Source organism: Rhodanobacter sp. PCA2 (assembly GCF_013620825.1).
Classification (GTDB): Bacteria; Pseudomonadota; Gammaproteobacteria; order Xanthomonadales; family Rhodanobacteraceae; genus Rhodanobacter_A.
The window spans coordinates 19,729-66,948 of sequence record NZ_NJIC01000021.1 but is presented as its reverse complement, the minus strand read 5'-3'; the positions used below and the strand labels follow the sequence as shown (position 1 = coordinate 66,948).

Here is a 47,220-nt window from a genome sequence, read left to right as displayed (position 1 = left end):
CTTCACCTGCCTCCGCAGCCGAAGCGGGCCTGACTCATTCTGCAGGGGTGTCGAAACCTGCTCTAGCTGTTCGCCGTCCGCAAGCAAGCCGATACCGGCGACCCATCCAACCACGCACCGCATGGGCGGAAAGAAACCATGATCGGCACCCTCGCGGCAAAGAGAAAGCTGATCCTGCGACTGGTCGGCATGACCACGTTCGCCTCCGGTGCCGTGGCAGCCGTCTACCAGCCGGTGTAAACGTCACGCGCAGGGATGACACGCCCTGCCCGCTCTCAATCCAGCGGCCAGGGCAACTGCTCGCTCAATGGATGGCTGGCCGCGACCTCGGACGGTTCGGGTTTGATCGGAGACCTGTCGCCTGCGACAGAACCGCGCCGCCACCACGTCTGCACGTCACGGCGCTCGACCGGTTCCGCCGGCTCGCCGAGACGGGGCAGCAGCAAGGCGGCGTGGTTGGGGTCGGCCAGCGTGAGCAAGTCTTCCACCGGCTCGTCCCAGGCATGCGTGGACAGCGCGAACGTGCCCCAGTGCACCGGCATCAGCACGCCGCCGCCCAGCAGGCGGTGCGCGGCCAGCGCATTCGCCGGCCCCAGGTGGATGTCGCCCCAGGACGGATGGAACGCACCGACTTCCAGCATCACCAGGTCGAACGGGCCGAGCCGGTCGCGAATGGATTCGTACTCGGTGGTGAGCCCGGTATCGCCGCTGAAGAACACGCTGTGGCGTTCGCCGGCCATCACCATCGACGACCACAGCGTCTGGTTGCGGTCCTTCAGGCCGCGGCCCGAGAAATGCTGCGACGGCGCGGCGGTGACGGTGAGGCCGGTGCCGGGGATGCGATGGCTCTGCCACCACACCAGCTCGGTGATGCGCGAACGCGCGATGCCCCAGGCTTCGAGATGCGCACCCACACCCAGCGAGGTGACGAACGGAACGTCGGACTTCGCCAGCGCACGTATCGTCGGATAATCCAGGTGGTCGTAGTGGTCGTGCGAGATCACCACGGCATCGACCTCGGGCAAGTCGCGCAACCCGATCGGCACCGGCTGGAAACGCTTCGGCCCCAGCAGCGCGAACGGCGAGGCACGCTGGCCCCACACCGGGTCGGTGAGCACGCGCCAGCCGTCGATCTCCAGCAGCACCGTGGAATGCCCCAGCCAGGTGGCGCGCAACCCGCTCGCCGGCTTGCGCAGCCACGCGCCGCGCGGGTCGTTCGCGGCCAGCGGCGCCGGCGGCGTGCGGTGCTCGTCGCCGCACAGGAATTCGCGCAGCGTCGGCCGCGCAGCCTGCGGGTCGCGCAGACCGGGCAGCACCGGATGGATGTTGCGCAGGCGCTCGCCGTCCCACATCGACAAGTCGTGCAAGCGCTCCAGCCGCTCGCCCTGCGGCGGTTTGCCGAAGGAATTCATGCACCGCACTCCGCTATCGCCAGCCCTGACCACGGAACCATGGGGGCTGGCCTTGCCGGCGCCAAGTGCACGCAGCGAAGAATCCGGAGATTTCGGGAACGCGGCGTCCGCGTAGAATGGCCGCTTTACGCCAACCCGACTGTCCCCATGGCCCTCACCGCCACCATCCACAAGGCCGAACTGTCGATCAGCGACATGGACCGGCACTACTACGCCACCCATGCGCTGACCCTCGCCCGGCATCCGTCGGAAACCGAGGAGCGGCTGATGGCGCGCCTGCTCGCATTCGCGCTGTATGCCGACGAGCGGCTGGAGTTCGGCAAGGGACTCAGCGACACCGACGAGCCGGCCCTGTGGCGCAAGGCTTATACCGGCGAGGTCGAGCTGTGGATCGACGTCGGTCTGCCCGACGAAACGCGCCTGCGCAAGGCCTGCAACCAGTCGCGCCAGGTCGTGGTGCTGGCCTATGGCGGCCACGCCGCCGACGTCTGGTGGAGCAAGATCGCCGGCACGCTCACCCGCCACGACAACCTCAGCGTGCTCGCCATCGACCACGCCGACATGCAGCAACTGGCCGCCCTGTGCGAACGCACCCTGCGCCTGCAATGCCTGATCCAGGACGGCGAACTGCAGCTCATCGCCGGCGACCTCACGCTGCCGATCCGCCCCGATATCCGCATGGGCGAGTACGCCGTCGCCTGAGGAAGTGAACCTGACCCTGTTTCACCGCTCAGTACTGACACATCGACATTACCGCGCCGCTCGGGCCGCTTGCGCTGAAATACTTCGCATAGGTTTCATCCGCCCAGCGCAGTGCCCCATCGCGCTGGGCTGGCGTCACTGCTGACGACAATGCAGTGATGCCCCCATCAAACGTCTTGGCGTCCTCTGTACCCTCGGCCATGCCATGGCGCATCAGCGCCCAATAGCGGAGCTGCATCACCGGGTCGGGTCGATAGGTGTAAGCCTCGTAGCCGCCGCCTCCTCCGTCAGAAAGCTGGCGACTTGAAACTGATGCCAACGCGAAGACGTTCGCCCAACTACCCTTCCTCAACGCAGCCTCGGCGTAGCGTCGGGTTTCGTCTGCATAGGCAGCCGCCTGCTCGGGCGTGAGCTTCGGGCCGGCATAAGGAGCCACCAGCGCGCAGGCGGAAGCTGCCGTATCGCCGAGGCGGGCCGCCTGCAGCATCGCTCCGTAGATGGCCCCATCCGCAAGCATCGCCTCGGTGCCCTCGCACATCTGCTGGGTATCCAGGATGTGTTGCACATTGCGTTGGATGGAGGCGAGCGCCTCTTGCTGCTTCACAGGGTCATCAAGGCCCCTAGCATGGAAATAGGCCTTCGTAGAGCGGTTCCAGAGAGGGTCGGCCTGCAAGGCAGCCAGCCACTCCAGCATGCGGGGGCGCTCAATGCACCAAGCCATGTCGTTGAACAGCCGGCTGGCGGCAGCCGCATCGCCCTCCCCCGCGTATGCCTGAAGGTCGGCCCGATCCGAAAGCAGCGGAGCGTTGGCAAGCGGCAACGTGTGTGGCACTGTGACGACCGACCTCGATGGCGGAACGGATCTGCTCTGCACAACCGCCGCTTGAACTCGTTGCTTCGGCGGCTGCGATCTCGTCGTCCACATCACAGGAAGCACCACGATCCCCGCGGCTACGAACAGCCATAACCATCGGCAGGATCGTCCCAAACGCATACGTCTTCCCCCTGCATAGGGTCAGGATTGGCTACCACTGGCAACCAAGTGAACCCGACACCATTTCTTCGTCACTTGAAGCTCATGAAAGAATACTTCCGACAAGCCACGGGAAGAAATCTGTCGTCGATATCCGGGCTGGCGCAATGCCAGGACACCGCACTGCTGCGCCGCACCGCAATCAGCATCACGAGACGACCGCGGAGAGGCGCACCCACCGACTCGTCAAATTTCAGCATGATGCTTCCCTTGAAGATCTTGACTTCGCTCACGTGCCGATCGCGCATGTCCACGGACGACGACAGTCCCATCGCCATGTTGTCTTGCGGCAACGCGCCGTGATCTTGCAGGTAAGTCTCGACTGCGGTTTTTTCAGGGGTGGCAGCCATCAGCGCGTCGATTACCTGTCCCCTCACACCGTCGGCATGATGCAGCGACGCGGCAATCCATGCCAAAGTCGACAACACGATCGCCCCGGCCCAAATCCCGAATGCCAGCAGTCGGTTCGTCTTCCCGGCAACAGGTTGTTTCTTGCCAACACGCCCGGACAAACCCACATTTCCGGCGTCATCGGTGGCGCGACGCTCATCCGTCCCCCACATGCCCACCAGGAACACCAGAACACCAAGCATGAAAGTCACGGTGAAGCTCGTGAGAACCACGACGAGCCCCCAGAACAACAAGGGGCTTTCGTCGCGCGTATGGCAAGTCACGTGGAAAGAACGCCTGGCAGCTGCGCAAACCACCCCATCCAGTCCCTTTGCGACAACCGAGGCATAGCCTCCGGCAAAGAGCATCAACACGGCGAATCCCATCACAGACTGGGAAATCTTCTTGAACACGTCGCTTTCAGAGAAAAAACGGGACCACGCAATCCACAGGATCACCCCGAAAGCGAACACGAATACCGCCGCGTAAAAGAAGGTATTCGAATACGCCAGACGAACCCAATGCTCCATGCGGAAATCCTTTCGAGGCCGTGGTTCAGCATCGCACCGTCGCACAGGCTACTGCCTCGAAGGCATCGCATGGGCTCCCGTACCACCCTTTCTTCAGGGAATGGGAACCAGGTTCACTTGCTCAAGCAGCCGCAAGTACCTTGCGCACCGTATTCGGAGCCGCCACCGCCACTTTCAGCAGCGCCTTGGCTGCACCACTCGGCTCGCGCCTGCCCTGCTCCCAATCCTGCAAGGTGCGCGTGGAGACGCCAAGCATCGCGGCGAAATCGGCCTGTGATAGCCCGAGCTTGAGGCGGGCCTCGGTGGCTTCCGTCACCTGCACGGTAAAGCGCCGCCCGCCGCCGGCCTTGATCTCGCGGACGGCCTGCAGAACTTCCTGGCCGATATCGCGCTGGGCATCGCGCTCCAGGATTTCCTTGCTGAGCTTTTTCATGATTTCACCACCTGCTCCTTGAGCAACCGGATGACGTCTGCCGGAAGGTTTTCCCGTTGCGACTTGGCGTAGATCGCAAGCAGCCAGATCTGCCCCTGCGCGGTAACGCCGTAGTAGATCACGCGTACGCCGCCACGCTTGCCCTTGTCGTGGGCGCCCCACCGAAGCTTGCGGCAGCCGCCCGACGCCGGAATGACGTCACCAACGTCGGGATGACTGGACAGATACCACTGCAAACCGGCGTACTCCTCTTCCGTGAGGTAGTCGTGCACGTATTTCGCGAACACGGACGATTCGATGAACTCGTACATGGGCAGACTCCTTTCCGCACACGGCGGACTATACGGCAATGCCGTATAGTCCGCAAACTTGGGCCACGACAGTTACGCCATCGGCAACTTCAACCCCTGCTCCTTCGCGCACTCCACCGCGATGTCATATCCCGCATCCGCGTGCCGCATCACGCCGGTACCCGGATCGTTCCACAGCACGCGCGCAATCCGCTTGTCCGCTTCGGCGCTGCCGTCGCACACGATCACCACGCCGGAGTGCTGGCTGTAGCCCATGCCGACGCCGCCGCCGTGGTGCAGCGACACCCAGGTGGCGCCGCCGGCGGTGTTGAGCAATGCGTTGAGCAGCGGCCAGTCGCTGACGGCGTCGCTGCCGTCCTTCATCGATTCCGTCTCGCGGTTCGGGCTGGCGACGGAGCCGGAGTCGAGGTGGTCGCGGCCGATCACCACCGGCGCCTTCAGTTCGCCGTTGCGCACCATCTCGTTGAACGCGAGGCCGAGCTTGTGGCGCTGGCCCAGGCCCACCCAGCAGATGCGCGCGGGCAGGCCCTGGAAGCTGATGCGCTGCTTCGCCATGTCCAGCCAGTTGTGCAGGTGCTGGTCGTCGGGGATCAGCTCCTTCACCTTCTGGTCGGTCTTGTAGATGTCCTCCGGGTCGCCGGACAGCGCCACCCAGCGGAACGGGCCTACGCCGCGGCAGAACAGCGGGCGCACATAGGCGGGCACGAAGCCGGGGAAGGCGAACGCGTTTTCGCAGCCTTCGTCCTTCGCCATCTGGCGGATGTTGTTGCCGTAGTCGAACGTGGGGATGCCTTGCGCGTGGAACGCGAGCATCGCTTCGACGTGCTTCTTCATGGATTGCTTGGCGGCCTTGGCGGTGCCGACCGGATCGCTCTTGCGGCGCTCGGTCCACTGCTCCAGCGTCCAGCCCTGCGGCAGGTAGCCGTTGACCGGGTCGTGCGCGCTGGTCTGGTCGGTGACGGCGTCGGGCTTCACGCCGCGGCGCACGAGTTCCGGCAGCACGTCGGCGGCGTTGCCGAGCAGCGCGATGGATTTCGCTTCGCCGGCGGCGGTGTATTTCGCGATGCGCGCCAGCGCGTCGTCGAGTTCGCTGGCCTGCTCGTCCACGTAGCGCGTCTTGAGGCGGAAGTCGATGCGGCTCTGCTGGCACTCGATGTTGAGGCTGCACGCGCCGGCGAGGCTGGCCGCCAGCGGCTGCGCGCCGCCCATGCCGCCGAGGCCGGCGGTGAGGATCCAGCGCCCCTTCAGCGAACCGCCGTAGCTCTGCCGGCCCATCTCCACGAACGTCTCGTAGGTGCCCTGCACGATGCCCTGCGAGCCGATGTAGATCCACGAGCCGGCCGTCATCTGGCCGTACATCATCAAGCCCTTGCGATCCAGCTCGTTGAAGTGCTCCCAGTTCGCCCAGGCCGGCACCAGGTTGGAGTTCGCGATCAGCACGCGCGGCGCGTCGCGGTGCGTGGGGAACACGCCGACGGGCTTGCCGGACTGCACCAGCAGCGTCTCCTCGTCGCCCAGCTCGCGCAGGCTGCGCAGGATCGCGTCGAAGCATTCCCAGTTGCGCGCGGCGCGGCCGATGCCACCGTACACCACCAGCTCCGCCGGGTTCTCCGCCACCTCGGGGTCGAGGTTGTTCTGGATCATGCGGAACGGCGCCTCGGTGAGCCAGCTCTTGCAGGTGAGCGTGCTGCCGCGCGGCGCGCGGATGACGCGGGTGGTATCGATGCGGGTGGGGGCGTTCATGGCGGGCTCCGACAATACAGATCACCGGATTATAGACACGCGCTCCCGTGCTCCCGTTGTGCAGGTGCGATACCGGATGTGGCGGGCCGTGCATGCCGCACGCGCCAGGCGCGACCGGGCAGCGAAATCTCAGCGGCAACCCTGCGGCGGTTGCAGCTTCGCGTCGAACAGCACGTTGTACGCGAGCGTGCCCATGGCGGCGTAACCGCGGTCGTTCGGATGCAGGCCTTCGCCGGTGCACACGGTCGCCATGCCCACCGGCAGCGGGGAGCGCTTCGCGGCGAGCGGCGGCGGCACGTAATCGCCGGCCACGGCGTCGGAGAAATCGATCACGCCATCGAAGCCTCCGTAACGGCGTATCCACTCGTTGAACTGCAGCCGCACCGCTTCGCGTCCGGGGCTGTACCAGCTCGCAAGCCCGGCGAACGGCGTCACCGTGCCGGCGTAGATGCGCAGGCGATGCTGGTGCGCGACGTCTGCCAGCATGCGCATCGCGGCGATCAGGTCGCCGGCGGACGCGCCGTTCGGATAGCCGGCCGCATCGATGCCGCGGTTGATGTCGTTCGCGCCGAACAGCACGACCACGTCCGTGACGCCCGGACGGTCGACGACGTCGCGCAGGAAGCGTTTCAGGCCGGACGCACCGGCGCCGGGATTGCCGATCTGGTCGGTGGTCAGCTCGTCGGCGCTGATGCCCGCATTCACGACCGCGGCCGCGTGGCCGTTGCGCTCGGCAAGCGCGGCGAGCACCGCCGGCCAGGACCTGCCGGGTGCGGTGGCGAGCGCACCATCCGTGATGGAATCGCCGAACGCGACGATGCCGCGGGTGCCGGCCGGTGCCTCGACGTCGACGCCGGCGAGCAGGTAGACGTGGTCGTCTCGCGTGTGCGGCAGCGCGTTCGCGGGCGGCAACTGCGCGAGCGAGCGCAGCTGCGTGGCGTCGCCGTCCACCGCATACGTGGTGTGCGCGAGCTGCATGGGATGCATGTCCGCAAGTTGCGCCGGCCCGTCGAAGTACAGGCTGACGACGACGCTGGACAGTGGCGCCACGCGCAGTTCGACCGGATCGCTGACCGCCTCGCCGCCGGGCGCGATCGTGATCGAGCGCTGGCCGCCGAAACTGAGCTGGCGGTCGTTCGCGGCATCGATTGCGGACAGGTCGCGGGCGTCGCCGGCACCGGGCGCGATGCGCGCGGCGCTGACGGTGAGCGGCTCGCGACCGTGATGATTCGACAGCCGTATGCGCACGCGCGTGCCGCCGGCGCTCAGGTTCACGCTCTGGCGCAGCGTCAGGCGTTCGACAGCGGGCGCGCGTTCCAGCGGCTGTCCGTACTCGTCCAGCACCGGCTTGCCGTCGGGGCCGGCGACGCGCACGTGGTTCGACGTCATCGCCTGCCCCCAGCTCGCGACCCACTTCTGCACGACGGGCCGCGTGTTGGCGGTGCAGGCCGGCAGCAGCAGGCATGCGGACAGCAATGCAAGCAGCGCGAGCATGGGCCGCAAGCGGCGAACGCGGATCGGGGGAGTCATGTGCGCATGTCCGGCAGTGGAGAATCGCTGGACGGGATCGTTCGGCAGTTCGTGCCGGATTGTCAACGCGGTCGGGAACGGCTGCCGTGCAGCCCGCTTTCATGGGCGCGCTCTCCACACGTCGGGCAGACACGCGCGGGCGTCGTGCATTCATGTCCGAAAACGGCGAGTTTCCCTCCCGTCGCGGTGCTAGCCTGCAGGCATGAGCGATGCCCACGCCAGCCCCCTGCCCGACCCGCGCGCCTGCGAACAGGCACGGCTCAGCCGCGATGCGCGCTTCGACGGCTTGTTCTTCACCGCCGTCAGCAGCACCGGCATCTACTGCCGGCCGGTGTGTCCCGCGCCGCCGCCGAAGCGCGAGAACGTGCGCTATTACGCGAGCGCCGCGGCGGCGGAAGCGGCCGGCTTCCGACCGTGCCTGCGTTGCCGCCCGGAACTGTCGCCGGGCAACGACGTGTGGCAGCGCGGCGACCACGTCGTCGCGCGCGCGCTGAAGCTGATCGGAAGCGGCGTGCTGGACGAAGGCTCGCTGCAGTTGCTTGCCGAACGCGTCGGCGTCGGCGAACGGCAACTGCGCCGGCTGTTCGTGGAACGGCTCGGCGCGCCGCCGCTGAGCGTGCACACGACGCGCCGCCTGCTGTTCGCGAAGCAGTTGCTGACGGAGACCAGCCTGCCGGTGACGGAAGTCGCGCTGGCGTCCGGCTTCCGCAGCCTGCGCCGCTTCAATGCCGCATTCGCGCAGGCGAACCGCATCGCGCCGCGCGAACTGCGCCGCCAGCCGCGCGCAGCGGCGACGGAGGGCGCGCTGGTGCTGCGCCTCGCATACCGGCCGCCGTTCGATGCCGCGTCGCTGCTCGCGTTCCTGCGCGGCCGCGCGCTGCCGGGCATCGAGCAGGTGGACGAAACCAGCTATGCGCGCGTGTTCGGCCCCACGGATGCACCGGGCTGGCTGCGTGTCTCCGCGTGGCCGGGTGGCGAGCATGCGCTGAAACTGGAACTGCACTGCCCGCAGCCGGCACGGATGCTGGACGTGGTCGCGCGCGTGCGACGCCTGTTCGACCTGGATGCGGACCCGCGCGCGATCGCGGACGCGCTGCGCGGCGATGCGACGCTGCGCCCGCTGCTGCGCAAGCGCCCCGGCCTGCGCCTGCCGGGCAGTTGGGACGGCTTCGAGATCGCGGTGCGCGCAGTCCTTGGCCAGCAAGTCAGCGTCGCGGCGGCGCGCACGCTCGCGACGCGGCTGGTGCAACGCCACGGCGCGGCATTGCACGACGCGCCGCTGCCCGGGCTGGACCGGCTGTTCCCCACGCCCGATGCGCTGGCGGACGCGGACCTGCGCGAGATCGGCGTCACCACGGCACGTGCCGCGACGATACGCGGCGTGGCGCGCGCGCTGCTGGATGGCCGCGTGGATTTCCGCGTGGAGCAGCCGCTGGACGAGTTCGTGGCGCGCTGGGTCGCGCTGCCCGGCATCGGCGACTGGACCGCGCATTACATGGCGATGCGCGCGCTGAGCCACCCGGACGCATTCCCCGCCGCGGACCTGATCCTGCGCCGCGCCGCCGCGGGCGATGGCGAGGCGCTGGCGACGAAGGCATTGACCACGCTCGCCGAGGCATGGCGGCCGTGGCGCGCGTATGCGGTGATCCACCTGTGGCGCGGCAGCGCGGACGTGGCGCCGGCGCCGCGCGCGAAGCGCACGAGGGCGACCGCATGAGCACGCAGGAAACGATCTGGTACGACGAACTGCCCACGCCGATCGGCCGGCTGCGCCTGGTCGCCGATGCGCAAGGCCTGCGCGAAGTGTGGTTCGAGAGCGGCCGCCAGCAGAAGGCGCCGGCGCCGCACTGGCGGCGCGATGCCGGCAAGCTCGCGTTCGCCCGCGTGCAGTTGGAGGAATACTTCGCCGGCACGCGGCAGGCGTTCGAGCTGCCGCTGCATCCGCTCGGCACGCCGTTCCAGCGCACCGTGTGGGAGGAACTCGCGCGCATCCCGTATGGGGTCACCGTCAGCTACGGCGAGATGGCGCGTCGCATCGGCCAGCCGCAGGCGGTGCGCGCGGTGGGCGCCGCGAACGGCCGCAACCCGCTGCCTATCGTGCTGCCCTGCCACCGCGTGATCGGCGCGGATGGCAGCCTCACCGGCTTCGGCGGCGGCCTGCCGGTGAAGCGTTACCTGCTGTCGTTCGAACAGCGCATCGCGCACGGCGACCTGTTCGGGCCCGGCGCGCACGCCCGGGGCTGATGCCCATCGTCGGGAAGCCCGCCCGCGACCACGACGAAGAGGCCGCCACAACGGCCGCGGCAAGCGCCGCGGCCGTGTGATGGTTCCTGCGCCGGCTCAATGGTCGCCGTTGCCCTTGCTGCGCGTGCTCACGAACACATCGCCCGGATCGTCGACGTTGAGCTTGCGACCGAAGTACAGGCGCGTGCCGTCCGCCGACAACGAGGCACGGGTTTCCGAGGCGGGCGTATTGATCAACGGATTGTCGATACGCGTCGGCGCCGACCACTTCGACGCGGTATCGGGGCGGGTGGCGACGTAGATGTCCTGGTCGAACGGGCTGGTGCCGGCGCGGTTGGAGCTGAACACGATCTCGAGGCCGTCCTTGCTCACGTTAGGCATGCGGTCGTCGGCGGGCGTACTCAATTCGGCCACGCGCTCGCCCGGCAGTATCGTGCCGTCGTCCAGCATCCGGCTCATGTAGATGTCCTGGCCCTGGCTGTCGGGATAGCCGTTGCTGGAAAAGAACAGCATCGTGCCTTCGCGCGTTTCCACCAGCGACGGGCTGAACTCCGCGCCCGCGGTGTTCGGGCCGTGCGGGAAACAGCCCAGGTTCAACGGCTTCTCCCAGCCGTGCGCCGGGTTCTCCCGGGTAAGGTACATGTCGCCGGCGGACGGACCGCCCGCGGGTGCAGGCGGTGGCGTGTCGCCGGGGTAGCAGTCGTCGGCGGTCTGCCGCGAGCTGACGAACAGCAACCACTTGCCGGGCAGCGGCGTCGGGCAGTAATCGAACTCGGACGAATTCACCACCGGCCCGAGGTTCTCCGGCGTATCCCAGTCCGAATGCGGCGTGTGGCGATGCGCGCGGTAGATGTCGAGCTTGCCCTGCGCCCCCGGCGCGTTGCGGTTCGACGCGATGTACAAATCCAGTCCGTTCGGGGATTCGATCGGACAACCTTCGGCGGCGGCCGTGTTGACCCCCGCGACCGGCTGCGGATTGCCCCATGGGCCGAACTGCTTCGCGCCGGCGGGACTGGCCAGCAGCAGCGCGACGATGATCGAGATACCGCTGGTTGCGGGATGCAGCTTCATATGCCTCTCCTTGCAGGTTGGGTGGTCTGGTCGAGCTTCGACGCCGGGCGCTCCGCTCCCACGCCATGACGGGCACGGCCGCGCACCCGAGCTGCCTGCCGCGTCCGGCCGGCGGTCGGGCTGGTCCGGAAGACCCTGGCGCTCATGGCGACTTCCCTGGCGTGGATGCCGGCGATTCCGGCCTGGCCAGCGTCGCGCCGGGGCCGCCGCCGGGTCTTGAGGGAAGGGCTAGGCTTTGTTGGGAGAGCTTGGGGAATGTTGGGCCGCAAGGACTTGCGAGTGTGTATGCTTTGCGCACCTCCCGGATCCTGACATCCGATGTCCCAGCCGCAGCCGGCCCGCGTTGCCTTCGACGACGTGATCATCGATGTCGCCGGCCAGCGCCTGTGGCGCGGCGGGGCGAGGCAGCCGCTGGAGCCCAAGGCCTTCGCCGTGCTGGTCCTGCTGGCCTGCTCGCCGGGGCGGGTGTTCGGGCGCGACGAAATCCTCGACGCGGTTTGGGGCCATCGTCACGTCACTCCCGGCGTGCTGAACCGGGTGGTGACCCTGCTGCGCCATGCGCTGGGCGAGGACGCGCAAGCGCCGCGCTACCTCCGCACCGTGCATGGCGTCGGCTACCGGTTCGAGCTGCCCGTGGTCGCGGAAACGCCGCCCGGGGCATCGACGGAGGCGCCGGCGCCCGAAGCCCCGGCGCCCGATGCCGCGATCGCGCCAGCAGCGCACCCGCTGCGCCGTTCCAGCGATGCGGCACCCCCGCCACGCAAATTCCCGCATGCGGCGCTATGGCTGCTGCCGTTGCTGGCCGTGCTCGCGCTCGCCGGCTGGAAGTTGTGGCCGCGGCACCCGGCCACTGCCGCGGAAGCGGTACCGGCGTCGGAGCAGCGCAGCATCGCCGTGCTGCCGCTGGTGAATGCCAGCGGCGACGCCGCGCAGCAGTTCTTCTCCGACGGAATCTCCGAGAACCTGATCGACACCTTGTCCCGCTTCGAGGGCCTGAAGGTCATCGGCCGCGCTTCCTCGTTCCGGTTCCGCGACGGCAAGGACGAAAGCAAGGCAATCGGCGCGAGGCTGGGCGTGGCCTACCTCGTCAGCGGCAGCGTGCAGCGCGCTGGCGATACCGTGCGGATAGGCGTGGAACTGGTTTCCACCGCGGATGGCCGCACGGTCTGGACCGAACATTACGACCGGCCGTACCAGGACCTGTTCGCGCTGCAGGACGACATCGCCCGCGCCATCGCCGCCGCGCTGCAGGCGAAACTGCTGCGCACCCCCGGCGCCACGAAACAGGACAACCGGCCGCCCGGCGGCAACATGGATGCGTACAACGCGTACCTGCAAGGCCTGCGGAATTTCTACGTCGGCGATTACCGCAAGGCCATCGAGCTGCAGCAGAAAGCGACGCAGATCGAACCGGATTACGCCGCCGCCTGGGCGCAGCTGTCGACGGCCTGGGTGCTGCTGGGCCAATACATGGGGGACGACGAGAAGGCGCAACGCGCCTATGCCGAGGCGCGCAAGGCCACCGACGTCGCGCTGCGGCTCGCACCCGACCTGGGCCTCGCGCACGGCGCACGCGGCAACCTGCTGCTGGCCGCCGATTTCGACTGGCGCGGCAGCATCGACGAATTCCGCCGCGGCGCGGCGCTTGCGCCGGAAAACGGCCAGATCCGCGGCGGCCTCAGCCGCGCGCTCGCGGCAAGCGGCCACCTGCACGAGGCGATCGAGCAACGCGAACGCTTCCTGTCGAACGAGCCGCTGTTCGCCGGCAACCACTTCCTGTACGCCTACCTGCTGATCGCCTCGGGTCGGCTGGACGCGGCGGAAAGCAGCATACGCTTCGGCCACGAACTGCAGCCGCGGCCGGGCGTGCCGTTCGAATTGATGTACGTCGCGATCCTGCGCGGCGACGCGAACGCCGCGCAGGACGTGGCCGCACGCCAGTCTCCGCCGTGGCGGGAATTGAACCTGGCGGTAGCCGCGCAGATCGGCCCCGACCGCGCCGCGGCGGACGCGGCGCTGGCGACCGCACTCAAGGAGGAGATCTGGAGCAGGACCACGCCCTACCTGATCGCGCAGGCCTATGCGTTGCGCGGCGATGCCGACAAGACCGTCGAATGGCTGGAACGCACCTGGTCCAGGCACGACACCAACCTCCACCACCTGCTGTACGACCCGTTGATCCTGCGTTTCCGCAACGACCCCAGGCTCGCCTCGTTCTGCGCGAAAGTGGGGCTGCCGCCGCCGACCGCGAGCGAGGCGCTGAGCATCGACCAGATCATCGCGGCGGCGAACGCCGGGAAACGCTGAAGCCGGGACGGCCGAGCTTGGGCGGCGACCTGCCGGCGAAGCGTTATCTGCTGTCGTTCGAACGGCGCATCGCGCACCGCGACCTGTCCACCGCGCCGGATCAGCGACCCTGCTTCTTCGCCGCCGAGCCCGTCGGCTGCGACGGCTGCTGCGCGGACGCGTTGCCGTACTGGTTGACGAGATCCTGATCGCGCGCGTTCGAGCGATCCTGCTGCGCGCGGTCCGCCTGTTCCTGCTGCTTGCGCGCGGCGGAGTCCTGCATCAGCGGCTGCCGCGCCATGTTCGCCACGTTCTGGCGCTGCTGTTCCTGCTGCTGGCTCTTCTGCAGCTGGTCGCTGACCTGCTGCTGGCGCACCGCCTGCTGGAACTGCGCGTTCGCCGGCGGCGTCTGCGCCATGCTCGTGCCCGTGGCGGCGAACAGGGCCACCAGCAGCCAGCGCAGCGCGGGGTTATGCGGTTTTCCGGCATGGTGACGTGCGACGGTCATATGGTTTCGGCGATCATGGAAGGACTTTTGCATCGTATGGATTCCTGCATGAAATTTCCGTTCCGCCTGTTGCTGGCCGCCTTCGTGGCGTTCAGCGCCGGTTGCGCCACGCAGCCTCCCGCAACCAGGGCCACCACGCAAGCGGCCCCTGCGGCGGCGGCACGTCCCGCGCCGCTGCTGCTGATCTCGATCGACGGGTATCGCCCGGATTACCTCGACCGCGGCCTCTCGCCCACCCTGGCCATGCTGGCGAAGGACGGCGTGCAGGCCGAGTCCATGCAACCCGCGTTTCCCTCGCTGACGTTCCCGAACCACTACACCCTGGTCACCGGCCTCTATCCGGACCACCACGGCATCGTCAACAACACCATGGCCGATCCGCAACTCGGCAAGTTCTCGCTGGGCAACCGCGAGGCAGTGGCCGACGGCCGCTGGTGGGCCGAGGGCACGCCGATCTGGGAAACCGCCGATGCGCACGGCCAGCGCACCGCAACGATGTTCTGGCCCGGCAGCGAGGCCGACATCCGTGGCCGGCATCCGGACTACTGGAAGCTCTACGACGGCAAGGTGACGCCCGACCAGCGCGTGGACCAGGTGCTGGCATGGCTGGACCTGCCGGCCGATCAGCGGCCCACGTTCCTCACCTTGTATTTCGATGCGGTCGACCATGCCGGCCACGAGCACGGTCCGGATTCGGCCGAGGTGAACCAGGCGCTGCGCGAAACCGACGCGGCAATGGCGCGCCTCGTGCAGGGGCTGCGGCAGCGCGGCCTGTTCGACCGGATCAACCTGATCGTGCTGTCCGACCACGGCATGGCCAGCGTGCCGAAGGAAAACAGCGTGCTGATCGACCAGTTGATCCCGCTGGACGAGGTGCAGACCGTCAGCCTGGGCATCCTCGCCGGCTTCAACCCCAAGTCCGGCCACGACTTCGCCGCGATCGAGCGCAAGCTGGAACGGCCGCAGCAGCACATGCGCTGCTGGGACAAGACGCGCGTGCCCGCCCGCTTCCACTACGGCAGCAACCCGCGCGTGCCGCAGCTCGTCTGCCTCGCCGACACCGGCTGGCGCATCGCCAGCACCGAGCTGCTCGCACGGCGCAAGGGCCACATCAGCATCGGCGACCACGGCTACGACAACGCCGACCCGGTCATGCAGGCGCTGTTCGTGGCGCACGGCCCGGCGTTCCGCGCCGGCCTGCGCACGCCGGCGTTCCCGAACGTGGACGTCTACCCGCTGATGACCCACCTGCTGGGCCTCCCCGCCGCCGCGAACGACGGCGACTACGACGCGGTGAAGGGAATGCTGAGGAACCGGGATTAGGGATGCGGGATTCGGAAAAAGCTCAAGCCGGCGAGAACCTGCTCTACCGAATCCCCAATCCCCACTCCCGAATCCCGGCCCTCACCCCATCGCCCCCTTGCTCATCGGCGTGGGCGGCGTGGCCACGTTCACCAGCGGCTTCAGCCGGATCAGGCCCAGTGCGATCGCGAGGCCGGCCAGCACCAGCACGCCCGTGAACGCGGCCACGCCGTTCCAGCCGTGCGCGGCGTAGAACAGGCCGCCGCTGGCGCCGGCCACGCTGGAACCCATGTAGTAGCAGAACAGGTACATCGACGAAGCCTGCGCCTTCGCCGCGCCGGCGCGCCGGCCCACCCAGCTGCTGACGATGGAGTGGCCGCCGAAGAAGCCGAACGTGACCGCGGCGATGCCCGGCATGATCAGCCACAGCGACGACGCCAGCGTCAGCAGCACGCCCGCCAGCATCAGCGCGAACGTGGTCCACAGCACCTTGCGCCGCCCCAGCTTGCCGGCAAGATGGCCCATCCACGCCGAACTGAACGTGCCGATCAGGTAGATGCCGAAGATCAGGCCCACCACGGCCTGGCTGAGGTTGTACGGCGGCGCGAGCAGGCGGTAGCCGAGGTAGTTGTAGACAGTGACGAACGCACCGAGCAGCAGGAAGCCCTCCACGAACAGCCACGGCAGGCCGCGGTCGTGGAACATGCCGCCGAAGCGCGCGGCCAGCGCGCGGGCGTCCAGCGGCTGGCGCACGAAATGCCGCGACGGCGGCAGCGCACGCCAGAACGCCAGCGCGCAGGCCACGCCGATCACGCCCACCACGGCCACGCCCACGCGCCAGTCGAAGAAATCGGTGAGCACGCCGGTGACCAGCCGCCCGCCCATGCCGCCCACCGCGCTGCCGCTGATGTACAGCCCCATGCCCAGGCCTATCGATTCGGCGTGCATCTCCTCGCCGAGGTAGGTCATCGCCACCGCCGGCAGGCCACTCAGCGTCAGCCCGAGCAGGCTGCGCACCACCAGCAGCGAATCCCAGCTCGGCATCGCGGCGCTGGCCAGCACCAGCACCGCGGAGGACAGCAGCGAGGCCACCATCACCGGCTTGCGTCCCCAGGCGTCGGAAAGCCCGCCCGCGAACAGCATCGCGAACGCCAGCACGCCGGTGGTGAGCGACAGCGACATCGCCGCGGCCGCCTCGCTGACGCCGTAGTCGCGGCTGAACTCCGGCATCAGCGGCTGCACGCAGTACAGCAGCCCGAACGTGGCCAGGCCTGCGGCGAACAGCGCGAGATTGGTGCGGCGGAACGCGGGCGTACCGTGGTGGATCCAGTCCGCCTCGTCCACTGGCGGGGACGCGGGCCGGGAATTCCGGGGCTGAAGCATGCTGCAGTTTCCATTCCATGGCGACGCCAAGGCGCAACAAGATTAGTCCATGCTTCGTGACGATCGACAACGCGGCGCGTGCCCGCGGCAGATGCCGTTGGCGGTGGACGCCGACCGCCGCCGGTCGCGCGGACGTACCCGGGCCCCTGGCCAGTGCCGATCGCCCACTCGACAAGCAGCGGTTGAAGCTGAACAATGCCAAAACGCAGCGGCGACGCCCGCGCACGGATGGCGCCGGTCCATCGTTCATCGCCGGCAGGCGCCAGCGCGGTGCACAGGTGGAGTCCGGTTCGGAGGACCTCGTGAGTCGCACACCGTTGATCGTCTTCGTGCTCGCTTTCTGCCTGGCGCTGACCGCCTGGGCGAGGGCCGCCGACGGTCTGCCCGCGCTGCAAGTGGCGCAGTTGTCCGACACGCCGCAGCCGCCGTCGCCCGCGGCGGTCACCCGGGGCGCGCTGGCTGGCGATTTCCTCCCGCTCGCGGTGCCGGTGATGACGCCATCCGGCACGCACGACGTGTGGTACCGGCTGCAACTGGATGGGAACTGGCCGGATTCCGCACCGCCCGTGCTCAGCTTTCCGGGCACGCTGCATGCGCACCTGTGGGTCTATGCCCCACCGTCCTACCAGCCGCAGAGCCTGTGGCTGCAGCAGACCACCGACCCGGCGCGTTTCTCGCGACGCGCCCTGGCCACCGTGCTGCCGCACGGCCTGCACGCCGGGCAGCCGGTGTATGTGCGGGTCGAACGCAGCGACTACCCCTACCGCACCGTCCCGGCCGTCACCGACCTGGCCAGCTACCAGGCCACCGACCTCGAGCACGTGCGCATCGTCACGCTGCTGGCCGGCATCCAGCTCGCGATGGTGCTGGCGGGCATCTGCCTGTGGGTCATCCTGCGCGATCGGCTGATCCGCTATTACCTGGCCTACGTCAGCACGCAACTGGTCTACGCCATGCTGGCGAGCGGCGAGCTGTACGACTCCCCCCTGGGCCCCGCGTTCGCGTTGCTGGGATCGCACGGCAGCTGGCTGTTCGCCACCTTGAGCGCGGCGTTCTCGATCACCTTCGTGATCGAATTCTGCAGCCTGCGCCAGACCGCGCCCCGTTCCAGCGCCGTCTTCGGCGGCCTGCGCTGGCCCCTGTTCGCGGCGGCCGCGCTGTCCCTGCCGCCGCTGGGGACGTACACGGCCCTGTTCGCCACCGTGGTCAACCTGGTGATCCTGCTGGCCTCGATCATGGCGATAGCCACGGTGCTGCTGGCGCTGCGCCGGGGCAACCGGCAAGCGCGTTTTTTCCTGGTGGCGTGGATGCCGCAGGTGGGCTTCACGATCTTCCGCATCGTGCAGCTGCTGGCCGGCTGGCCGCTGCCGCCTTGGCTGGAATACGGCTTTCCGCTGACCATGGCGTTCGCCAGCCTGGTCGTGATGCTGGGCCTGGCCGACCAGACGATGCACGCGCGCAACGAACGCGACATCGCCGACCACCTCGCGCACCACGACGCGCTGACCGGCGCGCTGAACCGGCGCGCGCTGCTGGCCCGGCTGGACCGGGCGGTGGCCGACGCGAAGCATGCGGAGCAGCCGCTGGCGTTGCTGTTTCTCGATCTCGACCACTTCAAGGCGATCAACGACGAACACGGCCACGCCGTCGGCGACCGCTGCCTGCAACTGGTGGTGGAAACGATCAGCCACGAACTGCGCGCGGACGACTGGCTGGGCCGTTACGGCGGCGAGGAATTCGTGATCGTGCTGCCGCACGCCGCACGCCGCAACGCCGAGCAGATCGGCGAGCGCGTGCGCGCCCGGATCGAGAAGCTGCGCATCCCCGGCAACGGCCGCAGTTTCGGCATCACCGTCAGCATCGGCGTCGCCGGCCTGCTGGACCAGCGCGACACCGGCTCCGCGCTGCTGGAACGCGCCGATGGCGCGCTGTACCAGGCGAAATCCGCCGGCCGCAACCGGGTGGCGACGCACGCCTCGCTCACCTTGCACCGCGACGCCGAACTGACGTAGGCGATCCCTGCGATGCCACGAACCGCGTGGCCGCCGCAACCGGTGGCGGGAACGGGCATGTCACGCGCTGCGGTCGCTGCGCAGGGCGCGCACGGCTTCCTCGTTGCTGGCCGCGTCGCGGCCGCTCATCCAGCCGAACAGCGCAATGCCCACCACGATCGCCAGCGCGCCCAGCAGCGCCCAGCCCCGCGGCCAGGCCTCGCCGAGCATGACCGCGCCCAGCATGGTGGTGAACAGCAGCTCGGCCGCCTGCATCGCCTCCACCGCGGCCAGCGCGGTGGGCTGGCTGCGCACGCGGTCGGTGGCCGCGAAGAACAGCACGGTGGCGATCACGCCCGAGGACAGCGCCACGCCGCCGGCCAGCACGATCTCGCGCCAGCTCGGCGGCCCGACCCGGCTCCACGCGATCGCCGCGAACAGCAGCCACAGCGGCCAGCTGCACAGCGTCATGCCGAACACGCGCTGCAGCGCGTTCACCCGGTGGGCGCTGGCCTCCAGGTGCAGCAGCAGCATGCGGTTGCCCAGCGGATACGCGAACGCGGCCAGCACCACCGCGCCTGCCGCCAGCCAGTCGCCCGGACCCAGATGGCCCTGGGCGTGTCCCCATTGCAGCGCGAACACGCCCGCCACGATCAGCGCACCGACCGCCAGCGTGCGCCACGCCAGTTCTCGGCGCGCGTCGCGGTAGATCAGCGGCGCGAGCAGCGGCCCGGCCAGCACCGTGGTCTGGAAACTGCCCGCCACCAGCCACGCCGGCCCGCTGCCCGCCGCCCAGGTCAGCGGGATGCCGAACAGCACGAAGCCCACGCTGCTCCACGTCAGCCACGCGCGTGGATGCGCGCGCAATTCGCGCGGCAGTTCGCCCAGGCCGCCCCGCCACGGCAAGGCCAGCGCCAGCAACGGCAAGGTGATCAGGTAACGCAGGATCACCGCCCACGCCCAATGCCCGCCGCCGCTCACCAGGCTGCGATTGAGCACATAGGTCATCGTGAAGAACAGCGCCGAGCACAGCGCCAGTCCCACGGCGGCGAGAGCGTTGCGGCGCATCGGCGGGTCCTTGGCGTCAAACAGAATCATCTACTCCGCAACACATCCGCATCCAGCAATCGGCGCAGCGCGCCGACATACGCAGTCCTGCCCAGCAGGTAGGTATTTTGATGCGTGCCACCATCCACCGTCACAAAAGTCACATTCGGGTGGCCCAGCGTTGCACTTCGTGCAAGCGCATAGGGTGTCACCGTATCGGCAGTTCCCTGCAGTACCGACACAGGCACGGATGGAATCTGCTCGAAAAGCAATGTAGCAGAGTAGTCTTGCCGTCCAAGCAGCTCACGCACAGGGAGCAGTTGCCAGCCAATCAGCGCCCGATGCCGACTGATCCACGCACGAACAACACCGGCCAAATCAGATCCAAGCCCATCCACGAGCACGCCTCTGGGCTTGAATTTCGCAGCCTCAACGAGCGCTATGGTTGCGCCGAGCGACCGACCCACGAAGACACTTTGGCTCGCATCGCAGTGAGTCGTCTGGCTCACCTTCGATATCGCCAATGCAATCTGGTCGGACAGTAGCGAGATTTTGGAACGCCCCTGCGCTCCATCCTGTCCAGGGTACGAAATTGCGTAAACCGCGGCTCCGCCGTCCTGTATCAGCGGAAAGAGCGTTCTCTCATACGTACCGGTGCCGCCGTGCTGCCCTGGAAAGAAAAATGCACATGCCTTCCCGGCGTCGCCATACCTGCGGACCACGACTGCCGCCGTCGGCGACACTGCAATATCGAACCGCGCGTCCTCGTGGGTCTGATCGTTGGACTGCGCGCTGAATATCAGCCCGTCGATACCCCAGTGAAGCAACGCCGCCGGCACGGCGAAATACAGGGTCACGACACCCGCTACAAACAGCCCAAAAAGGTTCTTGAAGCGCAGAAAAAACTGCCATCGATTCCCACGGCCATTCTGCATGGCGACCTTCAATTGCCGCTCGCCAGCGGCAGCCGCAGCCGCACTTCCAGGCCTCCGCCTTCGCCGTTGCAAGCGAGGATTTCGCCGCCGTGCACCTTCGCCACGCGCTGCGCGATGGCGAGGCCCAGGCCGTGGCCTTCGGCGTGCGCCGCGTTGCTGCCGCGGAAGAACGGGCGGAACAGGGAATCCAGTTCGTCCTCGGGCACGCCGGGACCGTGGTCGCGCACCACGCATTCGGCCTGTCCGGCTTCGGCGCGCACCGAGAGTTCCACGCTTCCCCCTTCGGGGCTGTACTTGACGGCGTTCGAGACCAGGTTCGCTACCGCGCGTTCCAGCAGCACGGGGCTGCCGACCACCTCGACCGGGCCGTCCGCGGGCAGCCACTGCAGCCCGATGCCGCGCGCATCCGCCTCCAGCCCGGCCTGGCGCAGGCAATCGCGCGCCAGCTCGGCGAAGTCCAGCCGCTCGCGCTCCATGCCCGGCAGGCCGCCTTCCATGCGCGACAGCGCCAGCATGTCGCCGGTCATGCGGTCCAGCCGCGCGATCTCCTGCTCGGCCTGGCGGAAGTAGGGCTCCGCTTCCGCCGCGCTGCCGCTGCGCTGGGCGAGGTCCAGGATCAGGTGCAGCCGCGCCAGCGGCGAGCGCAGTTCGTGCGAGAGATCCTGCAGCACGCCGCGGTCGTGCTTCACCAGCGCCTCGATGCGCTCGGCCATGGCGTCGAAATCGCCGGCCAGCTGCGCCAGTTCGTCGTGCGCGTCGCCGCCTGGATGATCCACGCGCGCCGACAGCTCGCCGGCGGCCATGCGCCGCGCCGCGTTGCGCAGCGCCTGTACCGGCTTCGCCACGCTGCGCGCCACCCACCAGCCCACCAGGCCGATGAACAGCAGCGACAGGCCCAACTGCACGGCAAGCAGGATCTTCTCGCGCGTCTGCGGCGGCAGCCGCGTGTGCGAGCGGCTGATCGCCACGAGTTGGCGCGGGCGCCCGTCGGCGCCCACGACGGGCTGCACCGCCACGTACCAGTACATGCCCCGCCACGGCCGCAGCATCAGGAAGCGGTCGGCGGCCAGCATGGCCGGCAGCTCCTGCCGCACCATGGGCGGCAGCCGCACCGGCGCCAGCGCGCGGCCGTCCTGGAACAAGGTCGCCTCGACGCCCTCGCGACGCTGCCGCGCGGTCCAGTCCGCCAGCGCCGTGCCGCCGCCCTGTTCGTAGGCCTGGTCGGCCGATTGCGCCAGCGCGCTCCAGTCGATCTCCACCGCGGTGGTGTATTCGATGAAGCGCCGGGTGAGGAAGCCGCCCAGCAGCAGCACCAGCAGGTTCACCGCGCAGAACCACAGCAGCACGCGCCAGTACAGCGAGCTCTTGAACGGATTCATGGCGCGGTCGCCACCAGCACGTAGCCGGCGCCGCGCACCGCGTCGATGCGCGGCGCCTGCGCGGAGGCCTCCGCGAGCTTGTGGCGCAGGCGGCTGACGTGCACGTCGATGCTGCGGTCGTAGCGCTCCAGCTCGCGTCCCAGCGCGAGGCGGGTCAGCATGGCCTTGTCCACCAGCTCGCCCGCGCGTTGCGCCAGCGCCAGCAGCAACTGGAACTCGGCGCCGGTGAGCGAGACTTCCCGTTCGTCCACCAGCGCACGGCGCTCGCCGGGCAGCAGGCGCAGCACGCCGAGCCGCACTTCCCCGCCCACCGCTCCCGGCGCGTTGCGCCGCAACTGTGCGCGGATGCGCGCCAGCAATTCGCGCGGCAGGCAGGGCTTGGCGATGTAGTCGTCCGCTCCAAGTTCCAGCCCAACCACGCGGTCCACCGGCTCGCCGCGCGCGGACAGCATGATCACCGGCAGGCGGTATTTCGCGCGCAGCTCGCGCAGCGTCGCCAGGCCGTCGCGGCCCGGCATCATCACGTCCAGGATCAGCAGGTCGGGCCGCTGCGCCGCGTTGTGCAGCCGCGCCAGCGCCTCCTCGCCGTCGTGCGCGACGTCCACGTCAAAGCCCTCGCGCCGCAGGTACTCGGCCAGCAGGGCGCACAGCGCGCGGTCGTCGTCGGCGATCAGGATGCGTGACATGCAGGCCTGTTTAGCGGATCGGCGGCGCCGCGCCCAAGGGCTTTACCCATCTTTACGCTCCCGCAAAGAACATACACGCCGGATTGTCGTCCAATGGACACACGCTCCAATCCCCCCACGACAAGAGGCGACAACCATGCGCAAGAACCTTTTCATCGGCCTGGCCCTGAGCACGGCGCTGGCGCTGGGCAGCGCTGCCGTAGCGGCGCAACCCGGCCCGCACGGCGGCTGGGGCCACCGCGGCGGCGAGCACGGCATGATGGCGCTGCACAAGCTCAACCTCAGCGACGCCCAGAAGGCCAGCGTCAAGCAGATCATGCAGAGCAGCTTCGAGCAGAACAAGGGCCAGCGCCAGGCCGTGCGCCAGCAGCGCGAGGCGTTCGAGGCGATGAAGCCCACCGATCCTGGCTACCAGGCCGCCGCCGCCGCGCTGGCCCAGGCCGAGGGTGCCGCCACCACGGCGCGCGTGCAGCAGATGGCGAATGTCCGCGCGCAGATCTACAACGTGCTGACCCCGGCGCAGCAGTCGCAGCTGGCCGCCATGAAGGCGCAGCAGCAGGAGCGCAAGCAGCAGTGGCAGCAGTTCAAGGCCCAGCAGAAGGCCGCCGGTTCGACCACGAGCGGCAAGTAAGGGAACGTCCGCGCAGGCCCTCCTTCCTCCTGCGCAACGTGAAGCCGCGTCGGCGACTGCCGACGCGGCTTTTTTGCGCCCCAATGCGACCAGCGTCCCCATGGCGGCTCCGGCGCGCTGGCGGCAACGAGCTTCGCACGCAGCGTGGGCGGCAATACGAAATCCGGCGCGGCGAGGTTCGCAGTCCAACCTCCCGCCGTCGAAGCGGCGCGCGCTCATCGACTTCCTGCGCGGGCACGGGCGGCGGGCCGGCGCCGGCCTCAGCGATAGCGCCAGCGGCCTTCGACCCAGACATGGCCGGGCGCCCAGTAACCCGGCACCCACACGTGGGCGGGGCGCGGCGCCACCACGACGCAGCCGGTGAGCATGGCGCTGCCGCCGACCAGCGCGGCGGCGATCAGACAGGCGGAAAGGAAACGACGCATGGCGCACTCCTCCTCGTGGGGATGTGCCGCCTGAAACGCCGGCGTCCGTGGCGGGATGACGGTCGCCGCGCAGCGCCCGGCGCCGGATTCAGCCCGCCCTCATCCAGCTGACTCGCAGCCGACCCGATTTCCTGCGGCGCAGCCGATGGCATGCGTGGTGCGGTGGATCAGCCGCGCGGCGACGCGCGCGGTGACGTGGTCGCGGTCGAACGGCGGCGACAGCTCGGCCACGTCCATCAACCGCACCTTGCCGGTGGCGGCGATCGCGTCGAGCAGCGGCTCGACCACCTCCAGCGGCAGGCCGCGCGCGCCGGGCGCGCTGACGCCAGGCGCCACCGCGTGCGGCAACACGTCCAGGCAGATCGTGAGGTAGACGACATCGACGCCCGCCAGCTTCGCCTGCAACTCCGCGATGCGCGCGGGCAGATCCAGCGCGCCGAGTTGATCGTCGCGCACGTGGTGCACGCCCAGCTCGTTCGCGGTGTCGAACAGCACGCGCGTGTTCGCCGAGGCGCTGATGCCGTAGACGCAGTAGTCCAGCGGCAGGCCCAGCGCCGCCGCGTGTTCGATCGCCTGCAGGAACGGCGTGCCGGAGCTGCCGCGCTCCTGCTTGCGCAGGTCGAAGTGCGCGTCCAGGTTGACGATGGCCACGCGCGGGCGACGCTCGCCCAGGTGCCGCGCCAGCCCCTGATACGTGGCGAACGCGATCTCGTGGCCGCCGCCCAGGCCCACCGGCAGATGGCCGGCGTCGAGCAGCGCGGCGAGCCGCTCGGCGTAGCGCCGCTGCGCGCCTTCGAGGTCGCCGTCAGCCACGTCGACGGTGCCGGCGTCGTACAGCGGCGTGTCGTCCAGCAGCGGCAGGTTGGACAGCATCGCGCGCAGGGCGGCGGGGCCTTCCGCCGCGCCCACCCGGCCACCGTTGCGGCGCACACCCTCGTCGCTGGCGAAACCCAGCACCGCCACGCCTGGCGCGGCGCCCGTCGCGGGCTCGCGCACCCACTGGTGCCAGCGCCGCGTGGCGGGGCCTTCCGGCAGGTCGACGCGGCCACTCCAGCCGCTCACGGCGGCGCTCATGGCGATACCTGTCGTGGAAGGCGCGGGCGTATGACCAGGTTCATGAACGGCTCCTTTCAGGTACTCGATATTGTAACGGGCGCACTCGCATCCGCTTCACCAGGGACATCGCAACATGACGGGATGGTGAAGAAACCCGGCGAACGCAACCCGAAACTGCACCTGCGGCTGGCCACCCCTGGCGACGTGCCAGCGCTGGTCGAACTCACCGCGCGCGTCTATACGCCCGAGAACGGCTACTCCGAGGAAATGCTGCGCTCCCAGCAGACGCACTTCCCGCAGGGCCAGTTCGTGATGGAGTACGAGGGCAAGCTGGTGGGCTACTGCGCCACGTTCCGCACCGACGAGGCCACCGCGCTGGCGCCGCACACCTGGCTGCAGATCACCGCCGGCGGCATGGCCTCGCGGCACAAGCCGGACGGCGACTGGCTGTACGGCATCGAGGTGGTGGTGCACCCGGACTACCGCCGCATGCGCATCGGCCAGCGCCTGTACCTGGCGCGCAAGCGGCTGTGCATGGACCTCAAGCTGCGCGGCATCGTGTTCGGCGGGCGCATCCCGGGGCTGGCGCGCAACATCCAGCGCTACGGCAGCGCCGAAGCCTACGTGGAAGCGGTGCAGGAAGGCCGGCACCGCGACCTCACGCTGAGCTTCCAGCTCGCGAACGACTTCGAGGTGATCGGCCTGCTGCGCGGCTACGTGCCGTCGGACCATCCGTCGCTGGGCTACGCCGTGCACCTGGTGTGGCGCAATCCCATGCTGCTGGACCAGCCCGACATCCCCTCCATCCCGTCGCCGCGCCAGCTGCCCGACATGGTGCGCGTGGCCTCGGTGCAATACCAGCAGCGGCGCATCGCCTCGTTCGAGGAATTCGCCACCCAGGTCGAGTACTTCACCGACATCGCCGCCGACTACAGCGCGGACTTCGTGGTGTTCCCCGAGCTGATCACGCTGCAGCTGCTGTCGATCGAGAACACCGAGCTGCCGCCCACCCAGGTGATCCGCCGGCTCAGCCAGTACACGGCGCAGGTGAAGGAGCTGTTCGGCCGGCTGGCGGTGCACTACAACATCAACATCATCGCCGGCACGCACCCCACCGAGCAGCCGAACGGCGACATCCACAACGTGTGCTACGTATGCCTGCGCGACGGCTCCATCCACGAGCGCGAGAAGCTGCACGTCACGCCCAGCGAGCGCATCACCTGGAGCATCGCCGGCGGCGACAGCGCCGCCACGGTGCAGACCGACTGCGGCCCGATCGGCGTGATGATCTGCTACGACGCGGAGTTTCCCGAAGTGGCGCGGCACCTCGCGGACCAGGGCGCGCTGATCCTGTTCGTGCCGTTCTGCACCGACGTGCGCGAAGGCTACCTGCGCGTGCGCTACTGCGCGCAGGCCCGCGCGGTGGAGAACCAGTGCTACGTCGTGCTGTCCGGCAACGTGGGCAACCTGCCCGGCGTCAACAACTTCGACATCCAGTACGGCCAGAGCTGCATCCTCACCCCCTGCGATTTCCCGTTCGCCCGCGACGGCATCGCCGCCGACTCCACGCCGAACAGCGAGACCGTGCTGTTCGCCGACCTGCGGCTGGAGAGCCTCGCCAGCGCGCGCAACGCCGGCGCGGTGCAGAACATCAAGGATCGCCGCTTCGACCTGTACGAGATGCGCTGGCGGCCGAAACCGTACTGAGGCCCGCGCCGCAGCGCGCTCTGCGATAATCGGCGGACCGCCGAAACCGCATGCCATCGAGGCGCCGCTGCCGCCATGCCCGCTTCCCGTTGGGACCTGCTGCTCACCCACGCCAACCTGGCGACCTTCGCCGGCGATGCGCCGTTCGGCCTGATCGAGGATGGCGCACTGGCCTGCGTCGACGGCCGCATCGCCTGGCTGGGGTCCATGCGCGAGCTGCCGCCGGATGCGGTCGCCGCACGCACCGGGGACCTGGGCGGTGCGCTGCTCACGCCGGGGCTGGTGGACTGCCATACGCATCTGGTGTTCGGCGGCAACCGCGCCCACGAATTCGACATGCGCCTCAACGGCGCCAGCTACGAGGACATCGCCAAGTCCGGCGGCGGCATCGTGTCCAGCGTGCGCGCCACCCGCGCGGCAAATGAAGATGAATTGTTCGCGCAGTCGCTGCCGCGCGCCCGCGCCCTGCTCGCCGATGGCGTCACCACGCTGGAGATCAAGTCCGGCTACGGGCTGGAGCCTGACGCCGAGCGTCGCATGCTGCGCGTGGCGCGGCGCATCGGCATCGAGCTGGGCATCACCGTACGCACCAGCTTCCTCGGCCTGCACGCGCTGCCGCCGGAATACAAGGAGCGCCGCGACGACTACGTGGCGCTCGTATGCGACGACATGTTGCCAACGCTGGCGGCCGAAGGGCTGATCGACGCGGTGGACGCGTTCTGCGAGCGCATCGCCTTCACGCCTGCCGAGACGCGCAGGTTGTTCGAGCGCGCCACGCAGTTGGGCCTGCCGGTGAAGCTGCACGCCGAACAACTGTCCGACCAGGGCGGCGCCGCCCTGGTGGCGAGCTTCGGCGGCCTCTCCGCCGATCACCTGGAACACCTCGGCGAAACCGGCATTGCCGCGATGGCGCAGGCCGGCACCGTGGCCGTGCTGCTGCCCGGCGCGTTCTACGCGTTGCGCGAAACGCAGCTCCCGCCGGTGGCTGCGCTGCGCGAACACGGCGTGCCGATCGCCATCGCCACCGACTGCAACCCCGGCACCTCGCCCCTGCTCTCGCTGCGGCTGGCCGCGAACATGGCCTGTACTTTGTTCCGGCTCACGCCGGAAGAAGCGCTGCGCGGCATCACCACCCACGCGGCCCGCGCTCTGGGCTTCGCCGACCGCGGCACGCTCGCCGTCGGCCAGCGTGCGGACCTGGTGGCATGGCATGCGCAGCATCCCGCCGAACTCTGCTACTGGATCGGCGGACCGCTCGCCCGCACGGTCTACGTGGCGGGCGAATCAGTCGCGCCCTGAGGCTCCGACGCGCGCAAGCACGGCATCGAAGAACGCCGTCGGCAACTCGGCACGCACCGGCACGCGCCACCAGTGCGGCTGGGCGAACGCGCGGCACTTCACCGCGTCCTTGTCGGTCATCAGCACCGATAATTCATCGCTGAACGCGAGATCGGAAGCGACGAAGGCGTGGTGATCGGGGAAGGCATGCTCGATCGCGTCAATGCCGACGTCGCGCAGGCTGGCGAAGAAACGCGCCGGGTTGCCGATCGCCGCCACCGCATGCACGCGTTGTCCCGCAAAGGCCGACAAGGGTTGCCGGTGTTCGCCATCCAGGCTCGCCGCCTCGCCGCCCGCAAGATGCATGGGGTATTCGCCAGGCTGCGGCGTACCGCCGTTGCACACGCGCAGATCGACGCGGACCAGCCGGCGCAACGGCTCGCGCAACGGGCCGGCAGGCAGCAGGCGAGCGTTGCCGAAGCGGCGCACGCCGTCGATCACGCAGATTTCCAGATCGCGGGCGAGACGGTAGTGCTGCAGGCCGTCGTCGGCGATCAGCACGTCGCAGCCGTCCGCCACCAATCGTTGCGCCGCCGCGGGACGGTCGCGTCCCACCGCCACCGGCACGCCGCTGGCGCGGATCAGGCAAGGTTCGTCGCCCACCTCGGCGGGATCGGGGACCGCGTCCAGCAACATCGGCTCGCGCTGCCGGCCGCCGTGGCCGCGACTGACCACGCCGGGGCGCAGGCCGCGTTCGCGCAGCGCCGCGGCCAGCGCGATGGCGAGCGGCGTCTTGCCGGTGCCGCCCGCCGTGAGGTTGCCGATCACGATCACCGGTACCGGCAGGCGCACGCGTCGCAGTACGCCGAGACGATACAACGCGCGGCGCAAGGCGGTGAGCGCGCCGTACAGGCCGGCCAGCGGCCGCGTCCACCATGGGCAGGGGCGCTTGCCGTACCACGCTTCGACGAGGTCGTCCGCGAGCGCCATGGGCCGACTCTCAGTCGCTGCCGAGGTTCGCGTCGTGGAACTGCATGCGGTGCAGCGCGGCGTAATGGCCGCCCAGCGCCAGCAGCTCGGCGTGGGTGCCGCGCTCCACGATGCGACCCTGCTCCATCACGGCGATCTGATCGGCGCCCTCGATGGTGGACAGCCGATGCGCGATCACCAGGGTGGTGCGGTCGCGCATCAGCTGCTGCAGCGCCTGCTGGATCAGCCGCTCCGATTCGGTGTCCAGCGCGCTGGTCGCCTCGTCCAGCACCAGGATCGGCGCGTTCTTGAGGATGGCGCGGGCGATCGCGATGCGCTGGCGCTGGCCGCCGGAAAGCTGGTTGCCGCCTTCGCCGATGTGGCTGTGGATGCCCTTGGGCAGGCGCGCGATGAACTCCATCGCGTTCGCCGCCTCTGCGGCGGCCACGATTTCGGCCTCGCTGGCGCCGGCCAGTTCGCCGTAGGCGATGTTGTTGGCCACGGTGTCGTCGAACAGCACCACGCTCTGCCCCACCCAGGCGATCTGCCGGCGCAGCGAGGCCAGGGTGTAGTCCTCGTAGTTCTCGCCGTCCAGCACGATGCGGCCGCCGCTGGGTTCGTTGAAGCGCGGCAGCAGGCTGACCAGGCTGCTCTTGCCGCTGCCCGAACGCCCGACCAGCGCTGTCACGGTGCCCGGCGCGCAATACAGGTCCACGCCGCGCAGAGCGGGGAAATCGTTGCGCGGATAGACCAGTTGCACGTCCTCGAAATGCAGGTCGCCCTTCGTGCGCGCCAGTTCGCGGGTGCCGCGGTCGACCTCGGTCGGAAGGTCGATGATCTCGAACAGGTCTTCAGCCGCCGACATGCCGCGCTGGATGTTCGCCTGCACGTTCGTAAGCCGCTTCAGCGAGGGCAGCATGGTGCCCATCGCGGTGAGCACCTGGAAAAAGGTGCCCGGCGTCATCGCATCGTTCAGCACCTCCGGCCGGGTGCCCAGATACACCAGGGCAGCGAGCGCAAAGGCCGCCACGAGCTGCACGGTGGAGCTGGAGGCGGCGTTGGTGGCCGCGATCTTCAGGTTCAGGCGCCGCGTGTGCGTGGTCACCTCGGCAAAGCGCCCGGCCTCGTGGGCCTGGCCGCCGTAGATGCGCACTTCGCGGCTTGCGCCCACCGCCTCTTCCACGGTGCCGGTGACCGAACCCATGGTGCCCTGGATGCGCCGGCTGATCTGCCGGTAACGGCGGCTCACCACGGTGGCGACCATGGCGATCGCCGGCACCATGACCAGAAGCGACAGCGTGAGGTACGGGCTGGTGCTCAGCATCACGTACAGCATGAAGATCACGGTGAGCCCGTCGGTGATGCCGATCTTCGCCGCGTCGCTGGCGGCGGAAGCCACCTGCTCGCTGGTGTAGGTGATGCGCGAGATCTGCTGGCCCGAGGGCTCCCGCCCGAAAAACGCGGCCGGGAGGCGCAAATAGGAGGCGAACACGTCGCGCTGGATCGCCTGCACCACGTGCCTGCCGATGTAGGTCACGCCGTAGTTGCTGACGAAGGTTCCGATGGAACGCAGGAAGAATATCGCGACGATCCAGATCGGCATCCAGAAGATCAGGTACGGGTCCTTGTCCACGAACAGGTTGTCGATCATCGGCTTCAGCAGCTTGGTGAACGCCGCCAGCCCGCCGCCATCCAGGATCATGCCGACCAGCGAAACCAGGCCCACCGCCCAGTAGCGCCTGGTGTAACCCAGCAACCGCTTGTAGACGGCCCAGGTGTGGGCGTCCCAGATCGCGGTCTTGCCGCTGCTCATTGCGCCTCGCCCGGCTTCGCCGGCGTGGTGGCGATGGACAGGCGCGTGAAGCCGAGCTGGCCCAGCGCGTCCATCGCGGTCACCACGCTCTGGTGCGAGGACAGCGCGTCGGCGCGGATCGTCACCGGGCGATCATGGTCGCCGTTCGCGTTGCGCTCGATCACCTGCTTCAGCGCGTCGATGCCCTCGCCCGGCACGGCATCGCTGCCCACCCAGTAGCGGCCGTCGCGGTCGACCATGATGGTGAGCGCGGGCGCGTGCATGTCGCGGTCCTGCACGCTGGCATTGGGCAGCGTGACCTGCATGCGCGAATGCTGGATGAAGGTGCTGGTGAGCACGAAGAACATCAGCAGGGTCAGCAGCACGTCGATCAACGGCACCACGTTGATCTCGAACTCGTCCCGGCGGCGGTCGTTGCCGATGCGCATGCGCGGCTCAGCCCGCGTCCGGAGCGGCAGCGGCGGTGACTGCCGCCGCGGCGGTGCGGCGCGGACGCGCAGCGGCCGGTCGCGACAGGGTCAGCTCGTCCAGCAGCGCGGTGGCCTGTTTTTCCATCTGCACGCAGTAGCCGGCCACGCGCGAGCGGAAGTAGCGGTGCAGGATGTAGGCGGGAATCGCCACGGTGAGGCCGGAGGCGGTGCAGATCAGCGCCTCGCCGATGCCGCCGGCCATCTTCGCCGGGTCGCCGATGCCGCCGGCCATCACCTGCATGAACATCCGGATCAGGCCGATCACCGTGCCGAACAGGCCCAGCAGCGGACCGATCAGCGCGATCGTGCCCAGCGTATTGAGGTAGCGCTCCATCTCGTGCACCACGTGCCGGCCGGTGTCCTCGATACGCTCCTTGATGAGTTCGCGCGGCTGGTTGCGCACCGCCAGCGCGGCGGCCAGCAGCTCGCCCAAGGGCGAACCGTTGGACAGGGTTTCCAGATGAGCCGGATCGAGCTGGCCGGCGCGCGCCCACTGGCGCACTTCCTCGCCGAGGCCCGGCGGCAGCACGGCCTTGCGCCGCAGCGTCCAGCAGCGCTCCAGCACGATCGCCAGCGCCGCCAGCGAACAGATCAGGATGGGCACCATGGCCCAGCCGCCAGCCATCAGGATATCGAGCACGTTCGGTCCCACCGGGCTTCAAATATGGAGAGGCCGCATCATAGCAGCCGCCCCCACCGGTTCCGTGGTGAGGGTGGCAGTCCCGGAATGCAAGCCGTGATTCAGGGTTTTTCGCGCCAGTAGCGCGGCGCGCGCAGGCGCCAGCGACCGGTGATGCGCGCCGCGGCCCCGGCCGGGAAATCGATGCCGATCGCGCCGCTGTCGGCGGTGTCCAGCACCGGCACGCCCGCCTCGGCATAGCGCGCCATCACCTCGGGCTTCGGATGCCCGAAGCGGTTGCGCCAGCCGGCCGAGACGATGGCGAGCGGCGGCGCCACCGCGTCGATGAAAGCCTGGCTGGACGAGGTCTTGCTGCCATGGTGTGGCACCAGCAACACGGGCGCCGGACCGTCGCCCAGCGCCGCCGCCACCAGCGGCTCGACCTTCACGGTGATGTCGCCGGTGAGCAGCAGCCTGCCGCCCGCGCCTTCCACCAGCAGCACGCAGGAACGGTCGTTGCCCTTGCCGCCGGCATCCGGCGCAGGATTCACCACGCGGAAGCGTACGCCGTCCCACTCCCATGCCTGCCCGCTCGTGCAGGGCGCCATCGGCAAAGGCATGCGCTCCGGCTCGCCGGCATAGCGCCGCGCCGCGGGAAACGCCGCCGCAACCGACCGCGCGCCACCGGCATGGTCGTTGTCGGCATGGCTCACCATCAGCACGTCCAGCCGAGCGATGCCCAGCGCGTGGATCGCGGGCAGCACCGCCGCCTCGCCCAGGTCGAAGCCGGACGGGTAGCGCGCTCCCGTGTCGTACAGCAGCGTGTGCCCACGGGTACGCAGCAGCACCGACAGCCCCTGCCCCACGTCCAGCACCCAGACCTCGAACGCCCCGGTCGCCGGCTTCGCCAGCGGCGGCCACAGCAGCGGCAGGAACAGCAGCAGGCCCAGCGCGCGCAGCGGCACGCCACGCGGCAGGAACAGCCACAACGCACCCAGCGTCGCCAGCAGCAGCGTCCATGGCGCCATCTGCGGCAGGTACCAGTGCGCGCCCGGCCAGGTCGCCATGCGCTCCAGCAACCACCACTGCGCATGCGCCAGTTGCGCCGCCAGCCACAGCACCGGCGTGGCCAGCGGCGGGCACAGGCCCAGGCACAGCATGCCGAGCAAGGCGCAAGGCACGATCACGAAACTCACGAACGGCACCGCGACCAGGTTGGACAAGGCGCCCACCAGCGAGGCCTCGCCGAAAAACCACAGCGTCAACGGCATCAGCGACACCGTCATCAGGATCTGTCCCGCGCCGAGTTCGTGCAGGAAGGCGCGCAAGCCGTGCCCGCGCGATTGCAGGCACAGCATCAGCAGGCCCACGCCGGTGAACGACAGCCAGAACCCCGCGGCCAGCACCGCCAGCGGATCGACGGCGAGGATCGCGATCAGGGCCAGCGCCAGCGACTGCGCGCCGTGGCCGCCGCGCCGGCTGCAACGCGCCAGCGCCACCACCGCGATCATCAGCAGCGTGCGCACCGTAGGCAGGCCGAAGCCGGCCAGCGCGCTGTAGATGCCGGCCACCAGCAGCGCACCGGCCGCCTGCGCCTGCATGCGCGGCAGGCGCAGCGCAAGGCCCGGCCACAGCAGGTACGGCAGTGCTGCCAGCCACACGCCGAACACCGCCGCCACGCCCACGTGGAAACCGGAAATCGCGATGAGGTGCGGAATGCCGTTCGCGCGCGCCACTTCCCAATCCTGCTGGCCCAGGCCGCGCGTATCGCCCACCGAGAACGCCTGCAGCAGGGCCGCATCGTGCGGGTCGCGCACCCGCTCGGCGATCCCCTGCGCGATCGCGCCGCGCACGCCGTCCACGCACCATGCGCGGCCCAGCAAGGCATTGCCGGCGTCCTCGCGCACGTAGCCGGTGGCCACGATGCGCCGCTGCAGGGCCATGCGCTCGCCGTCCGCCGTGCCGGGATTGAGCAGGCCGCGCGGCCGCTTCAGCCGCAACAACAGGCGCCAGCGCTCGCAAGGCTGGAGCGACGGCGCCGCATCGTACCAGGACACCATCATCCGGCCATGCACGGGCACGGGAGCGCCATCGAGGGTGACGCGGTCGGCGACGAAGGCGAAACGCGTGGCATCCTCGCGCTTCAAGGGCAGTTCGTCGATGTGCCCGGTCACCACGAAGTCGCGGCCTTCCAGCGCACGCGGCAGGCGCGCGTGCATCGCATCGGCGCCGGCATGCATGGCCCACAGCGCACCGGCGCAGACGCACATCGGCAGGCGCCAGCGCGGCCAACGCCAGAACGCCACTGCGACAGGCAACAGCAGCAGGAAAGAGAGCCACGCCGGCGGCAGCGCCGGCAGCCATTGCACCGCCAGCACGCCAAGAAGCAGCGCTGGCGCTACCCGCGTGGCAGCGAAGGGTTTGCGGCTTGCTGGCGCCATGGCCATCCCCGGGAGACCGGGTCGAGGCTAGCGCGCAGTCCTTCGGACGATGGACGAAAAGCCTGTAGGCGGGAAACCCGCCCACTGGCCTGGCTCGTTACGCGGGCCGAACCGCTTCCCGCAACACGCCGCCATGCAGCACCAGGGTGCGGTCCATGCGCGCCGCAAGGCGGTGGTCGTGGGTGACCAGGATGAAGCTGGTGCCGATCTCGCGGTTGAGTTCCAGCATCAGCGCGTAGACCTGGGCGGCATTGCCCTCGTCGAGGTTGCCGGTGGGTTCGTCGCCCAGCACGCAGGCCGGCCGGGTCACCAGCGCACGCGCCACCGCGCAGCGCTGGCGCTCGCCGCCGGAGAGTTCCGCCGGCTTGTGCTGGGTGCGCGCGCCCAGCCCCACGCGTTCCAGCAGGGTCGTGGCCTGCTTCTGCGCCTCGCCGATCGCGATGCCGCGGATCAGCAGCGGCATGCACACGTTCTCCAGCGCGGTGAACTCGGGCAGCAGGTGGTGGAACTGGTAGACGAAGCCTAGCGAGCGGTTGCGCACGCGGCCGCGCTCGGCGTCGGAAAGCCGGGAAAGCTGGTGGCCGTCCACCTCGACTTCGCCCGCGCTGAGCGTGTCCAGCCCGCCCAGGATGTGCAACAGCGTGCTCTTGCCGGAGCCGGAGGCGCCCACGATCGCCATGGTCTCGCCGCGCTTCAGCTCGAAGCTGACGTCGGAGAGCACCTCGGTGCGCAGGCCGCCTTCGGCATAGGTCTTGGCCACGTTGCGGGCGCGCAGCACGGGCGTGTTCGACGGCATCGGGGATTTCTCACTCATAGCGCAGCGCCTGCGCCGGCTGCGTGCGCGAGGCGCGCCACGCGGGATACAGGGTGGCGAACAGCGAGAACGCGAAGGTGACCACCGCGACCCAGCCCACGTCGGCCCATTCCAGCCGGCTGGGCACCTCGGTGATGTAGTACACGTCGGGCGACAGGAACTGCACGTGGAAGACGTGCTCGATCCACTTCACGATGGCCGGGAGTTTCCACGACAGCAGCGAGCCCAGGCTCACGCCGAAGCCGATGCCGACCAGGCCGATCAGCAGGCCCTGCACCATGAACATGCCCATCACGCTGCGCGGCGTGGCGCCCAGCGTGCGCAGGATGGCGATGTCGGCCTGCTTGTCGGTGACCAGCATCATCAGCATCGAGACCAGATTGATCACCGCCACCAGCACGATCAGCGACAGGATGATGCCCATCACCTTCTTCTCCATCGAGATCGCGGAGAACAGGTTGGCGTTGTCCTGCTCCCAGGTGCGGATCTGGTAGATCTGGCCCAGCTTGTCGGCGAGTTCATGCGCCACCGGCCGCGCGTTGAACAGGTCGTCCAGCTTCAGCCGGATGCCGCTGGGGCCGGACAGGCTGCCGAGCTTTTCGGCGTCCTGGATGTTGATCAGCACGAGGCCGGAGTCGAACTGCTCCATGCCGACGCTGAAGGTGCCCACCACATGGAAGCCGCGCAGGCGCGGCACGCCGCCGAACGGCGTGGCGCGCAACTCGGGCACCAGCATCGTCACCTGGTCGCCCACGCCCACGCCGAGCTGGGTGGCGAGGTCCTGGCCCAGCACGATGTTCCAGCTGCCCGGCGTGAGCTTGTCCAGGCTGCCGCGCACCATGTGCTGGCCGAGGTCGACCACCTTCGGCTCCAGCGCCGGGTCGATGCCGCGCGCCAGCGCCGGCGCCGCCGTGCGGCCCTGCAGCAGCGCGTTGATTTCCACGTACGGCGCCGCGCCCAGCACGTGCGGGTTCGCCTGGGCGATGTCCAGCGCGCGCGGCCAGTCCTCCATGCTCTGGCCGATGCCGGAGATGGTGGCGTGCGAGATCGCCCCGAGGATGCGCGTCTTCATCTGGTAGCTGAAGCCGTTCATCACCGACATCACCGCGATCAGCGCGATCACGCTGACCGTGATGCAGACGATGGAGACGGCGGAGATGAAGGAGATGAACTGGTTGCGCCGCTTGGCGCGGGTGTAGCGCAAGCCGATGAAAAGCTCTAGCGGTCGGAACATGGGCGGGTCGCTGGTGGATTCGATGGGCGGCTCGCCCGACGGAGCCGGCATTATCCGGCATTCGCTCGGACAACGCAGGGGCGGCGAAGTGCCGGCAGGCACCCAGCATTCAGATGCGCGGCACGGCTTCGCCCGCCTGCACCGTGGCCAGCCGCATGCGCAGGCGGCGGCGGATGTCGGTATCGCTGTTGTCGGGCGCCAGCAGCAGCACCTGTTCGCCCAGCGCGGGCGCGCGCAGGCGCATCAGGATGCAGGCGCCCAGCACGCGGAACGAGGCTAGGCTGGCTGGCGCGTCGCTGTGATCGGCCAGGCGCAGGCTCCAGCCCCCTTCGGTGCTCCAGCCGGCTGCCGTCACCGGCGAGGACGACCAGCGTCGCACGGCGCGGAACACCGCGGCGACGACCAGCACGGCGAGCAGCGCTTTCAGCGCGGCATGCAACCCGGAGAGCGCAATGGCGAGGACCGCCAGCAGCGCCACCACCCACAGCAGGCGCGGCAGCCAGCGCGAGGGTCGGTACTCAAAGCCGATGGCGGGCGCGGATGTCATCGATGATCGCCTGCCAGTCCGCGCGCGGCGCCCGGCCGTGGCCCATCACCCAGTCCCACAGGTCGGGGTCCTGCACATCCAGCAGCTCGTCGAACGCCTGCTGCTGCGCTTCGTCGGCATGCGGAAAAGCCGTGTCCAGCCAGCCGCCGAACAGCGCGTCCAGCTCGCGGGTGCCGCGGCGGGTGCGCCAGCGGAGGCGCTTGATGCGGGCTGCGTCCATGGTGATCAATCCTCGCGCGGCGTTTCAATCAAACAACGCTGCGAAGCCGCCTTCGCTTCCTCTCCTCTCCGGGGAGAGGATTGAGGTGAGGGGCCAATCTCGCGCCGAGCCATCATTCGAAGCCTCCCTTCCTCAGCCAATTCCCCGCGAGCCCCGCCCCTCACCCTGCCCTCTCCCCGGAGGGGAGAGGAAAAGCGAAGGTCACGCTCTGCCCTCTCCCCGGAGGGGAGAGGGGTGAAAGGTCAAGCGCGGCGTTCCACCATCAGCTTCTTGATCTCCGCGATCGCCTTGGCCGGGTTCAGGCCCTTCGGGCAGGTGCGCGCGCAGTTCATGATGGTGTGGCAGCGGTACAGCTTGAACGGATCTTCCAGGTCGTCCAGGCGGGCGCCGGTGTCCTCGTCGCGGCTGTCCACGATCCAGCGATAGGCCTGCAGCAGGATCGCCGGGCCGAGGTAGCGGTCGCCGTTCCACCAGTAGCTGGGGCACGAGGTGGAGCAGCAGGCGCACAGGATGCACTCGTACAGGCCGTCGAGCTTCTTGCGGTCTTCCGGCGACTGCAGGCGCTCGCGGTCCGGGGGAGCGCTCTGCGTGCGCATCCACGGCTTGATCGAGGCGAACTGCGCGTAGAAGTGCGTGAGATCGGGCACCAGGTCCTTCACCACCGGCATGTGCGGCAGCGGGTAGATCTTCACGTCGCCCGCGGCCACATTGTCGATCGCGCAGATGCAGGCCAGCGTGTTGGTGCCGTCGATGTTCATCGCGCACGAACCGCAGATGCCCTCGCGGCAGGAACGGCGCAGCGTGAGCGTGGGATCGATCTCGTTCTTGATCTTCAGCAGCGCGTCCAGAACCATCGGGCCGCACGCGGCGAGATCGACCTCATAGGTGTCGATGCGCGGGTTCTGGCCGTCGTCCGGGCTCCAGCGGTAGATGCGGAAGGTACGGGGCTTCTTCGCATCCTTCGCGGGGAAGTGCTTGCCCGGCTGGATCTTGGAATTCTTGGGTAGCGAAAACTCTGCCACAGCGGCTCTCCAGTCCGGGTATCAGTAGACGCGCTTCTTCGGCGGCACCACCTCGACCTCGTCGGTCAGGGTGTACAGGTGCACCGGGCGATAGTCGAAGCCGACCTTGCCGCCCTCGTCCACCTTGACCATGGTGTGCTTCATCCAGTTGTGGTCGTCGCGGTCGGGGAAATCCTCGCGCGCATGGGCGCCGCGGCTCTCGGTGCGCTGCTCGGCCGAGTGCATGGTGCCCACCGCCTGGTCGAGCAGGTTGGACAGTTCCAGCGTCTCGATCAGGTCGGAGTTCCACACCATCGAGCGGTCGCTGACGCGCACCTGCCCGAACGAGGCGTGCACCGCGTCGATCTTGGTGCAGCCTTCCTTGAGGGTCTCGCCGGTGCGGAACACCGCGGCGTCGGCCTGCATGGTGCGCTGCATGTCGAGGCGGATCTTCGCCGTGGGCAGGTCGCCGTCGGCATGACGCAGGCCGTCGAAGCGGGCCAGCGCCTTGTCCAGCGCGCTCGCCGGCAGGTCCTTGTGCGCGAGGCCCGGCTTGATGATCTCGGCGCAGCGGTGCGCCACCGCGCGGCCGAACACCACCAGGTCGAGCAACGAGTTGGAACCCAGGCGGTTGCCGCCGTGCACCGACACGCAGGCCGCCTCGCCGATCGCGAACAGGCCAGGCACCACGGCGTCGACGTCGTCGCCCTTCTTCTGCACCACCTCGCCGTGGTAGTTCGTCGGGATGCCGCCCATGTTGTAGTGCACGGTGGGCAGCACCGGGATCGGCTCCTTGGTCACGTCCACGCCGGCGAAGATGCGCGCCGACTCGGCGATGCCCGGGAGGCGCTCGTGGATCACCTCGGGGCCCAGGTGCATCAGGTTGAGGAAGGCGTGGTCCTGGTGCTCGCCCACGCCGCGGCCCTCGCGGATCTCGACGGTGATCGCGCGACTGACCACGTCGCGCGAGGCCAGGTCCTTCGCGCTGGGCGCGTAGCGCTCCATGAAGCGCTCGCCCTTGGAATTGGTGAGGTAGCCGCCTTCGCCGCGCACGCCCTCGGTGATCAGGCAGCCCGCGCCGTAGATGCCGGTGGGATGGAACTGCACGAACTCCAGGTCCTGCAGCGCCAGGCCCGCGCGCAGCACCATGCCGCCGCCGTCGCCGGTGCAGGTGTGGGCGGAGGTCGCGCTGAAGTAGGCGCGGCCGTAGCCGCCGGTCGCCAGCACCACGGCCTGGCCGCGGAACACGTGCAGCGTGCCCTCGTTCATGTCCAGCGCGAGCACGCCGCGGCAGACGCCCTCGTCGTCGAAGATCAGGTCGGTGGCGAAGTACTCGATGAAGAACGTGGCGTCGTGCGCCAGCGCCTGCTGGTACAGCGTGTGCAGCATGGCGTGGCCGGTACGGTCGGCGGCGGCGCAGGTGCGCTGCGCGGTGCCCTTGCCGTAGTGCGTGGTCATGCCGCCGAACGGACGCTGGTAGATGCGGCCTTCCTCGGTGCGCGAGAACGGCACGCCGTAGTGCTCCAGTTCGTAGACCGAGGGAATGGCCTCGCGGCACATGTACTCGATCGCGTCCTGGTCGCCCAGCCAGTCGCCGCCCTTCACGGTGTCGTAGAAGTGGAAGCGCCAGTCGTCCTCGCCCATGTTGCCCAGCGCCGCGGCGATGCCGCCCTGCGCCGCCACGGTGTGCGAACGGGTCGGGAACACCTTGGTGACGCACGCGGCCTTGAGGCCCTTCTCGGCCAGGCCGAAGGTGGCGCGCAGGCCCGCACCGCCGGCGCCGACCACGATCACGTCGAACTTGTGTTGCTGGATCTTGTAGCTTTCCATCGGCCTCAGGCTCCCAGTGCGATGCGCAGAACGGACAGCACGCCCGCGAGCGCGCACAGCACCGCGAGGAACTTGATCGCCACCAGCAAGGCCACTTCCTTCCAGCGGGTGTGCACGTAGTCTTCGATCACCACCTGCAGGCCCAGCACGGCGTGCCAGAACGCGGTGACCACGAACAGGATCAGCAGCAGCGCGTTCCACGGTTTCGCCACCGCGGCCTTCGCCGTGGCGTAGTCGGCGTGCAACAGCGACAGCACCAGGGCCACGAACCACAGGCCCAGCAGCACCAGCGCGGCGGCGGTGACGCGCTGCCGCCACCAGTGGGTCGCACCGGATTGCGCCGAGCCGAGGCCGCGCGCGCGCTTCAGGGGATTGCGCAGGTCGTTCGCGTTCGTGCTCATGCGGCACCTCCGCAGGTCAGCACGCAGGCCCAGACCAGCACCACCAGCACCACGCTGCCGATCACCGACAGCCAGCTCGAACGCACGAACTGCGGAATGGCGTAACCGGCGCCGGCGTCCTGGATCAGGTGACGGATGCCGTTGCACAGGTGATAGAACAGCGCCCAGCTCCAGCCGACCAGCAGCACCATGCCCGGCGGGCTGCCCACGCAGGTCTTGTACTGGTTGAATGCGGCCTCGCCCGTGGCCAGCGAGAGCAGGCCCCAGACCACGAGCAGCGTGCCCACGGCGAGCGCGACGCCGGTGGCGCGATGCAGGATGGAAGTCACCATCTGCACTTGCCACTTGTAGATCTGGATGTGCGGTGAGAGCGGTCGTCGCGTGTCTGCCATGGCGGCTATCCTGGTGGAATCGCTGGAACTGTCTGCCAAGCCGAAACCGCACGCGCACGACGACGGATGCCGCCCCACGACGCTTCAGAAGTCGATGCAGCGCCCGTTTTTTTCCCAGTCGCCATAGCGAGTGGGATCGGGTGCCGGTCGCTCCGCCGCCCGCTCCCCCGCAGGTCGTGCAGGCTCCGCCGCCGGTTTCGCCGGAGCGGGGACTGGCCTGGATTCGGTCGGGTCGGAAGTTTCGGACATGGTCGTATACAAGCCGCCGAAGGGTAATACTTGCCGCAATGCCGCACAACCTTGACTAACGTCGAGAGCGCCGCCTGCGCTTCGCCGGGACGACTTGCGTTGCGCCGCCGTCACCCATATCGAGGCCTGTCCATGTCGCCCACCGCCGACGTCGAAACCCTGCTGATCGAAGGCCCCGATGCGCTCGCCTTCGCCCAGGCGCAATTCAGCAGCAACGTGCAGTCGTTGCCGGTCGGCATGTGGCAATTCGGCGCATGGCTGAGCCCGCAGGGCCGCGTGCGCGCGCTGTTCCATCTGGCGCGACTCGACGAGCAACGCCTGCTGCTGCTGCTGCGTGGCGGCAACGCGGCGACGCTCGGCGATGCGTTGCGCCGATACGTGTTCCGCAGTCGACTGGTGTTGCAGGCTTCGCCGTGGCGCGCAGCGGCCACTGCCGCCGCGTTGCCGCTGCATGCGCTGCACGACGAGAACGGCGGCATCGTGTTCGGCTGCGGCACGCACGCGCTGCGCCTCGCGGTCGACGGCGAACGCGACGACGCGTGGCGCCGGATGCAATTGCAACTCGGCTGGCCGTGGCTGCCCGACTCCGCACTCGATGCGCTGTTGCCGCCGGCGCTGTCGCTGCACCGCCTGCACGCCGTCGCGATCGACAAGGGCTGCTATCCGGGTCAGGAAATCGTCGCGCGCATGCACTGGCGCGGCAGTCACAAACGTCACCTGTGCAACGTGCGATTGACGCGCAGCGCGACGCCGGGCGACATCCTGCGGCGCGACGGCAACGAAGTCGGCACGCTGCTCGACGCGATCGAAGACGACAACCGCATCGACGCACTCGCGGTACTGGACGACGACATCGCATCGACGTCGACGGAGAACACGTTGCTGCAACTCGACGACGACCTCGCGTTGTCCATCCGGCATCGCTGGGAAAATTGAAACGCGCGCATCGTCGCGTTCCGTGAACATCCGTTCATCTTGATCGGCGATTTTGCGTGAGCGCACGTTGAACCGAACCACCCCGGCACTTGCCGTGGGGAAAATCCGCCGTTAGGCTCCGCCCACCATTCATTCGCGGCGCCCCACGACACGGCTGCCGAAACACGCGACGAACCGGAAGATTCCGCATCGGCGCGACCTGGCGAGAAATCGCCGGATGGAACATCCCGCCTGAGTGCGGAATCCGTTGCAGGACTGCACGACCACAGACGTCAGCAAGCGCCTCCGCAACACCTCCCGATCGGCTGCACGTGCAAATGCCGTTCGAACGCCACATTGCGTGGCATCCACTCGCCCGGCCACCGGTTTCGGCCGTGCGATCAATCCAGGTGGAACGGCCTGCCCGCCCGTCCACCGCAACGGCGCTACGGACTTTTCGCTCGTCCGCGCGTACAGCACGCTGGAGGCAGACGAAAATGAAACTTTCCATGTTGTTGTGGCTGACCACCCTGATGCCGCAACCCGTCGCGAACCAGGCCTGCCTGGCCACGACGGTATACCTGGAGGCGCGCAGCCAGACCACCGTCGGCCAGATGGCCGTCGCCGAAGTGGCGATGCGTCGCCGCGAACGCGGCCAGTGGGGCGACACGGTGTGCGAGGTCGTGATGGCGCCGCACCAGTTCGCCACCACCACCACGCCCGGCTCGTTCGAGATCAGCAACGTGGAGGCGTTCCACAAGGCCTGGGAAATCGCCGGGCGCATGATCCACGTGTGGCAGCTGCCGCCGAACCAGCGCAACATGCTGGTGCCGCGCGCGGACCACTTCGCCACCGCTGCGGTGACGCCCGCGTGGTCGCGCAACAAGCGCTCCATCACGATCGGCGACCACACGTTCTACGCCGTGAACTGAACCGAAGCGATTCCGCCGAAGCCGCGCCGCCAGGCAGCAAAAAGCCCTCTTTCGAGGGCTTTTTGTTTGGCCATCCAGACGTCCAGACGTCCATTCAAGGATGCGATGAAATCACCTCGGATAGACGCGCCCGTTGTTCACCTGCACGTAGTCGCCGTTGCGGACGTTCGGATTCTCGCGCTGCGTGACCGTGGCGTACTGGCCATTGTCCAGCCGCACCACGATGCGCCACGCGTTGCCGCCGCCATCGGAGTTCTTGCCGATCTGGTTGCCGACCACGCCGCCGGCCACCGCGCCGACCACGGTGGCGGCCTTGCGGCCATCGCCCTTGCCGACCGTGTTGCCCAGCACGCCGCCGGCCACCGCACCGATCACCGCGCCGAGCACGCCGCCGTTGCCGCCGCCGTTGTCGACGTACACCGGCTGCACGTCCTGCACCACGCCGCAGCTCTGGCAGCGACCGCCGTAGCCGGAACCCTGCTGCGGCGGGTAGTAGCCGCCCTGGTTGTAGCCCGGCCCGGTGGCACATCCACCCAGCGCGAGTCCGGCAGCCAGCACCGCGGCGGGAACCACTCTCCGAATCGAACCGTTCATCGTCCTGCTCCTTCCGATGTCGATGGTCAACGCGCGTCACCGACGACGGAGACGCCCTCCTGGACCTGCACCCGATCGCCCGGATCGTGATCCATGCGCGTGGTGCGGGTTACGCCGTTGTACACGTACTGCACGTCGTAGCCGACGATCTTGCTGGCCTGGCCGGCGACCGTGCTGCAGCGACGCTCGACCGTCGAGGTCACCTGCGGCTTGTGGTGCGCGTTCTCGATGCGATTGCCGGCGTAGCCGCCGCCGACCGCACCAGCTACCGTGGCGACGGTCTTGCCCTTGCCGCCGCCGACCATGCTGCCCAGCAGGCCACCGGCCACCGCGCCGATGGCGGTACCGGCGATGTTGTGCTGGTCCTTCGGCGGCGCGGCGTGATTCACCACCTCGTCCTTGCAGACCTGGCGCGGCGCGCCCGCTTCGGAGCGCACCGGCGTCACGCTCACCACCTGGGCGTACTGCGGACCGGCCGGCTGCTGCACGGGCGCCGGTGCCGGCGCGGGGGCCGCGGCGGCAGGCGCCGTAGCCGCCACGCCCGCCTGCGCAGCCTGGGTCCCGGCGTCGGCGCTGCGGTTGCAGGCCGATACGCTGACGGCCAGCGCTGCAGCAATCCCCACGTTGAGTGCATTGACCATCAAACGTTTCATGACCATCCTCCTCTGTCGATTGTCAGCCGAAGCACGGTGCGGCAGGCAGCACCGCACCGTTGGTGGAGCCATTGAACCTTCACGAGTCTGAATACCGCCTAGACCATCGCCGTTACACAAATTTCACACCGACACTGCTTCAACCGGCACCTGCGCCAGTCCCGAATCCCCGAAGATCGAAACAATTTACGCCCGTGCTTGCCGACAGTCACGTTCACCTCGACGACCCCGCGTTCGATGCCGATCGGCCCCTGGTGCTGCAGCGCGCGGCCGACGCCGGCGTCGGGCAACTGGTGGTGCCGGCCGTGGACGCGGCGAGTTGGCCGCGCATCCGCGACCTGTGTGCCGCCCACCCGCGCCGGCTTTTCCCGGCCTACGGCCTGCACCCGCTGTACCTGTCGCGGCATGGGGCGGGCGACCTCGACGCATTGGCGGCATGGTGCGCCGCGAACCCGGTCGTCGCCGTCGGCGAGACCGGGCTGGATTTCCACGACCCGGCGCTGGATCCGGCGCGGCAACGCGACTGCTTCGCGCGGCAACTGGCGCTGGCCCGCGAGTTCGACCTGCCGGTGATCGTGCATACCCGGCAGGCGCTGGAGGAAGTGATCCTCACGTTGCGCCGCCACCCGGGCGTGCGCGGCGTGGTGCACAGCTTCTCGGGCAGCGAGGAGCAGGCGCACCGACTGTGGCAGCTCGGTTTCCTGATCGGCATCGGCGGCCCGGTGACCTACGAGCGGGCGCAGCGGCTGCGACGCATCGTGGCGACGATGCCGATCGCGCAGTTGCTGCTGGAAAGCGACGCCCCCGACCAGCCGGATGCGGACCATCGCGGCCAGCGCAACGAGCCGGCCCGCGTCGTCGGCGTGCTGCGCTGCGTGGCGGCGCTGCGCGGCGAGCCGGAAGGCGAGGTGGCCGCCGCCACCGCCGCGAACACCCGCCGGCTGTTCCGCCTGCCCGATCCGTCCGTCGACCAATGAACGCGACACTTGCGTGATGCGCCCGCATGCTCCAGTATTTATTTCACCAATGGAATATGAACTGATGAAATGGCGTGCCTGAACGACTGCATCGCGATGATGGACGAGGGCATCGGGCGCATGCACGAGGTGATCCCCGAGCTGCCCGCCGAACAGGCCAGGCTGTGCCGCCTGGTGCTGATGGTGGGTCAGCGCATGGACGAGGGGCTGGCGGAAAAGCTCAAGCCGCACCAGCTCAACCACAGCGAATTCCTCACCTTGATGATCCTGCACACGCGCCCGGACGGCAGCTCCACGCCCGGCCAGCTGTGCGAGTTCGCGTCCCAGGGCAGCACCAACATGACCCGCATCGGCAACGCGCTGGTGCATCGCGGCCTGATCTCGCGCGGCACCAGCGAACGGGACCGCCGCTGCGTGCTGATGCGCATCACCGCCGCCGGCCGCCGCTTCGTGAAGAAGATGCTGCCGCCGATGTTTCCCCGCGTGGAGGCGATGTTCGACGGCTTCAGCGCCACCGACCGGCGCCAGCTCAGCCGCCTGCTGCGCAAGCTCGCCCGCAACCTCGACCAGCTCGACGCGGACGACGCGTCGTGAAGGAGTCCCCGATGACCTCCGCCCCGCCCCGCCTGCGCGCGGCCCTGGCCCTTGCCGTCGCGCTGGCGCTCGCCGGCTGCGCGTTCGCGCCGCCGAAGGTGCAGCATCCCGCCCTGCGCGACGACGTGCCGCTGGCCGGCCTGTCCGCGCCCACCCGCGCCGGCTGGCCGGCCGCCGACTGGTGGCGCGGCTACGGCGATCCGCAACTGGACGGACTGATGGCGACGGCACTGGACCAGTCGCCGGACCTGGTGCAGGCGCAGGGCCGCGTGCGCACCGCCGAGCAGTCGGTGAAGCTTGCCGCGGCGCAGGCCGGGCTCAGCATCAACGGCAGCGCGCAGTTGAGCCGGCAACGGATCAGCGAGCACGGCCTGATGCCGCCGAAGCTGCTGGGCTTCACCTGGTACAACCAGGCCGACCTGGGCCTGCAGTTCCAGTACGAATTCGACTGGTGGGGCAAGAAACGCGCCGCGATCGAGAGCGCGCTGGACCAGGCACACGCGGCCGAGGCGCAGCGCAGCGCCGCCGCGCTGACGATACAGAACGCGGTGGCCGACACCTATTTCGGCTGGCTGGCCGACGAGGCGCGGCTGGCGCTGGCCCGGCAGTCGCTGGCCGTGCAGCGGCGCCTGCTGGCGATCGCCGAACTGCGCGTGCGGCAAGGCGTGGACCTGCCCGACACCGTGCAGGAGGCGCGCTCGCGCGTGGTCTCGGTCGAACAGGCGCAGACCATGCTGGAAAGCTCGGCGCAGATCCGCAAGGTCGCGCTGGCCGCCCTGCTCGGCGTGGCGCCCGCACAATTGCCGCCGCTGGCGCCGCGGCCGCTGCCCACCACCAGCGGCGCCCTGCCCGACGATGCCAGGCTCGACCTGATCGCCCGCCGCCCCGACATCGCCGCCAGCCGCTGGCAGGTGGAAGCGGCGCTGAAACAGACCGACGTGGCGCGCGCGCAATTCTTCCCCGACGTCAGCATCACCGCGCTGGCAGGGCTGTCCAGCACCAACCAGGGCAGCTCCGCGCTGTTCGGCGGCGGCAGCTCCGGCGACCTCGGCAACGTGTTCAGCGCCGGCAGCCGCGTGTTCGGCCTCACGCCCGCGCTGCACCTGCCGATCTTCGAGGGCGGCCGCCTGAAGGCCGCCTACGGCATCAGCCGCGCCCAGCTCGACGACGCGGTGGCGCAGTACAACGCCGCCGTGTTCCATGCCGCGCGCGAGGTCGCCAGCCAGGCGCTGGCCGCGGAACAGCTCGCCACCAGCCGCGGGCAGCAGCAGAGCCAGATCGGCACCGACCAGCGGCTGGTCGCCAGCGCGCAGGCGCGCCTCCAGCGCGGCGTGCGCGACGCGCGCGAAGGCCTTGCCGCGCAGGCCCAGTTGCTGCAGCAGCAGGACCAGGCCGTCACCTTGCACGCGCAGGCGCTGACCACCGATCTCGCCCTGATCAAGGCGCTGGGCGGCGGCTACCGCATGCCTGCCGACGGCGCCTTGATCAGGGCGAGATCGGTGGTCAGCGCCTGCGCGTGCAAGGTGACGGCCTGGTCCTGCT

At 69.1% G+C, this 47,220-nt stretch carries 46 protein-coding genes; 14 read left to right on the top strand and 32 right to left on the bottom strand.

Annotation, left to right across the window (positions count from 1 at the left end; genetic code table 11):
• Nucleotides 1-275: 275 nt before the first annotated feature.
• Nucleotides 276-1,412 (bottom strand): MBL fold metallo-hydrolase, encoded by a 1,137-nt coding sequence (locus tag PCA_RS09110; RefSeq protein ID WP_181302299.1) that lies wholly within the window; start codon nucleotides 1,410-1,412, stop codon nucleotides 276-278.
• Nucleotides 1,413-1,559: 147 nt separating this feature from the next.
• Here PCA_RS09110 and PCA_RS09105 point away from each other — a divergent pair, with 147 nt between their 5' ends.
• On the top strand, nucleotides 1,560-2,114 hold the full coding sequence (locus PCA_RS09105) for a YaeQ family protein (RefSeq protein WP_181302298.1): 555 nt from the start codon (nucleotides 1,560-1,562) through the stop codon (nucleotides 2,112-2,114).
• A gap of 28 nt (nucleotides 2,115-2,142) precedes the next feature.
• Here PCA_RS09105 and PCA_RS09100 read toward each other — a convergent pair whose 3' ends face one another.
• The 6 genes from PCA_RS09100 to PCA_RS09075 all read right to left on the bottom strand — a co-directional run bounded on the left by PCA_RS09100 (nucleotide 2,143) and on the right by PCA_RS09075 (nucleotide 8,084).
• Entirely contained in the window at nucleotides 2,143-2,808 is a 666-nt protein-coding gene (locus PCA_RS09100; protein ID WP_181302297.1) for a hypothetical protein, read from the bottom strand.
• A 371-nt stretch (nucleotides 2,809-3,179) separates the two neighbouring features.
• Nucleotides 3,180-4,067, bottom strand: coding sequence for a pilin (locus PCA_RS09095; RefSeq protein WP_181302296.1), 888 nt, complete (start codon nucleotides 4,065-4,067; stop codon nucleotides 3,180-3,182).
• A 121-nt stretch (nucleotides 4,068-4,188) separates the two neighbouring features.
• Nucleotides 4,189-4,500, bottom strand: coding sequence for a helix-turn-helix domain-containing protein (locus tag PCA_RS09090; protein ID WP_181302295.1), 312 nt, complete (start codon nucleotides 4,498-4,500; stop codon nucleotides 4,189-4,191).
• Nucleotides 4,497-4,811 (bottom strand): transcriptional regulator, encoded by a 315-nt coding sequence (locus PCA_RS09085; protein ID WP_181302294.1) that lies wholly within the window; start codon nucleotides 4,809-4,811, stop codon nucleotides 4,497-4,499. Before PCA_RS09085 ends, PCA_RS09090 begins: the two co-directional genes overlap by 4 nt.
• A 72-nt stretch (nucleotides 4,812-4,883) precedes the next feature.
• On the bottom strand, nucleotides 4,884-6,554 hold the full coding sequence (hutU, locus tag PCA_RS09080; RefSeq protein ID WP_181302293.1) for a urocanate hydratase: 1,671 nt from the start codon (nucleotides 6,552-6,554) through the stop codon (nucleotides 4,884-4,886).
• Between the two features lie 129 nt (nucleotides 6,555-6,683).
• Nucleotides 6,684-8,084 (bottom strand): GDSL-type esterase/lipase family protein, encoded by a 1,401-nt coding sequence (locus tag PCA_RS09075; protein WP_255436751.1) that lies wholly within the window; start codon nucleotides 8,082-8,084, stop codon nucleotides 6,684-6,686.
• Nucleotides 8,085-8,286: 202 nt separating this feature from the next.
• Here PCA_RS09075 and PCA_RS09070 point away from each other — a divergent pair, with 202 nt between their 5' ends.
• Both PCA_RS09070 and PCA_RS09065 read left to right on the top strand, forming a co-directional pair.
• Nucleotides 8,287-9,801: a DNA-3-methyladenine glycosylase 2 gene (locus PCA_RS09070; RefSeq protein WP_181302292.1), complete on the top strand. Its 1,515-nt coding sequence runs from the start codon at nucleotides 8,287-8,289 to the stop codon at nucleotides 9,799-9,801.
• Complete coding sequence (locus PCA_RS09065; RefSeq protein ID WP_181302291.1) at nucleotides 9,798-10,328, top strand: methylated-DNA--[protein]-cysteine S-methyltransferase; 531 nt, start codon at nucleotides 9,798-9,800, stop codon at nucleotides 10,326-10,328. The genes PCA_RS09070 and PCA_RS09065 overlap by 4 nt, the downstream gene beginning before the upstream one ends.
• Before the next feature lie 96 nt (nucleotides 10,329-10,424).
• On the opposite strand, the gene PCA_RS09060 is transcribed toward PCA_RS09065, so the two are convergent.
• Nucleotides 10,425-11,399, bottom strand: a complete 975-nt coding sequence (locus PCA_RS09060) for a PD40 domain-containing protein (protein ID WP_181302290.1) — start codon at nucleotides 11,397-11,399, stop codon at nucleotides 10,425-10,427.
• 318 nt (nucleotides 11,400-11,717) lie between these two features.
• On the opposite strand from PCA_RS09060, the gene PCA_RS09055 reads away from it, so the two are divergent.
• Nucleotides 11,718-13,706: a winged helix-turn-helix domain-containing protein gene (locus PCA_RS09055; RefSeq protein WP_181302289.1), complete on the top strand. Its 1,989-nt coding sequence runs from the start codon at nucleotides 11,718-11,720 to the stop codon at nucleotides 13,704-13,706.
• A 100-nt stretch (nucleotides 13,707-13,806) separates the two neighbouring features.
• Here the strand turns inward: PCA_RS09055 and PCA_RS09050 are convergent, their stop codons facing one another.
• Entirely contained in the window at nucleotides 13,807-14,193 is a 387-nt protein-coding gene (locus PCA_RS09050; protein ID WP_181302288.1) for a hypothetical protein, read from the bottom strand.
• Between the two features lie 48 nt (nucleotides 14,194-14,241).
• On the opposite strand from PCA_RS09050, the gene PCA_RS09045 reads away from it, so the two are divergent.
• Nucleotides 14,242-15,516, top strand: a complete 1,275-nt coding sequence (locus PCA_RS09045; protein WP_181302287.1) for an ectonucleotide pyrophosphatase/phosphodiesterase — start codon at nucleotides 14,242-14,244, stop codon at nucleotides 15,514-15,516.
• Between the two features lie 81 nt (nucleotides 15,517-15,597).
• Here the strand turns inward: PCA_RS09045 and PCA_RS09040 are convergent, their stop codons facing one another.
• Nucleotides 15,598-16,878 carry an MFS transporter gene (locus PCA_RS09040; RefSeq protein WP_181302286.1) on the bottom strand — a complete coding sequence of 427 codons (1,281 nt, stop codon included), beginning with the start codon at nucleotides 16,876-16,878 and terminating at the stop codon, nucleotides 15,598-15,600.
• A 302-nt stretch (nucleotides 16,879-17,180) separates the two neighbouring features.
• On the opposite strand from PCA_RS09040, the gene PCA_RS09035 reads away from it, so the two are divergent.
• Nucleotides 17,181-18,890 (top strand): diguanylate cyclase, encoded by a 1,710-nt coding sequence (locus tag PCA_RS09035; protein ID WP_181302285.1) that lies wholly within the window; start codon nucleotides 17,181-17,183, stop codon nucleotides 18,888-18,890.
• 60 nt (nucleotides 18,891-18,950) lie between these two features.
• Here the strand turns inward: PCA_RS09035 and PCA_RS09030 are convergent, their stop codons facing one another.
• The 4 genes from PCA_RS09030 to PCA_RS09015 are packed head-to-tail and all read right to left on the bottom strand — an operon-like array spanning nucleotide 18,951 to nucleotide 22,916.
• Nucleotides 18,951-19,937, bottom strand: coding sequence for a multidrug resistance efflux transporter family protein (locus tag PCA_RS09030; protein WP_181302284.1), 987 nt, complete (start codon nucleotides 19,935-19,937; stop codon nucleotides 18,951-18,953).
• Nucleotides 19,938-19,963: 26 nt separating this feature from the next.
• Complete coding sequence (locus PCA_RS09025; RefSeq protein ID WP_181302283.1) at nucleotides 19,964-20,863, bottom strand: alpha/beta hydrolase; 900 nt, start codon at nucleotides 20,861-20,863, stop codon at nucleotides 19,964-19,966.
• Complete coding sequence (locus PCA_RS09020; protein WP_181302282.1) at nucleotides 20,860-22,230, bottom strand: HAMP domain-containing sensor histidine kinase; 1,371 nt, start codon at nucleotides 22,228-22,230, stop codon at nucleotides 20,860-20,862. The genes PCA_RS09025 and PCA_RS09020 overlap by 4 nt, the downstream gene beginning before the upstream one ends.
• Nucleotides 22,227-22,916 carry a response regulator transcription factor gene (locus PCA_RS09015; RefSeq protein WP_181302281.1) on the bottom strand — a complete coding sequence of 230 codons (690 nt, stop codon included), beginning with the start codon at nucleotides 22,914-22,916 and terminating at the stop codon, nucleotides 22,227-22,229. Before PCA_RS09015 ends, PCA_RS09020 begins: the two co-directional genes overlap by 4 nt.
• A gap of 136 nt (nucleotides 22,917-23,052) precedes the next feature.
• Here PCA_RS09015 and PCA_RS09010 point away from each other — a divergent pair, with 136 nt between their 5' ends.
• Nucleotides 23,053-23,547, top strand: a complete 495-nt coding sequence (locus tag PCA_RS09010; protein ID WP_181302280.1) for a Spy/CpxP family protein refolding chaperone — start codon at nucleotides 23,053-23,055, stop codon at nucleotides 23,545-23,547.
• A gap of 260 nt (nucleotides 23,548-23,807) precedes the next feature.
• Here the strand turns inward: PCA_RS09010 and PCA_RS09005 are convergent, their stop codons facing one another.
• Both PCA_RS09005 and hutG read right to left on the bottom strand, forming a co-directional pair.
• Entirely contained in the window at nucleotides 23,808-23,972 is a 165-nt protein-coding gene (locus PCA_RS09005; RefSeq protein ID WP_181302279.1) for a YXWGXW repeat-containing protein, read from the bottom strand.
• Nucleotides 23,973-24,071: 99 nt separating this feature from the next.
• Nucleotides 24,072-25,046: a formimidoylglutamase gene (gene hutG, locus PCA_RS09000; RefSeq protein ID WP_181302278.1), complete on the bottom strand. Its 975-nt coding sequence runs from the start codon at nucleotides 25,044-25,046 to the stop codon at nucleotides 24,072-24,074.
• A 123-nt stretch (nucleotides 25,047-25,169) separates the two neighbouring features.
• Between hutG and PCA_RS08995 the strand changes: the two genes are divergently transcribed.
• Nucleotides 25,170-26,735, top strand: coding sequence for a bifunctional GNAT family N-acetyltransferase/carbon-nitrogen hydrolase family protein (locus PCA_RS08995; RefSeq protein ID WP_181302277.1), 1,566 nt, complete (start codon nucleotides 25,170-25,172; stop codon nucleotides 26,733-26,735).
• 75 nt (nucleotides 26,736-26,810) lie between these two features.
• Nucleotides 26,811-28,034, top strand: coding sequence for an imidazolonepropionase (hutI, locus tag PCA_RS08990; RefSeq protein WP_181302276.1), 1,224 nt, complete (start codon nucleotides 26,811-26,813; stop codon nucleotides 28,032-28,034).
• Here the strand turns inward: hutI and lpxK are convergent.
• From lpxK to PCA_RS08920, 14 genes are all read right to left on the bottom strand, one after another.
• On the bottom strand, nucleotides 28,020-29,003 hold the full coding sequence (lpxK, locus tag PCA_RS08985; protein WP_181302275.1) for a tetraacyldisaccharide 4'-kinase: 984 nt from the start codon (nucleotides 29,001-29,003) through the stop codon (nucleotides 28,020-28,022). The genes hutI and lpxK overlap by 15 nt on opposite strands.
• 10 nt (nucleotides 29,004-29,013) lie before the next feature.
• Nucleotides 29,014-30,795 carry a lipid A export permease/ATP-binding protein MsbA gene (msbA, locus tag PCA_RS08980; RefSeq protein ID WP_181302274.1) on the bottom strand — a complete coding sequence of 594 codons (1,782 nt, stop codon included), beginning with the start codon at nucleotides 30,793-30,795 and terminating at the stop codon, nucleotides 29,014-29,016.
• Nucleotides 30,792-31,223 carry a biopolymer transporter ExbD gene (locus PCA_RS08975; RefSeq protein WP_181302273.1) on the bottom strand — a complete coding sequence of 144 codons (432 nt, stop codon included), beginning with the start codon at nucleotides 31,221-31,223 and terminating at the stop codon, nucleotides 30,792-30,794. Before PCA_RS08975 ends, msbA begins: the two co-directional genes overlap by 4 nt.
• A gap of 7 nt (nucleotides 31,224-31,230) precedes the next feature.
• On the bottom strand, nucleotides 31,231-31,890 hold the full coding sequence (locus tag PCA_RS08970; RefSeq protein ID WP_181302392.1) for a MotA/TolQ/ExbB proton channel family protein: 660 nt from the start codon (nucleotides 31,888-31,890) through the stop codon (nucleotides 31,231-31,233).
• A gap of 116 nt (nucleotides 31,891-32,006) precedes the next feature.
• Nucleotides 32,007-34,325, bottom strand: coding sequence for a DNA internalization-related competence protein ComEC/Rec2 (locus tag PCA_RS08965; RefSeq protein WP_181302272.1), 2,319 nt, complete (start codon nucleotides 34,323-34,325; stop codon nucleotides 32,007-32,009).
• Nucleotides 34,326-34,422: 97 nt separating this feature from the next.
• Nucleotides 34,423-35,139 carry a lipoprotein-releasing ABC transporter ATP-binding protein LolD gene (gene lolD, locus PCA_RS08960; protein WP_181302271.1) on the bottom strand — a complete coding sequence of 239 codons (717 nt, stop codon included), beginning with the start codon at nucleotides 35,137-35,139 and terminating at the stop codon, nucleotides 34,423-34,425.
• Nucleotides 35,132-36,373 carry a lipoprotein-releasing ABC transporter permease subunit gene (locus PCA_RS08955; RefSeq protein ID WP_181302270.1) on the bottom strand — a complete coding sequence of 414 codons (1,242 nt, stop codon included), beginning with the start codon at nucleotides 36,371-36,373 and terminating at the stop codon, nucleotides 35,132-35,134. The genes lolD and PCA_RS08955 overlap by 8 nt, the downstream gene beginning before the upstream one ends.
• A 109-nt stretch (nucleotides 36,374-36,482) precedes the next feature.
• Complete coding sequence (locus PCA_RS08950) at nucleotides 36,483-36,920, bottom strand: hypothetical protein (protein WP_181302269.1); 438 nt, start codon at nucleotides 36,918-36,920, stop codon at nucleotides 36,483-36,485.
• The gene (locus tag PCA_RS08945; protein WP_181302268.1) at nucleotides 36,892-37,140 is read right to left on the bottom strand and encodes a succinate dehydrogenase assembly factor 2; all 249 of its coding nucleotides are present in this window, start codon (nucleotides 37,138-37,140) and stop codon (nucleotides 36,892-36,894) included. Before PCA_RS08945 ends, PCA_RS08950 begins: the two co-directional genes overlap by 29 nt.
• Nucleotides 37,141-37,382: 242 nt before the next feature.
• Nucleotides 37,383-38,162: a succinate dehydrogenase iron-sulfur subunit gene (locus PCA_RS08940; protein ID WP_181302267.1), complete on the bottom strand. Its 780-nt coding sequence runs from the start codon at nucleotides 38,160-38,162 to the stop codon at nucleotides 37,383-37,385.
• A gap of 21 nt (nucleotides 38,163-38,183) precedes the next feature.
• Complete coding sequence (gene sdhA, locus PCA_RS08935) at nucleotides 38,184-39,971, bottom strand: succinate dehydrogenase flavoprotein subunit (RefSeq protein WP_181302266.1); 1,788 nt, start codon at nucleotides 39,969-39,971, stop codon at nucleotides 38,184-38,186.
• Between the two features lie 5 nt (nucleotides 39,972-39,976).
• Nucleotides 39,977-40,372 carry a succinate dehydrogenase, hydrophobic membrane anchor protein gene (sdhD, locus tag PCA_RS08930; protein WP_181302265.1) on the bottom strand — a complete coding sequence of 132 codons (396 nt, stop codon included), beginning with the start codon at nucleotides 40,370-40,372 and terminating at the stop codon, nucleotides 39,977-39,979.
• The gene (gene sdhC / locus PCA_RS08925) at nucleotides 40,369-40,764 is read right to left on the bottom strand and encodes a succinate dehydrogenase, cytochrome b556 subunit (RefSeq protein WP_181302264.1); all 396 of its coding nucleotides are present in this window, start codon (nucleotides 40,762-40,764) and stop codon (nucleotides 40,369-40,371) included. Before sdhC ends, sdhD begins: the two co-directional genes overlap by 4 nt.
• 84 nt (nucleotides 40,765-40,848) lie before the next feature.
• Entirely contained in the window at nucleotides 40,849-41,013 is a 165-nt protein-coding gene (locus PCA_RS08920; protein WP_181302263.1) for a DUF1674 domain-containing protein, read from the bottom strand.
• A 132-nt stretch (nucleotides 41,014-41,145) separates the two neighbouring features.
• Between PCA_RS08920 and PCA_RS08915 the strand changes: the two genes are divergently transcribed.
• Both PCA_RS08915 and PCA_RS08910 read left to right on the top strand, forming a co-directional pair.
• Entirely contained in the window at nucleotides 41,146-41,949 is an 804-nt protein-coding gene (locus PCA_RS08915) for a folate-binding protein (protein WP_181302262.1), read from the top strand.
• A gap of 476 nt (nucleotides 41,950-42,425) precedes the next feature.
• Nucleotides 42,426-42,860 carry a cell wall hydrolase gene (locus tag PCA_RS08910; protein ID WP_255436750.1) on the top strand — a complete coding sequence of 145 codons (435 nt, stop codon included), beginning with the start codon at nucleotides 42,426-42,428 and terminating at the stop codon, nucleotides 42,858-42,860.
• Between the two features lie 111 nt (nucleotides 42,861-42,971).
• Here the strand turns inward: PCA_RS08910 and PCA_RS08905 are convergent, their stop codons facing one another.
• Complete coding sequence (locus PCA_RS08905) at nucleotides 42,972-43,454, bottom strand: glycine zipper 2TM domain-containing protein (protein ID WP_181302261.1); 483 nt, start codon at nucleotides 43,452-43,454, stop codon at nucleotides 42,972-42,974.
• 26 nt (nucleotides 43,455-43,480) lie between these two features.
• Nucleotides 43,481-44,107: a glycine zipper 2TM domain-containing protein gene (locus tag PCA_RS08900; RefSeq protein ID WP_181302260.1), complete on the bottom strand. Its 627-nt coding sequence runs from the start codon at nucleotides 44,105-44,107 to the stop codon at nucleotides 43,481-43,483.
• A 194-nt stretch (nucleotides 44,108-44,301) separates the two neighbouring features.
• Between PCA_RS08900 and PCA_RS08895 the strand changes: the two genes are divergently transcribed.
• The 3 genes from PCA_RS08895 to PCA_RS08885 all read left to right on the top strand — a co-directional run.
• Entirely contained in the window at nucleotides 44,302-45,084 is a 783-nt protein-coding gene (locus tag PCA_RS08895) for a TatD family hydrolase (RefSeq protein ID WP_181302259.1), read from the top strand.
• 69 nt (nucleotides 45,085-45,153) lie between these two features.
• On the top strand, nucleotides 45,154-45,678 hold the full coding sequence (locus PCA_RS08890; protein WP_181302258.1) for a MarR family transcriptional regulator: 525 nt from the start codon (nucleotides 45,154-45,156) through the stop codon (nucleotides 45,676-45,678).
• Between the two features lie 11 nt (nucleotides 45,679-45,689).
• On the top strand, nucleotides 45,690-47,220 hold a 1,531-nt coding region (locus PCA_RS08885; protein ID WP_181302390.1), incomplete at its 3' end, for an efflux transporter outer membrane subunit.

What these genes read in the sequence shown, in the direction of transcription:
- PCA_RS08955 (WP_181302270.1), bottom strand. Translation starts at nt 36,373, where the DNA reads ATGTTCCGACCGCTAGAGCTTTTCATCGGCTTGCGCTACACCCGCGCC.
- lpxK (WP_181302275.1), bottom strand. Translation starts at nt 29,003, where the DNA reads ATGGCGCTCGCGGACGACCTCGTCGAAGCGTGGTACGGCAAGCGCCCC.
- PCA_RS08890 (WP_181302258.1), top strand. Translation starts at nt 45,154, where the DNA reads ATGGCGTGCCTGAACGACTGCATCGCGATGATGGACGAGGGCATCGGG.
- hutI (WP_181302276.1), top strand. Translation starts at nt 26,811, where the DNA reads ATGCCCGCTTCCCGTTGGGACCTGCTGCTCACCCACGCCAACCTGGCG.
- PCA_RS08945 (WP_181302268.1), bottom strand. Translation starts at nt 37,140, where the DNA reads ATGGACGCAGCCCGCATCAAGCGCCTCCGCTGGCGCACCCGCCGCGGC.
- PCA_RS09075 (WP_255436751.1), bottom strand. Translation starts at nt 8,084, where the DNA reads ATGACTCCCCCGATCCGCGTTCGCCGCTTGCGGCCCATGCTCGCGCTG.
- sdhC (WP_181302264.1), bottom strand. Translation starts at nt 40,764, where the DNA reads ATGGCAGACACGCGACGACCGCTCTCACCGCACATCCAGATCTACAAG.
- PCA_RS09105 (WP_181302298.1), top strand. Translation starts at nt 1,560, where the DNA reads ATGGCCCTCACCGCCACCATCCACAAGGCCGAACTGTCGATCAGCGAC.
- PCA_RS09100 (WP_181302297.1), bottom strand. Translation starts at nt 2,808, where the DNA reads ATGCTGGAGTGGCTGGCTGCCTTGCAGGCCGACCCTCTCTGGAACCGC.
- PCA_RS08920 (WP_181302263.1), bottom strand. Translation starts at nt 41,013, where the DNA reads ATGTCCGAAACTTCCGACCCGACCGAATCCAGGCCAGTCCCCGCTCCG.
- PCA_RS09095 (WP_181302296.1), bottom strand. Translation starts at nt 4,067, where the DNA reads ATGGAGCATTGGGTTCGTCTGGCGTATTCGAATACCTTCTTTTACGCG.
- PCA_RS09070 (WP_181302292.1), top strand. Translation starts at nt 8,287, where the DNA reads ATGAGCGATGCCCACGCCAGCCCCCTGCCCGACCCGCGCGCCTGCGAA.
- PCA_RS08950 (WP_181302269.1), bottom strand. Translation starts at nt 36,920, where the DNA reads ATGACATCCGCGCCCGCCATCGGCTTTGAGTACCGACCCTCGCGCTGG.
- PCA_RS09005 (WP_181302279.1), bottom strand. Translation starts at nt 23,972, where the DNA reads ATGCGTCGTTTCCTTTCCGCCTGTCTGATCGCCGCCGCGCTGGTCGGC.
- sdhD (WP_181302265.1), bottom strand. Translation starts at nt 40,372, where the DNA reads ATGAGCACGAACGCGAACGACCTGCGCAATCCCCTGAAGCGCGCGCGC.
- PCA_RS08970 (WP_181302392.1), bottom strand. Translation starts at nt 31,890, where the DNA reads ATGGCTGGCGGCTGGGCCATGGTGCCCATCCTGATCTGTTCGCTGGCG.
- PCA_RS09055 (WP_181302289.1), top strand. Translation starts at nt 11,718, where the DNA reads ATGTCCCAGCCGCAGCCGGCCCGCGTTGCCTTCGACGACGTGATCATC.
- PCA_RS09015 (WP_181302281.1), bottom strand. Translation starts at nt 22,916, where the DNA reads ATGTCACGCATCCTGATCGCCGACGACGACCGCGCGCTGTGCGCCCTG.
- lolD (WP_181302271.1), bottom strand. Translation starts at nt 35,139, where the DNA reads ATGAGTGAGAAATCCCCGATGCCGTCGAACACGCCCGTGCTGCGCGCC.
- hutU (WP_181302293.1), bottom strand. Translation starts at nt 6,554, where the DNA reads ATGAACGCCCCCACCCGCATCGATACCACCCGCGTCATCCGCGCGCCG.
- PCA_RS09020 (WP_181302282.1), bottom strand. Translation starts at nt 22,230, where the DNA reads ATGAATCCGTTCAAGAGCTCGCTGTACTGGCGCGTGCTGCTGTGGTTC.
- PCA_RS09010 (WP_181302280.1), top strand. Translation starts at nt 23,053, where the DNA reads ATGCGCAAGAACCTTTTCATCGGCCTGGCCCTGAGCACGGCGCTGGCG.
- PCA_RS09045 (WP_181302287.1), top strand. Translation starts at nt 14,242, where the DNA reads ATGAAATTTCCGTTCCGCCTGTTGCTGGCCGCCTTCGTGGCGTTCAGC.
- PCA_RS08910 (WP_255436750.1), top strand. Translation starts at nt 42,426, where the DNA reads ATGAAACTTTCCATGTTGTTGTGGCTGACCACCCTGATGCCGCAACCC.
- PCA_RS09110 (WP_181302299.1), bottom strand. Translation starts at nt 1,412, where the DNA reads ATGAATTCCTTCGGCAAACCGCCGCAGGGCGAGCGGCTGGAGCGCTTG.
- sdhA (WP_181302266.1), bottom strand. Translation starts at nt 39,971, where the DNA reads ATGGAAAGCTACAAGATCCAGCAACACAAGTTCGACGTGATCGTGGTC.
- PCA_RS08965 (WP_181302272.1), bottom strand. Translation starts at nt 34,325, where the DNA reads ATGGCGCCAGCAAGCCGCAAACCCTTCGCTGCCACGCGGGTAGCGCCA.
- PCA_RS09040 (WP_181302286.1), bottom strand. Translation starts at nt 16,878, where the DNA reads ATGCTTCAGCCCCGGAATTCCCGGCCCGCGTCCCCGCCAGTGGACGAG.
- hutG (WP_181302278.1), bottom strand. Translation starts at nt 25,046, where the DNA reads ATGAGCGCCGCCGTGAGCGGCTGGAGTGGCCGCGTCGACCTGCCGGAA.
- PCA_RS08975 (WP_181302273.1), bottom strand. Translation starts at nt 31,223, where the DNA reads ATGCGCATCGGCAACGACCGCCGCCGGGACGAGTTCGAGATCAACGTG.
- PCA_RS08915 (WP_181302262.1), top strand. Translation starts at nt 41,146, where the DNA reads ATGTCGCCCACCGCCGACGTCGAAACCCTGCTGATCGAAGGCCCCGAT.
- PCA_RS09030 (WP_181302284.1), bottom strand. Translation starts at nt 19,937, where the DNA reads ATGCGCCGCAACGCTCTCGCCGCCGTGGGACTGGCGCTGTGCTCGGCG.
- PCA_RS09065 (WP_181302291.1), top strand. Translation starts at nt 9,798, where the DNA reads ATGAGCACGCAGGAAACGATCTGGTACGACGAACTGCCCACGCCGATC.
- PCA_RS09090 (WP_181302295.1), bottom strand. Translation starts at nt 4,500, where the DNA reads ATGAAAAAGCTCAGCAAGGAAATCCTGGAGCGCGATGCCCAGCGCGAT.
- PCA_RS08995 (WP_181302277.1), top strand. Translation starts at nt 25,170, where the DNA reads ATGGTGAAGAAACCCGGCGAACGCAACCCGAAACTGCACCTGCGGCTG.
- PCA_RS09050 (WP_181302288.1), bottom strand. Translation starts at nt 14,193, where the DNA reads ATGACCGTCGCACGTCACCATGCCGGAAAACCGCATAACCCCGCGCTG.
- PCA_RS09060 (WP_181302290.1), bottom strand. Translation starts at nt 11,399, where the DNA reads ATGAAGCTGCATCCCGCAACCAGCGGTATCTCGATCATCGTCGCGCTG.
- PCA_RS08900 (WP_181302260.1), bottom strand. Translation starts at nt 44,107, where the DNA reads ATGAAACGTTTGATGGTCAATGCACTCAACGTGGGGATTGCTGCAGCG.
- PCA_RS08905 (WP_181302261.1), bottom strand. Translation starts at nt 43,454, where the DNA reads ATGAACGGTTCGATTCGGAGAGTGGTTCCCGCCGCGGTGCTGGCTGCC.
- PCA_RS09085 (WP_181302294.1), bottom strand. Translation starts at nt 4,811, where the DNA reads ATGTACGAGTTCATCGAATCGTCCGTGTTCGCGAAATACGTGCACGAC.
- msbA (WP_181302274.1), bottom strand. Translation starts at nt 30,795, where the DNA reads ATGAGCAGCGGCAAGACCGCGATCTGGGACGCCCACACCTGGGCCGTC.